The organism is Sphingobium nicotianae, assembly GCF_018603885.1.
Lineage (GTDB): Bacteria > Pseudomonadota > Alphaproteobacteria > Sphingomonadales > Sphingomonadaceae > Sphingobium > Sphingobium nicotianae.
Window position 1 is genome coordinate 1 of record NZ_JAHGAW010000009.1, and the last position, 57671, is coordinate 57671.

Sequence of the window (57671 nt, forward strand, 5' to 3'; positions counted from 1 at the left end):
TGCTTCGGTCGCCTCAAGCATTTCCGCCGCTTCGCCACGCGCTACGATCGGCGCACTATCCATTTCGCCGGCTTCATCCACCTCGCTGCCGCCATGATCTGGCTTCGCTGAATGTCGATCCGGCCTAGGCGGGGTAGAGAAATTTCGGTCTGAATGACCGTCTGCGTTCAGGCTGCTTCGCTGAGCAGTTGGGCGGCTGGAATGGGGTGGAGAACAGACAGTCTGGTATCGATCCCAAGGGGCTGATAAGCTGCCGTTTGATATGGGCATGCTGCAGTTCAACATTACAGACGAGCAGGAACATCTGCTTTGCCCTGCGTGCGGTTACCCTGATTATAGTTTCGCGCCTGCCTATTTCGAACAGGGTGGAGAGCGTATGGTTATCTGCCCGTGCTGCCTATGGGAGCCCGGATATGATGATGCGGATGCACGCTCACCCGCGGATGTTCTTGCTGCGCTTCGCAACTACAGACATGGCTGGAAAAATTCTGCACGTTGGCAGTCACCAAACGTGCCGCCCGCAGGGTGGGACGGGCAACGGCAGCTTGCACATCTTTTTGAAGTAGCGCCAAACGTCCGCTAGGGCGTCGCGTCCCGACCGTCGGCTTCTGAACGAAAATGCCGGATAACCGACATCGCGGTGGACCAGCAAATTTGTCCACACGGCCTAGCCATTGCTGGCTCGCCGATGTCCCTCGAACCAGCCATATGTTCAGCTTTGGACCTCCTCAGCCGAGAGCGGAAGGGATGTCCAGGCCAGGGCGATACCAATCGAGCGCCGCACACGGCTTCCTGCCCTCGGATGCTGTCCCGTCCGGTTGTCCATGATGAAAGCGAAGCCGCTCGACCAGATAGTCGTCGATCAGCGGGCCCAGCGCATTGCGGGCCTGTATCAATCGCGCATCACGCTCCAGAACGCGGAGGAGATGTTCCAGCCTCAGGCCATGCTCCGCGAGCCACGCTTCCGTCCCATCCTTGCCATGCAGACCAGCGGCGTGGCGCCATGCATTGGCGGCTTCCACCACCGCCGCATCGTCCAAATCCGTTCCTCCCAGCCGTGCCAGTTCGGCAAGCAGGACATCGACGAGTGCCAACAATTCATGAGCTGGGCCCGATACTCGCCGCTCTCGCCAGAAGGCGATCGACTTACGCGTCTCCTCTCTCTCCTCCACAGACGCACGTTTGCGCACGGCCCCTTGCCGGACGGCCTCCACGAGCCTTGTATGTTCATAGGAGGGCGCCGCATCGGCAATGGTCGTCGTCGAGGAGGAAAGGAAGTGCGCCAGTTGAAGCGCGTCCTCCCGTTTGATGTCGACGCGCCCTTCAGGCAACCACGCTTCGAGCCTGTCGATGGTGGTCGCGGGAAGAAGCGTCCGAGCCTCCTTCAGCAAGCGGGGCCATTCGCGGTCTGCATAGTAGGACCCTTTGGCAAGGCTGACGAAAGTCTCTGCTTCGTCCGTGCTGAGCCTGCTCTCGACGACGGCCCGTTCCATCGTCCTGCGAATATTCACCATTGCCTCCGACACAGCGAAAAAGCCGAGCCGCGCAGGGGCGTGTATGATTGCTACCTCATCGTCATCCTCAAGCCGGCCTGACGCAAATGCCTCGTAAATCCAGCCCAGGCCGATCATGCCAAACGCGTGGAGTTCTGCCGCGCGCAGGGCTCCCATGCTGGCCGCGCCGAGGACGCTGACGCCCTGATTCATCGCCCATACTATCTCCTTGTGCAGCACCGCCGGCGTGGAATCAAAATAGCCATCGACAATAGCAATCCGCTCCGCGCCATCGTGAACGGCGCGAAAAACGTCTCCCTGCCCCACGGGCGGTCGAAGCTCGACATCGGCGATCGTGGTGAACATGTCGGCCGGCGCGGAGGGGCCAAGGAAGATCACGGTCCTTTTCATGCCCGTGCTCTCTGCGCCTTCAGGAGCGCGCGGGCGCGGGCACCGGGCACATAACCCGGCTCGAACACCAGCCCTTCCAGGCCAGGCACCAGCATCCGGACGACATGGATGCCGAGATCTTCCGGCGCCAGGCTAACGGCCACCACCTGTTCGATGCCCACCGCCTGCAGCGCGGAGATGGTTTGGGACAAGGTTTCAGCAAAGGTCTCGGCCGAGCCTGGATCAGTCTTATCGGCCGGCTGGAAAGGGCGCACGGGCCCTCCGGTGAGGGAGAGATATCTCTTTATCTGCGCCAGCCGCTCAGATGTTGCGGCATAATCGTCATGGACCAGATCCTCCCGCGCGCCCGCTATGTGGGTGAGCCGGCACTGCGCCGCTTCCGTGAGCGCGCGCGAAAGCGCGATACCGCGCCAGCGATGGCAGCCGCTTCCCTCGGCCGAGAAAGCATCGCGGTCGCCGTTGCCCCTTTCGCGAATGAACACCTGATAGACGGGCAGGTCGATGTCGCTCGTAAGATCGAAGACATGGACGTCGACGTTCGCGCGATCATATTGATCGACAAGCACGCGGCAATGTGGGTCGTCGAGGGTCGACAGGTCCACCGCCCGCGCCTGACGCACTTCCTCGTCGGCGAGATGCCATAGCGCGATCGCATCCCGCTCCACCAGTTCGAACAATGCATGAAGGATCGCCTCGTCGCGAACATTCCCCGATGCAAGGCCATTGCTGTTCACCGGGATACCGATGGGCACAGGCAGCGCTGACAGGCTGTCGTCCACGTCCACATAGCCATAGGGCACCCAACATGGCGCGCCGCCGGTCAAATCGATGCCCTGCGCCCAGGCTATAGCCATTTGTTCGTCAAATCCGCTCGCCAGCGTGCGCGGCATCGCTGCGCAGTCCAGAATAGCCGAGCCTTCCCGCCGCAGTTCATGAAGGCTGGCTATGCGAACCGGAACATGGGGGCGCTCGGCATGATGAAGTTCGATGGATTCCATGATGGCGGACACCTTGGCATCGGTCAGCGTCGCTCCCTTGCCCTGCGACACGACCAGCGATTTGGATGCCGGCCGGATCGCGACGGCGACAGGAATGCCGATGCGGTCCAATCCGGTGATGTTGGCGACCCGCGTGATACCGAACCGTTCCAGCAGCGGCTGGAGCCTGTCCAGCGTTTCCACCGTGGAGCAGGCTCGGCGCGTCCCGCCATTGTCAAAAGCCACTCCGCCATCCAGCATCACATCCCCCATCGTATCGGAACCCCATCGTATCGGAATTTTCCTCAGAATAGCATTGATCAAAGATTCGGTCGAATCGTCGCATAGATGCGATGAAGCGATCAACTATGAACGACGACACATTGCGAAGCAAACCATCCAATGATACAAAGCAAAAAACAAATAATGACTCGGCATGTGGAAGGACCACATGGGTTTCATGTATTCATGAAGCTGTCGCTCCGAATTCTTTATTTATAGAATGGAGTTTGCGATGGCTGACGATTTTTCCGAACATCTCGACCAGGTCAACAAACTGGCGCCCGCGGCACGTGCCCGGGTGAACGAGGCGCTCAAGGCTTCGCTCGCGACAGAGCTGGCAAACGTCAATCCCGGCACAGCGGCGGCGGAATTCTCCAAGGGCGCCTTTTTCAGCCGATCACGCGGTGCCGCCGGCATCGACGATCGGGCCATTTTCGAGAAGGCCGCCGCGATGGACCAGCAGGCCTTTCAGAAATTCGCGCAGAATCTTCAGACCATCAAAGGTATGAAGGGTGGCGGGCCCGGCTGATCGCGAACCGCGGTGGCCAGCGTCGTCCCTGACGACGCCATTTCTCTTTCGCCTTCAGCAGTCTGGTCCTGGCGACCGTCCAAAGCGGCGTGGTTTCACAACGTTCGGGTGCTGGCGGAAAGGCTATGCCTTCCGCCAGCGCTGAGCGTCGACGCCATGGCGCTGCGCGCCGCACTGAAAACTGCTGCCGAAACGGAAGCGGAATGGCTTTATCATCCAGCTGTCAGTCCGATTTTCCGGCCGCTTGCGACGGGTAATCGAGGCTATGGCGGGATTTTGCATCTTGCGGCCTGGACCGCCGCCCATGTGCCGGACGATCTCGGACAGATAACAGTGCCGGACGGCGCTCGCCTATGGACCCCGCAGGGTCCGCTTGAGCTGGAGGGCGGGTGGTACGACCTCGCCCTGCTGGGATCGACGATGCGCACAGATGTCGATGCTCCTGCCATCGCTTTGGACCCATTTGATACTTTATCAGGAGAGTGTTCATCTTCGTCGCCAACAAATGGCGATTTGGGAACCGATCATGACTCGGTCTATAACTATTTATCGTCCATAGACTTTTTCAGACGTGCGGTTCCCGAAGCCTTCGATTGGGTCACTCAGGTAGCGCGGCTGGTGGCGCCTGTGGGAGGGGGGGCGCCCTCTTCCTCCGCCTTTCGCAGCGCCTCCGATCCTGAAACGCCGGGACTGATCCGCCTCGACCTTGGCTGCGGACTGCTTTTCACCCTGGAAGCGCTCGTCCATGAGAGCGCCCATAATTATTTCTACCTGGCCGAGGCCTGGGGACCACTGGTCGCGCCCGACCAGCTCCACAGACGCTTTCCCTCCCCGCTGAAAGCCGCGCCGCGCCCGCTGCGCGGCGTCATGCTCGCCTATCACGCGCTGGCCCATATCACGGCCCTCTACGATGCGCTGGGCGATGTGGATGCCTTCGCGGCGCAGCCTGTCCTGGCCCAGCAATACGCCGAACTCCGGGACGCCGCAGTCTATGCTGAAGCGACCTGTATGGCCGCTGCCGGCTGCCTGACGGATCGGGGCCGGCAATTTCTGAACGACACCTCCAACAGGGTATTCCGCTATGCTCGCCAATCCTGATTTCGGCGATGCCCCGCTTCAATTCGTGATGAAGCTGGCATCGATCTGCAATCTCAATTGCTCCTATTGCTATGTCTACAACAAGGGTGACGAGACGTGGAAGCAGCGTCCCCCGTTCATGACGGTGGATGTGATCGAGGCGGTGATCGACCGCATATTGCGTCACGTCGAGCGTTCGGGGCAGCGCAAGGTACGCATCATCTTCCATGGCGGCGAACCCTGCCTCATCGGCGCGGACGCCTTCGATCTCGTCTGCCAGCGCCTGCGCTGGGCGCTGCGAGAAGTGGGGCACGTGCATTTGTCGCTCCAGACGAACGGCACCACGCTCGACGACGAATGGGCCGCCGTCCTGCGCAAGCACGGCATCTATGTCGGCCTCAGCATCGACGGCGACAAGCCGATCCACGACCGCCATCGCGTGACGCACGGCGGTCGCGGCTCCTTCGACCGGATCGTGCGGGGTCTCGAATGTCTGCGGCGGGGGGATGTCGGCTACGATCTCATGACCGTGATCCCGCTGGGCGAGGACGGGGCGCGTATCTATCACAGCCTGGCCGCGCTCGATCCCCGATCGATCAATTTCCTGCTGCCTGATTACACGCATGACGACATCGCCGCCGTTCGGGCGAGTCATGGCCCAACCCCCTGCGCCGACTTTCTCATCCCGGCATTCGATGCCTGGTGGAACGAGGGCCAGATTGACCTTCGCGTCGGCCTGTTCTGGAGCATCGCTCGCCTCGTCATGGGCGCGGAAAGCGATGTCGACCTGCTTGGCAATCAGCCGTTGCGCTATGTCTTCGTCGAAACGGATGGGGAGATCCAGCCGCTCGACGTGTTGCGCGTCTGCGGCCACGGCTTCAACGCCACATCGCTCAACGTCATGCACAACGATTTCAGCGACCTCGCGCGCGATGGAGGCATGGCGGCGGAAGCGGTGTTCCGCGGCATGCCGGTGAGCGGCGCATGCCATGGCTGCCGGGAGCAGCGGACCTGCGCGGGCGGCTATCTTCCCCATCGATTTTCAAGGGAGCGGGGTTTCGACAATGCGTCCGTCTGGTGCGCCGACCTCTACGCGCTGTTCGGCCATGTGCGCCACCGTCTGGGCGTCAGCGAGGCCGAGACGAGAGAACGCAGGATGACGCTCGCCCAGCAGGCGGCGGCCTGACCCATGCTGATGAAGACCATGCCCGACGTGCTCACATGGGCCGAGCCGCTACCGATCTTCACATATGTCCGAGACGACTATGTCGAAATGCTGAGCGATGCCCTCGGTCTGCTGGTGCGCGAGGCAAGGGAATATAGTCCGGCGCTTGCGGCCGCCCTGCTTCAGGAAATGGATAGCGCCACGGACGACAGCCTCATTCGGGTGCTGCTGGCCCCGGAAAGCAGCTATCGCCTGATTTTCCGCCGGGAGCCGCTGGAGGAAAGGGCGCGCTTCTTCGTGGCCGCGCTGCGGATGGAAGCGGCACTGCTCGGCTCGCGCCCGTTGCAGGCATGCCGGGGGGAATGGACGGCGCTCGGCGATGCGGGCCTGACCGAGGACGCGGCGTGGCGCGATCTGCCCCGGCTGTCCACCGGCCTGCCTTTTGACATGTTCAGCCCCCATGCCGCTGCGGTCGATCTGGGTGGGCCATCCGGCATCGCCCAGCGCCGTCTCTTCTCGCCCGCCGAATGCGATGCTGTCGTTGCGAAACTGGAAGAGGCGCTGGCGGGCATCGCGCGGGCGGGGGCGGTTTTCTCCACCTTCGTGCGGCGATTCAATGTGGTTCTTATCGCGCAGATCGATCGCGACGACGAAGATCTCTTCACGAGCGGATCGACAGGTCAGTATATTGGCCGCTCCTTCATCACCAATCCCCACATGCCATCCGTCCGCCCGATCGATCTGGCGGAAGCGCTGGTCCATGAGGGCATTCATTCGCTGCTCTACATGCAGGAAAGACGCGTGGCCTGGGTTCATGACCAGGCCTTGTACGATCCGCTCCGGTTGCGCGTGAAATCACCCTGGACGGGATCCATGCTGGGTGTGCGGCCTTTTCTTCAGGCTTGTTTCGTTTGGTATGGTCTGCTGCATTTCTGGGCGGCCGCCCTCCAAACGGAAGCCTTCGATCCCCTGCAGGTGCAGGGCAGGATGGGGATCGCGGCGCGCGGCTTCCTGGCCGGGCCACTCGACAAGCTGATCGACGAATGCCGGGACGATATAGACCCCGTCATCCTGAGCGCCATCACGGCGCTGCAAGATCGCATACTCCAATCCTGGCCGGTCGCCGCGTGAGGTATCGTCCCTGACCAATCGGGCCGCTTTCCTCCCGGATTATCTTTCCTGGCTCGGCGAGGACCTGCTGACGGAGCCGTTGCAGGAAATGCTCATGATGACCTGCAGCGATCGGTTCGCGCGCATGCTGCATCGCCTTGCGGAGGAAGATTCGGGGCGGGCCAGGGAATTACAGGAGCGGATCGAACGACTGCCCGATGACGCCCTGATACGCCTGCTCATGGCGCCGGAGAGTGGCTTTCGGTTCGGCTATCGGCGCGATCATGTCGACGAAACGGCGCGATTCCTGGAGGACGCCCTGACGGCCGAGGAGGTTCGGTGCGGGCATCGGCCACCGCCGGACCGCATCTGCTGGAGCGCCCTGGGCGACCTTTGTTTTCGCGGTGCGGCCGACGCGCCCTATTTAGCGCCCCGGATCGACGGCATCGTCGTCGATTTCGAAAGTCCCTGGGTGTTCGGCAAGCTGCCTCATATCGCGGGCGAGGCGGAGCGGATCAGCGTCGCGCACCGGGGCACGGCGCTCGATCGCATCGCTGCCGCGCTCCATTTGCTGGAAGGCGCTTCCACCAGATCCGCCATCGCCATGCAGGGCCTCACGCGGGTCATACTCGTCCGCTCCGACCCGACTCGACCGGATTTCTACACATCGGCGAGCACGACGCTCTGCCTGGCGCGCTCCGTCCTGCGCAATCCCTTTGTCGCGTCGGCCACCCCGTCCGAATTGGCAGACGGCCTCGTCCATGAGGCCATCCATTGCGCTTGCGACCTTGTAGAAATCAGCGATGGCCTCTGGCTGCCGGGCGGCGGGGACTCCTATCATGTGAAGGTTGCCTCGCCCTGGACGGGACGCGCGCTGGATATCCATACCTATCTACAGGCCTGCTGGGTCTGGTACGGTCTCTGGCATTTCTGGGCGCGAGCCATCGAGAGCGAGGCGGTTCCGACGGAGGAGGGCCTAAGCTTCCTCGCGCGCGCCTTTCGCGGTTTCGCCGATGGCACGGCGGTGGCCCAGCTGATGCCCCACCGCGCGCTCATCGCGCCAGCCGTGCTCGAAGCATTGGAGATTGGGCAGGGCGCGCTCCTGGGGCGCATGACGGACTGGGAGCATGACCTAAGCCGCACCCTCGAAAATATGGAGAGCCGGCTCCATCCGACCACGTGAGATAGGGGGCATCGCGATCTGCACGTGCATAATTGCCGCATGACGGAGGCCGCCAGATTGTCCGTGGGGCCTAACTTGACGAAGCGGCCGCTGGCCAATGCGAAACGCTTGGCGAGATGGGCGGACATTGAATAACGGATGGCTCGCGTTTTCGGTCACCGGGCCGGACCGTTCCTGCTGTCCTCTCAAGCGGACAAAGCGATTCGGATTTTACTCGCTCGATAACCCCCGACGCTCCTATGCGGGTGCGTTCGCTCTGCTCTCGAATGTCGCGAGATCAGTGTCATGAGGCCGGGGCATCGTTACTGCCGGGTGGGTGACGGCCGTGGGAGAACCGTCACCCGGCCGGTATCAGAACTCGGCCATCCGGCTCTTCGCGGCTTCGGCGGTGATGCGCGCGACCATCTGCTGACCGTCTGCCGCCGCCTTGGTGGAGCAGGCGCGATCGGGACCGACATAGATGGAGAGGCTGGTGCGCGGATTGCAGGCAGCCACGACAGCCTTGCGGACGCGCGCCTGGAGCCTTGCGACATCGTGCGCATCCGCCAGATTGAGGCCTTGGGTGGAGACGTTGACGGTCACGGTTTCGGGGGCGGCAACGATCTCGCCGGCAAGGGCGGGAGACACCGTCAGGGCGGTGGCGGCCAGGGCGATCATCAGCTTCTTCATAGGGTCGTTCCTCAATTCCCAAAGACTCGAAATTCGGCGCAAATCTGTGTTCCACGGAAGGAGCGTCATGCTCTCTTCTTGTGCCTATTTTATGAGCAATCGCAGATGGCGGCAAGATGCTCTCGATGCTGCGGCGCGGAAATCCGTCATTTTTCCGTAATTTTACTGCCTAAATTCTAGGCATTCCCTCTCGGCGTTTTCTTCCTACCCCGCGAAACATGCGGATTCTGGTCATTCGTCCTGTTTTGGCGAATCGTTCCCGGGAGCCGGCATTACGGAAAAATTTTTCGCGGATGATGCGATCATCGCGTTCGAACGCCCGGATTTCGCATTCCAGGGTGCAGGGCGGCACGATTTTTCGCGACCTCGCATCCCGGAATTGACTGCCGGCGAGTGGCGTATCGCGCCCGATTCGATCCTTCGAAGCGCCGCTAGGCTGAGAGCCAGCCCCTCCAGTCGGACGGCGGCTGCGGATAGCTGTCCACCACGGGGCCGAGCGCGTCCGTCAGTGGCGCCAGCCATGCCTCGAAGCGTTTCCAGTGATCCACACCGCCCGTGAAGATCGGCTGGCGTACCTGCTCGGAACTCGCGGTGCGCACCGCCCGGTCGTTTTGCCAGAAGGCAAGGCAGGCTTCCTCGAAAGGCAGGCCGAGATAGTCCAGCAGGCGCGACACCTCGCCGGCTGTGTCGGCGACCATCTGCTCGTAGATCACCCGATGCACGCGGCCAGGCATGGCCTCGTCGAACGCCGCCATCTGCGCGACATAGTCGCGATAGTAGCGGCCGAGATCGGCGAAATCATAGCTGAACGCCTGGCCGCGCGCGAAATGCTGCTTCCAGGCCGAATAGCAGCAGCCAACTGGATGGCGTCGCGCGTCGATGATCCTGGCATTCGGCAGGATCATCTGGATGAGGCCAACATGCTGCCAGTTGTTGGGCATTTTGTCGATGAACAGCGGCTTGTCCGTCACGCGATGGACGCGGGTGCGCTCGATATATTCCTCGCCCAGCCGCAGCCGGTCGGCGGGCGTGAGCGCGGTTATCATCGCGCGGAAGTCGGGGAACTCGCCCTCGTCCACCCGCGATTGCAGGCGACCGGCGATCATCATCATCTCGGGCAGCTCCATCGTGCCTTCCACCTGGCTGTGGCTGGCGAGGATCTGCTCCACCAGGGTCGAGCCGGAGCGGGGCAGGCCGACGACGAAGATCGGGTCGGGCGCCGGGCAGCCGCCTTCACCCATCTGCGCGATGAAGGGGCCGGTGAACAGCGTCGCGGCGGCGGCGACTTCGGCAGAAAAGCTTGCGGCATCATGCGTGACCATCGTGCGGCGCAGGCGATTGCCCTGATCGTAATGGCGGAAAGAGGCGTCGTCGTCCTTCGCGTCCTCGAAGGCCTTGCCCAGCGAGAAATGGAGGTGGAAAATATCTTCCTGCCTGGTCTTGCTCTCTGGCTCTAGCGAATGGAGCGCCTGCTCCATCGCGGCAATGTCTTCCGCGCCCAGCTTCACAGTCTTGAGGTTCGCGAGGCTCCACCAGGCTTCCCCCATCGTCGGCTGATACGTCACTGCCTGGCGATAGGCGTGGACGGCATCGGCCTGCCTGCCGAGCGTCTTGAGCACATGGCCGAGATTCTGCCAGAGCTGCGGCTGATCCGCCCGTTGTGCGAGCAGTCGCTCGTAGATCGTCCGTGCCTGCTCCTGATCGCCCAGCCGCACCAGCACCGACGCCTTGAGCAGATCATGGCTGGAATTTCTCAACGGTGAGCGGACCAGTGTCTCGGCATGCTCCAGCGCCTCGGGCAGCCGATTGGTCTGGAGCAGCAGGCGGACCAGGAAATCGCGCGCCAGATCATAGCCGGGCGCGAGATGCACCGCGCGCTCGACCAGCGTCAATGCCTCGGTCATGTCGCCCCGCCGCCAGTGTATCTCGCCCAGCAGACGGCAGGCCGCCGGGTCGTCGGGCAGGCGCTCGAGCCGCGCCGTCAGCTTCGCTTCGCTGTCGTCCAGCTGGCCCTCGTTCATCGCCACCGCAGCCTCGAGCAGCTCGCGGTCGCGCGAGGAGGCATGCACGCCGGACAGATCGGCGCGCCAGGCTTCTTCCTCGCGTCCAGCCTTGCGCAACTCCTTGGCGAGCAGAAACCAGCCTGTGGCGACGGCTGGCTGCTGGCGGGTGAGATTTTCCAACGCGGCGACGGCTTGCTCGCTGTTTCCAGTCTCGCTCGCCGTCTGCGCCAGTTCCCAGAGTATGGCAGGTACGCGGGGCTGACTGCGGGCGAGAATGGACAAGCGCGGCAATGCGGCCTTTGGCTTGCCGAGGCGTCGCAAGGCCTGGCAGGCAAGAAGCTCTGCCGGAGGAAGTCCCGGCGCGCGCGCGAGGATCGCCTCGGCCTGCGTCAGCGCCTCATCGGCATGCTCGTCCAGCATGCTCGCAATCCGGGCGAGCGCGCCCTGAAGAGTGCTGGTTGCAGTAGCGGCGGACCTGTTTTCCATAAGCCCCTGAAGTTTGTGCGACTGCACAAAAAACTATGCCGAATATCTGGCCCCGTCGAGTCAGCCTGTCAAAAAAGTTAAAAAAAGCCGTTCCGACTCGCTTGACAGCGCCGATTTGAGTGGCAGTATCCAATTTAGGACAGTCGTTCGGATTGCTGCATGAGCGAACTGGCTGATAAAAAGAAGAGTGTTCAGCGCTGCCAGGGTTTCTGGCGGTGAGCTCCGAAGGACGTGTCCTTCGGGCAGGAGGCTTTTTGCGCGCCGTCGTTTTGCGAGGCGGCGCGCAGGCAAAGCAAGGGACGCAGAGAAGAGACCCGGTCGCCGGGCGATATCCAAGGGAGAGGCCAACGACGCAACGCCTATAAGGGGGGTTTTACGTATGGCCATTCGTCTCGGCTCGCGAGGAGCGCGCACGATCGCCGCTCTCGGAGCGACCACATTCCTTTCGCCCATCCTGCTCGCGATGCCGGCCTTCGCGCAGGAGCAGACGGCGGCCGCCGACACCACGGAAGAGCCCTCGGGCCTTGGCGACATCGTCGTGACCGCGACACGCAGCGCCCAAAGCATCCAGAAGGTGCCGATTTCCATGCAGGCACTTGGTGCCGACACGCTGGAGCAGCGTCAGGTGAAGGGGCTGAGCGACTTCGCCGCGCTGCTTCCCTCGGTGTCCTTCGCCGGCATCGGTCCGGGCCGCAACACCGCCTATTTCCGCGGAATTGTTCCCGCCGGCGGCAACTACGCGTCGGTCGGCTATTATCTCGACGATATTCCCATTACCGGCACCGGCGTCCCGGATATTCACGTCTATGACCTGGAACGCGTCGAGGCGCTGTCCGGTCCGCAGGGCACGCTGTACGGCGCCGGCTCGCTGGCAGGCACTATCCGCTTCATCACCAACAAGCCCAAGCTCGGCAAGTTCGAGTTCGGTTATGATCTGGAAGCCAACAAGTTCGGCAAGGGCGCCTTTGGCGGGCAGGGCGAAAGCTACGTCAACATTCCGGTGAGCGACACGCTCGCGATCCGCGCCATGGGCTACTACCGGCACGATGGCGGCTATATCGACAACACGCCCAACAACGGCAAGTTCAATGACGGAAGCTCGTCAACCCTCAAACTGGGCGACGAAAATCCGGCCACGTCCTACACGCTGAACAACGCGAACATCGCGAAGAAGGACTATAACCCGATCTACGAATATGGCGGTCGTCTCGAGGCTTTATGGGAAATTGCACCGGACTGGGACATCACGCCTCAGGTCACCGCGCAGCGGCAGATCGCCTACGGCTATTTCGGTTTCGATCCACGCGTCGGTGACCTTCAGGTTCACGACTATGATCTCACTCGGCAGGATGACAAATGGATCCAGGCGGCGCTCTCCGTCCATGGCCATATCGGCGACTGGGATATCGTCTCGGCAACGGGCTATTTCCGCCGTCAGACCAGGCTGCTCAACGACTATACTTATTACACGGTGACTTACGACGGCTTCGGGCCGGGCTATGAAAATTATCTGCAGTTCTTCGACAAGAGCGGCTGCACAGGATCGGGCCTGACGCTGAAGTGCAACAAGCTCATCAATCCACAGCAATATTATCACGGCCTGAGCTATAGGAACAAGTTCACGCAGGAACTGCGCCTGACGACGCCGAAGGACTGGCCGTTCGACGTGACCCTGGGCGGTTTCTATCAGTATCAGAAGCAGGAAAATAACACCTACTACGCCATCCGCGGGCTGGATCAGATCGCGGGCTACACGCAGTCCGGGGGAGGCGACAGCAATCCGGCGGGCTTCGGCATTCCGGTTGCGGCAGGCGGCACGATGGTGACCTCGTCTCCGGCGGTGAAGGAGGATGGCTTTTACATCAGCGAGACCGATCAGGTTTATCATGATGAGGCGATCTTCGCCGAGGGCCATTACGAGATTACGCCGACACTCAAGCTGACGGGCGGCATCCGCTATTTCTGGACCGACTATGCGACGCTGGGATTCAACGGCGTCATGGCCTCAGCCACCAATAAAGTTACGTCACTCAATGTTCCGACCGGCACGCAAGGATGTACCGTGCCTTTGCCGTCAGCACGTTTGCAGTGCCTGAACTCGAACTTCGCCGCGACGGATCAGGTGGGGCGTTACAAGGAGCAGGGCGAGACCCACAAGATTGCGCTGAATTGGCAGTTCGCTCCGTCGAAGATGATTTATGCCAACTATTCGACCGGCTTCCGTCCGGGCGGCTTCAACCGGCCGCTGCGCATCCGCCAGACGGTCAATGGCGTCGTGCAGTCCAAGGTGGCGACGGTGCCGTCGTTCAACTCCGAGACGCTGACCAACTATGAAATCGGCGTGAAAACCACCTGGGGCGGCATCTTCCGCTTCAATGCCGCGCTTTACTTCGAGAAGTGGGACGGCATCCAGTACAGCGTCGTCGTTGCGGGCGCGCAGGGTGCAGGCATGACCGGGAATGCCGGCAAGGCCGAGGTCAAGGGCTTCGAGTATGACGCGGACCTGAAGGTCGGCAAGGTCACCTTCTCGACGTCCGGCGCCTATAACGACGCCAAGCTGAAGGGCAACTTCTGCAACTTCGCGTTCGATGCGGCGACGTCATCCATCGCACAGCTCAGCAGCTGCACGCTCGGCGCAAATGTGCCCGGCGCCAGCCCGCCGACCCCGCAGGTTGCGGCGGCCGACGGCACACGCCTGCCGCGTCAGCCGAAGTTCAAGGGCACGACCTCGGTGCGCTACGACACCGATCTGGGCGATTATCGCGCCTATCTCCAGGGCGCGGCGCTCTACCAGACGGAGGCAACCCAGGATCTGAACGTCGCCAACAATACGCTGCTGGGCAACACGCCGGGCTTCGTCTCCTTCGACTTCTCCGGTGGCGTGAAGAAAGATAGCTGGTCGGTCGACGTGTTCATCACCAATGCCTTCGACAGGCGCGGCGAGTTGACCAAGAATACTTTCTGCTCGATCACTTTCTGCTCAGGCTCGTCCCGCACCTTCGCGATCAAGCCGCAGCAATTCGGGATCCGGTTCGGCCAGAAGTTCTAGGCCGTAGTGACATTAGGCGGCGTATGTCGTTCCTCCCCGAGCTTGTCTCGGGGAGGGGGGCACCGCACGGTGGTGGAGGGGAAATGGACCGGCCTTCCGCCTGCGGTGGTCCTCCACCGCTTCGCGGCCCCCCCCCCCGAGCAAGCTTGGGGAGAATTAAAAATGGCCGCTTTCCCCGACTTTTCAGCCGTCCGGCGTCGATTGTCAGCGCTTAAGAGCGGACAATCATTGAAGCGGGAATTTGTCCACGCGGCCTAGGTTGACGAGTACCCGGGGTTTCCGAGGTAGTTGGCGCATTCTTGTCGGGAGAAGGCATCGAGCAACGATCCGATGCGCCGCTATGTTGCTTGCGGGGCTCGCTCGGCGCTCTCTCGCAGCAGGTGCTTGAGCTTGGCGAAGACCAGACGGCTCGGGTCAGGCTGCCCCTGGAACTTCTTCCATCGCGTCGGCGGGCCACGTTCCGCCTTAGCTGTTCGGCGGGAAGAACGCCTTTTGAGGAAGACCTTATCGAAAGCTGGCAACCACGGTCTCAAGCTCGCCGAGCCGATAGGGCTTGCGCAGGATCGGCGTTCCCGCACAGGCGGGAGGCAGATCGACCTCCTCGAAGCCTGTCGTGATGACGATCGGGACCTTCTCCTCGCACAGCCGCACGGCCACCGGGATGCTGGTCTCACTGCCGAGGCTGAAGTCGAGGATCGCAAATTCGATGCTCAAGCGATCGATCAGCGCCATCGCTTCGGCCACCGAGCCCACGACTTCCACATTCTCAAAACCGATCGTCGAGAGCATCATTTCCGTGTTGAGCGCGATGATCGGCTCGTCTTCGACGACGAGGATGGTCAGGGAGGGGGCAGAGGGTGCGGGGGCCATGGCGTCGCCGGATGAACCTCTTGAAAGGGCGCAGAGAAACAGGCTGTGGAACGGGTTTCCGTTCACCAGTGCACATAGGCACAAAACAAGCGGTGCGTTTAATCGTTCCCGTCCGATCGGGCAGAAAGCGCGACGGGGCGACCAGGCTCAGGGGTAGCGCGAGAAGTCCTGCTCCTGCGAGGTCATGAATTCGAGCAGGACGGGCTTGCCCGCCTGCGTCGCCGCGATGCCGCGCCTGATCGCGGGGATGATCTCCTCGACCGTGGTGATCCGCTCGCCATGGCCGCCCAGCGCCTGCGCGAACTGCGCATAATTGCCGCCGATGTCGGTCGATCGATATTTCTCGGTCGCGGTCGGCATGATGCTCAGCTCCATCGCCATCGAGCTGTTGTTGAGCAGGATCGACATGATCGGCAGCCGCTCGCGCACCGCCGTCTCGAAATCCATGCCGGTGAAGCCGATCGCGGCGTCGCCCCACACATTGATGCAGAGCTTGTCCGGGCAGGCGAGCTTGGCGCCGAGCGCAAGGCCCAGGCCATAGCCGAGCTGCGTCGTCTTGCCCCAGCCGAGAAAAGTATGTGGCGCGGTCGTCTTCCAGAAGGGGGTGAGCTGGTCGCGCGGGGAGCCGGCATCATGCGTGATGATGGTGTTAGCGACGTCGACGGTGTGCTGCAGGTCCCACAGCACGCGATAGGGCGTGATCGGCACCTGGTTGCTGGTGAGCTTGGGCATCCACTTGGCGAGCCAGTCGTCGCTGACCGACTTGATCTGCGCCGCGACGGCGCTGGCGTCGCGCGGGGTGCCGCCGACGATCGCCTTGCACGCTTCGATCAGCGCGCGCAGCGAGAGCCTGGCGTCGCCGATCAGCGCGACGTCGGTCGCGACCGCGCGGTTGAGCTCGATCGGGTCGAGCGTTGCGTGGATCACGGTCTTGCCGGTGGGCATGCGGATGCCGAAGGCGGTGCTGGTGAAGCTGCAGCCGGCGCCCAGGATGAGGTCCGACTCCTCCAGGAAGTGGCGCACCGCATAAGGCATGGCCGCGCCGCCCGAGCCGAGCGCGAGGGGATGCGTCTCGTCGAAGCTGCTCTTGCCGGGCAGGCTGGTGCAGACGGGAATCGCGAGCAGCTCGGCCAGTTCCCTGAGCTCGGCATAGGCGCTCGCCCAGTGAATGCCCTGGCCGGCATAGATGACCGGGCGTTTGGCGGCGCACAGCAATTGGGCCGCGCGCGCGACGCTCTCGCCGTCCGGGCCGAACTTGGTGCGCAGCGCCGGCTGATAATCGACCTCGGCGCCCTCCTGCTCCAGCACGTCGAAGGGCAGCTCGACCAGCGCCGGGCCGCCGCGCCCGTTGCGCAGCGCCGTGAAGGCCCGCCGCATCACCGCGCTGGTGTGGGCCGGGAAGTTCAGCGGCTCGGCGACCTTGGTGATCTGCGCCATGTTACGCACGCTGTTATAGTTGCGCCCGACATGCGCGATCGGCGTCGCATAGCCGCCGGGCATGAACAGGATGGGGACGGATTCGCCGAAAGCCTGCGCCACGCCGGCATAGGCGACTTCCGCGCCCGGCCCGTGCTGGCAGGTGAAGACGCCGATCTTCTCGCCCTTGGTCAGGCGCGAATAAGCGTCCGCCATGTGCAGGCCGATGCGCTCCTGGCGCGGGATGATCGTGCGGATATTGCCCTCGGCCGCCGCTTCCAGCAGCGCGTTGCGCGGATAGCCGAACAGCACTTCGACGCCTTCGCGCTTGAGGATCTCAACGATGGCGTCGCAGGTTTTCATCGGCTTCTCCTTTTGTGGACCGGTCGGCGCAGGCGGTCGCTTCCTAAGCGGCCGGGCCGGTCTGCGCCAGCGAAATGGTTGGAGCGCGCAACGAAAAGATAGGAGTACGCGCGGGCGAGGGGCGTCGCTCTCCCGTCAATATCAGGCCGGGCGACGTGTCGTTGCGTTGAGTGCGAGCAGGATCGCCGGGACGACGATCGAGGCGGCCAGCCAGAACGGCGTATTCACGCCCAGATGGGCGAAGCTCAGGCCCATGGCGAGCGGGCCGAGCACGCGCGCCATCGCGCCCGTGGCGTTGTTGAGGCCGAGCACCTGCCCCTGCCGGCGGGGATCGGCGTTGCGTGAGATGAGGGCGGCGACGGTGGGATAGCTGATCGACTGGCCGAGCGCCGAGAGCGTGAGAGCCGGGATCGTCGTGACCATGCCGGTCGAGAAGGATTGCAGCAAGCTGCCGGTCACGGTCGTCGCCATGCCGACCGCCAGGACGCGGCGCTCGCCGAAGCGCTCGACCAGCGGCCCGGTGACGAAGAACTGGGTGAGGCCTGCGACGATGCCGACCACGCCGAAGCACAGGCCGACCTGACGCGGACCCCAGCCGAAGCGCGCATGCCCCCACAGGCCGAAGATCGATTCGATGCCGGAGAAGGCGCTGCCGATCAGGAAGGTGAGCAGCATCAGCCGGCTGAGCACGGGATGGCGGATGACTTCGCCGGTGGCTGCCCAGCGGCTCACCGTCGGGTGCAGCTTGCGGTCACGCACGTCAGGCTCGCGAATGAAGAGCAGCAGCGCGACGACGCAGCTGGCCGACAGGCACGCGCAGATCAGCAGCGGGATGCGAAAGCCGATCGGGCCGATGTCGGTCCGTGCGAACAATCCGCCCAGCGAGGGACCCACGATCAGTCCGATCGCGTTTGCGGCGCCCAGCCAGCTCATGCGGCGAGCACGCAGATGGGGTGGCGTCACGTCGGCGATATAGCCCTGGACGACCGAGTTGTTGCCGCTGCACAGGCCGCCCAGGAAGCGGATGATGAAAGCGATAAATGCGGTGGGCGCCTGGGTCAGCGCGAGATAGCACAGGCCGTTGCAGGTCACCGTCCACAGGAGCAGCGGCTTTCGCCCGTAGCGATCGCTCAGCCTGCCCCAGAACGGCTCGCCGAAAAAACCGCCCAGCGCGAAAGCGGAGAAGATGAGCGCGATCTCCCAGGGCTCGGCCCTGAACGACTGGGCGTAGAAAGGCAGCAGCGGCACGATGATGCCGAAGCCCAGCAGATTGAGAAAGACCACGGCGACCACCGACGCTGCCGCGAGTGTGGGATGGGCGGTGCGGTCTGGAGCGGCGGACATGGGCGGCGCATGTCGGCCGCGTCGCGCCGCGTCAATCGAAACTGTGAATGCCGCCGGGTCGGGCCGGACAAGCTGCCGCCTGAGCTAATTTGATCGTGGCCAGAGCCACTTGCCCGCTTCGAGCCCGTCGCGCCTCGTTCAGTCGTCGGGCGTCTCCAGCCCGCCTTCGATCCGCTCCAGCAACATCGAGAGAAAACCCAGATTGGCGCGGACGTCGGTCATCGGCACATTCTCGAGAAGCTTGGCGCGCAACGCGCCAGTGACGGCCAGCATCTCGCCGAGTGCCTCGAAGCCGGCCGGGGTGAGTTTCATATGCTTGTTGCGGCGATCCGACGGGTCAGGCAGGCGCTCGACCAAGCCATCCGCCTCCAGCATGTCGAGCGTACGGGTGAGGGTCGGTCCCTCGATGCCGACGCGCTTGGCGATCTGAATCTGGGTGGTGTGGGCCGGGGCATAGGCGATGGCGGACATCGCTTCCATACGCGAGGCGCTGTGGCCAAGCGTGCGCAGCTTCTCGTCAAGCAACGAGCGCCAGCGGCGACCGGCCAGGATGATCGCGATCGTCAGGCCGAGCTCAGGCGCCGGATAGCCTTCCCGAGCGGGGAGAATATTCCCGAAGATCGTTTCTTCATCGGCCATCTTGATTGCAGTATTGTCCGTCAAAATCCCAGTTCCTTCCCTCGCGACGCCGATCTCCGATCGTGCCCGGCCTCCCGGCGCCCTTTTGGGGGTTGCGCAACATTAGTTAACGGATGAAATTCATGCAACCGGGCGCACGCGACCTCTCGCGTATCGCGGACACCAGCCGTTCAGTATTGGGACTGAACAGGCCCGGGCGTTGAAGGGGCCGGGGAGACGGCGGGGATGAAAATCTCGAAACGAGGAGTGGCGGAGGGCGTTCGCACTTGATACCACCTCAATGCCGCACTGCGGCATGGAACGAGAGACAGGGGACAAGCGCATGGCGACCAACATATCCGCGACGGGAAAAAGCCTGCAGACGCGGATCGAGGATGCGCTGGTTCACCGGATCGGCAAGGACAAGCAGGCCGCGCTGCCGCACGACTGGCTGGCCGCGACTATCTATACGCTGCGTGACGAGATCATCGAGCGATGGATGGTTTCTTCGAAAGCGGCCCATGCTGCGGGTGCGAAGAGAGTCTATTATCTCAGCCTCGAATTCCTGATCGGCCGATTGCTGCGCGATGCGCTCGCCAATCTCGGCGCGTCGGAGGAGGTCGGCGCGGCACTCGCCGCGCATGGCGTCGATCTTGCCGAGATCGAGGAAATCGAGCCCGATGCCGCGCTCGGAAATGGTGGCCTTGGCCGTCTCGCCGCCTGCTTCATGGAAAGCCTCGCGACGCTCGACATCCCCGCCTATGGCTATGGCATCCGCTATGTGAACGGCATGTTCCGCCAGCGCATCGATGACGGCTGGCAGGTCGAGCTGCCGGAGAATTGGCTCGCTTACGGCAATCCCTGGGAGTTCGAGCGGCGCGAGAGTGCCTATAGAGTCGGCTTCGGCGGAGAGGTGATCGGTGACGCGGACGGTAAGGTTACCTGGGCGCCGGCCGAGACCGTGATCGCCTCGGCGGTGGACACACCGGTGGTCGGCTGGCGCGGCAAGCGCGTCAACACGCTGCGGCTGTGGAACGCCTTCCCCACCGACCCGATCCATCTCGATGCCTTCAACGCAGGCGATCATGCAGGCGCGCTTGCCGGGCAGGTGCGCGCGGAAAGCTTGGTGCGCGTGCTCTATCCCGCCGACTCCACGGCGGCGGGGCAGGAGCTGCGGCTGCGGCAGGAATATTTCTTCTCGTCCGCCTCGATCCAGGACATCGTGCGGCGGCAGATGCAATATCATGGCGAGATCCGCTCGCTGCCGGACAAGGCCGCCATCCAGCTCAATGACACCCACCCGGCGGTCTCCGTCGCCGAGCTGATGCGTCTGCTGATGGACGATCACGGGCTGGACCTGGCCGAAGCCTGGGACATGACCCGCAAGACCTTCGGCTACACCAACCACACGCTGCTGCCCGAGGCCCTGGAAAGCTGGCCCTTGCCTTTGTTCGAGCGGATGCTGCCGCGCCACATGCAGATCGTCTATGCGATCAATGCGATGTTGCTGCGCGAGGCTCGCGTCAGCAAGAAGCTCGATGATGCGGCAATCGCCGCCATCTCGGTCATCGACGAAAGCGGCGAACGGCGCGTGCGGATGGCCAATCTCGCCTTCGCCGGCGCGCACAGCGTCAACGGTGTCGCCGCGCTCCACACCGAGCTGATGAAGCAGACGGTGTTCGCCGACTTCCACAAGCTTTATCCCGACCGGATCAACAACAAGACCAATGGCGTGACGCCACGCCGCTGGCTGCTGGAGTGCAATGCGGGACTCACCGGCCTGATCCGCGAGGCGATCGGCGACGGGTTCATGGACGATGCCGAGAAGCTCTCGAACCTCGCCCGCTTCGCCGACGATGCCGGTTTCGCCGAGCGCATCAAGGCCGTGAAGCGCGCGAACAAGGACGCGCTCGCCGCGCATCTGCGCAACTATATGGGCATCCGCGTCGATCCGAACGCTTTGTTCGACGTGCAGATCAAGCGCATCCATGAGTATAAGCGCCAGCTGCTCAACCTGATCGAGACCGTCTCGCTCTACGACCAGATCCGCAGCCATCCCGAGCGCGACTGGGTGCCGCGCGTCAAGATCTTCGGCGGCAAGGCGGCGCCGAGCTATCACAATGCCAAGCTGATCATCAAGCTGGCGAACGACATCGCGCGGCGGGTCAACAGTGACCCGTCGGTGGGCGGGCTGCTCAAGGTGGTGTTCGTGCCCAATTACAATGTGAGCCTCGCCGAGAAGATCATCCCTGCCGCCGACCTCTCGGAGCAGATCTCGACCGCCGGCATGGAAGCCTCGGGCACCGGCAACATGAAGTTCGCGCTCAACGGTGCACTGACGATCGGTACGCTCGACGGTGCCAATATCGAGATCAAGGATCATGTCGGCGACGAGAATATCGTCATCTTCGGCCTCAATGCCGATCAGGTCGCCGAGAAGCGCTCGAATGGCTATAATCCGCGCGAGGTCATCGAGGGTTCGCGCGAATTGCAGCAAGCCGTGAGCGCCATCGCATCGGGCGTTTTTTCACCGGACGATCCCGACCGGTACAAGGACCTGATCGGCGGCCTTTACGACCATGACTGGTTCATGGTCGCGGCCGATTTCGAAAGCTATAGCGACGCGCAGCGCGCCGTCGACAGGCGCTGGCTGGACACGCATGGCTGGCAGGCGGCTGCAATCCGGAACATTGCCAATGTTGGTTGGTTCTCTTCAGACCGTACCATTGCGGAATATGCGAAAGAGATCTGGGGCGTGATGTGAAACCACCCAAGGCGGCTATCGAAGCGCTGCTTGCGGGCACTCACGCTGATCCCTTCTCGCTTCTGGGCGTTCATGAGGGCCCCCAAGGGATTTTCGCGCGCGCGATCATTCCCGGTGCCCAAAACGTTGCCGCGCATGATCTGGCCGGCGGCCTGCTCGGCACGCTAGAGCGGGTGGACCAGCGCGGCCTGTTCGAAGGCGTGATCGCGGGACCCCGCCAGCCGGTCAGATATCATGCGATCGGCGGGGAGGGCGCCTGGTGGGTGAGCGATCCCTACAGTTTCGGCCCGGTGCTCGGTCCGCTCGACGATCTGCTGATGGCCGAGGGCACGCATTTCCGCCTGTTCGACAAGCTCGGCGCGCATCTCATCGAGCATGAGGGCGCGCGCGGCGTGCATTTCGCGGTGTGGGCGCCCAATGCGCGGCGCGTCGCGCTGCTCGGCAATTTCAACGATTGGGACGGGCGCCGTCACGGCATGCGCCGCCGCGCCGACATCGGCGTCTGGGAAATCTTTCTGCCCGACATCGGCGAATGGCAGGCCTACAAGTTCGAGATCACCGGCCCGGACGGAAAGATCGTGCCGCTCAAGGCCGACCCTTTCGCCTTTGCCTCGGAGCTGCGGCCCGCCACCGCCTCGATGACGCGGACGATCGGCAAGGCCGACTGGGCCGACGACGCGCATCGCGCCTATTGGACGTCGGTCGATCCGCGCCGCGTGCCGATCAGCATCTACGAGGTGCATGCCGGATCCTGGGACCGCGACGAGCATGGCTGGTTCCTGACCTGGGATGCACTGGCCGAGCGGCTCATCCCCTATGTCGTCGATCTGGGCTTCACTCATATCGAGTTCCTGCCGATCTCCGAGCATCCCTATGATCCGAGCTGGGGTTATCAGACGACCGGGCTCTATGCGCCGAGCGCGCGCTTCGGCGATCCCGTCGGCTTCGCGCGCTTCGTCGAGGGCGCGCACAAGGCGGGAGTCGGCGTGCTGCTCGACTGGGTGCCGGCGCATTTCCCGACCGACGCGCACGGCCTCGCCCGCTTCGACGGCACCGCGCTCTACGAGCATGAGGATCCGCGCCTCGGCCATCATCCGGACTGGGACACGGCGATCTACAATTTCGGGCGGCGCGAGGTGTCGAGCTTCCTCGTCAATAATGCCTTGTTTTGGGCCGAGCGCTACCATGTCGACGGGCTGCGCGTGGATGCCGTCGCCTCGATGCTCTACCGCGATTACAGTCGGGAAGCGGGGGAGTGGATACCCAATGCACAGGGCGGCCGTGAGAATTGGGAAGCGGTCGCTTTCCTGCGGGCCATGAACAAGGCGGTGTATGGCGCGCAGCCGGGCATCCTCACCATGGCCGAGGAATCGACATCCTGGCCCGGCGTCACGCATCCTGTCCATGACAATGGCCTGGGGTTCGGCTTCAAGTGGAACATGGGCTTCATGCACGACACGCTGAGCTACATGGCGCGTGACCCGATCCACCGGCGCCATCATCATGACGAGATCACGTTCGGCCTCATGTACGCCTTCGCCGAGAATTTCGTGCTGCCCTTGAGCCATGACGAGGTGGTTCACGGCAAGGGATCGCTGCTGGGCAAGATGTCCGGCGACGACTGGCAGAAATTCGCCAATCTGCGCGCTTATTATGCGCTGATGTGGGGCTATCCGGGGAAGAAGCTGCTGTTCATGGGGCAGGAATTCGCGCAACGCCGCGAATGGAGCGAGGAGCGGGCGCTGGATTGGGATCTGCGCGGCGCGCCGGCGCACGAAGGCGTGCGCAACCTGGTGCGCGATCTCAACCGGCTCTATCGCGAGCTGCCGGCCCTGCATGCGCGCGATTGCGAGGGTGACGGCTTCGAATGGCTGATCGTCGACGACCGCGACAATTCCGTCTTCGCCTGGCTGCGCAAGGCGCCGGATGGGAAGCCGGTGGCGATCATCGCCAACATGACTCCCGCGACGCGATCGGGCTATCGGGTGCCGCTGCCGGTGGATGGCGACTGGGCCGAAATATTGAACAGCGACGCAACCAACTATGGCGGCGGCGGTATCGGAAATATGGGCAAGGTGACGGCGCGGGACGGCGGCGCGCTCATCACTTTGCCACCTCTTGCGACGATCATGCTGCTGAGCGAAGGATAGTGGGATATGGGAATGCCGCTGCGGGAAATCAGAGGCCAGCCGCTGGCGCGTGACGCCATGGCTTATGTGCTGGCCGGTGGGCGCGGCAGCCGCCTGATGGAGCTGACCGACAATCGCGCCAAGCCCGCGGTCTATTTCGGCGGCATGTCGCGCATCATCGACTTCGCGCTCTCCAACGCGCTCAATTCCGGCATCCGCCGCATCGGCGTCGCCACGCAATACAAGGCGCACTCGCTGATCCGCCACATGCAGCGCGCCTGGAACTTCATGCGGCCCGAGCGCAACGAGAGCTTCGACATCCTGCCCGCCTCGCAGCGCATCGACGAGTTCCATTGGTATGAGGGCACTGCCGACGCAGTGTTCCAGAATATCGACATCATCCAGGCGCACGATCCGCGCTACATCGTCGTGCTGGCGGGCGATCATATCTACAAGATGGATTATGAGATCATGCTGCAGCAGCATGTGCAGAGCGGCGCGGACGTGACGGTCGGCTGCCTGGAAGTGCCGCGCATGCAGGCGACCGGCTTCGGCGTAATGGCCGTGGACGAGGATGCCCGCATCACCGCCTTCGTCGAGAAGCCCGCCGATCCGCCGGCCATGCCGGGCAAGCCCGATGTCGCGCTCGCCTCGATGGGCATCTATGTTTTCGACACGCAGTTCCTGTTCGACCAACTCCGCCGCGATGCCGAAACGCCCGGGAGCAAGCGCGATTTTGGCGGTGACATCATTCCCTACATCGTCAAGCACGGGAAGGCGGTCGCCCATCTCTTCTCACAAAGCGCCATCCGCGCCGCCGAGGAGATCGAAGAATATTGGCGCGATGTGGGCACACTGGATGCCTATTGGGAAGCCAATATCGACCTGACCGACGTCGTCCCCAAACTCAACATGTACGACCGCGACTGGCCGATCTGGACCGACCAGATCGTCGCCGCGCCGGCCAAGTTCGTGCATGACGAGGAGGGGCGGCGCGGCATGGCGGTCTCCTCGCTCATCTCGCAGGATTGCATCGTTTCGGGTGCGAGTGCCTATCGCAGCCTGCTCTTCACGGGGGTGAAGATGGGCAGCTATTCGGACGTCAAGGAAGGCGTGATCCTGCCCTATTGCAACATCGGCCGGGGAGCGCGGCTGAACCGGGTGATCGTCGACAGCGGTGTGCGCATTCCCGAAGGGCTTGTCGTCGGCGAGGATCCGCAGCTCGACGCGCGGCGTTTCCAGCGGACGGAGAGCGGGATCTGCCTGATCACCAAGACCATGATCGACCGGCTGGGCTGATTTTTATAACCCCTCCCCTTGAGGGGAGGGATAGGGGTGGGGCTCCGCGACCGAACAAGGTGCTGCTGGGCCTTTCCCACCCCTTCCCCCTTCCCTAAAGGAGAGGGGCTTACCGATCCTCCTTTCTTCGCTTGTGGGGCTAAGAGATCATCGTTGACTGACCTCACCGTCCTTTCCGTCGCGTCCGAATGCTGGCCGCTGGTCAAGACCGGCGGGCTTGCCGATGTCGTGGGCGCGCTCCCCGCGGCGGTGGCGCCGCACGGCATCGCCATGACGCGTTTCCTGCCTGGCTATCCCGCGGTGATGCGCGCGCTGGGCCGAAAGCGGACGGTGCACAAATATGCGGCTCTGCTCGGCACGCCCGCGCGCATCCTCGCCGGCCGGCATGACGATCGGCCGATCCTCGTGCTCGACGCGCCGGCCTTCTATGATCGCGACGGCGGACCCTATGCCGACGCCATGGGGCGCGACTGGTTCGACAATGGCCTGCGCTTCGCGGCGCTGGCGAAGGCGGGCGCCGACATCGCGACCGGCCGCGCCGGCGTGAAAGCGTTCGACGTACTGCACGCCCATGACTGGCAGGCGGGGCTGGCCCCGGCCTATCTCGTTTATGGCGATGCGTCCGAGCGCCGCCCGGCCAGCGTCATGACCGTCCACAACATGGCGTTCCAGGGCTATTTCGGCGCTGATTTCTTTCCCCGGCTGGAGCTGCCGCGCACGGCCTTCTCGATCGAGGGTGTCGAATATCATGGCGGCGTCGGCATGCTGAAAGCGGGCATGATGCTGGCCGATGCGATCACGACGGTCAGCCCGGGCTATGCCGACGAGATCCGCAAGCCGCAATTCGGCATGGGTCTCGAAGGACTGATCGAGGGGCGACAGGATCGCCTTTCCGGCATCGTCAACGGCATCGACACGCAGCAATGGAATCCGGCGACCGACGCGGCGCTCGCCGCCCCCTTCACCGCGAAGACGCTCGGCGCGCGCATGGGCAACAAGCGTGCCGTCGAGGCGGCGTTCGGCCTGACGCCGGACCATGGACCGCTGTTCACCGTCATCAGCCGGCTGACGTGGCAGAAGGGCATGGATGTGCTCATTGAGGTGATCGATCATCTCGTCGGCCTCGGCGGGCGGCTGGCGCTGCTCGGCACTGGCGATGCCGCGATCGAGGCGGGGCTGCATGCAGCCGCGGCGCGTCATCCCGGACGGGTCGGCATCCGCATCGGCTATGACGAGGAACTTGCGCATCTCCTGCAGGGCGGGGCGGATGCAATCCTGGTGCCTTCCCGGTTCGAGCCGTGCGGGCTCACGCAGCTTTATGGCCTGGCCTATGGCTGTGTGCCCGTGGTGGCGCGAACGGGCGGGCTGGGGGACACTGTGGTCGACGCCAATGTCGCCGCGATCGCTGCCAGGGCCGCGACCGGCATCCAGTTCTCGCCGGTGAACTACGAGGGACTCGCCGACGCGATCACCCGCACGATCCGGCTCTATGGCGATGCGCCGACGTGGCGGCAGATCCAGCGAAGCGGCATGGCGACCGACTTTTCATGGGCGAAGAGCGGAGCGGATTATGCTGCGCTCTATCGGGGCCTCAAGGAGCAGCAATGACGATCCTCACCATCGCGACGACGCCCTTCGACGGACAGAAACCCGGCACCTCCGGCCTGCGCAAGAAAGTGCGCGTCTTCCAGCAGCCCAATTATTCAGAGAATTTCATCCAGTCGGTCTTCGATGTGGTGGATGACAAGGACGGCGCGCTGCTCGTCATCGGCGGCGACGGGCGTTACCACAATCGCACGGTCATCCAGCAGGCGATCCGCATGGCGGCGGCCAACGGCTTTGGCAAGGTGATGGTCGGGCAGGGCGGCATCCTGTCGACGCCGGCCGCAAGCCATCTCATCCGGCATTATAAGGCGATTGGCGGGCTGGTGCTCTCGGCGAGCCACAATCCGGGCGGGCCGGACGAGGATTTCGGCATCAAATATAATGTCGCCAACGGCGGACCGGCGCCGGAGAAGGTGACCGAGGCGATCTACGCGCGGACGCAGACGATCGATCGCTGGCTGACGGTCGACGCGGCGGACATCGACCTGGATGCCATCGGAACGGTCAGTGTCGGCGGCATGACGGTGGAGATCGTCGACAGCGTGGCCGATTATGCGGCGCTGATGGAGACGTTGTTCGACTTCGACGCGATCGGCGCGATGGCGGCCGGGGGCTTCACCATGGCCTTCGATGCGATGAGCGCGGTGACCGGGCCCTATGCGCACGAGATTTTCGAGCGGCGGCTGGGCTTCGCGGCCGGCACGGTGCGTAATGGCACGCCGCTTGAGGATTTCGGCCATCATCATCCCGACCCGAACCTTGTTCATGCCAAGGCGCTCTACGACCTCATGATGGGCGCGGATGCGCCGGACTTCGGCGCGGCATCGGATGGCGATGGCGACCGCAATCTGATCATCGGCAAGGGACGCTTCGTGACGCCCTCGGATTCGCTCGCGATGCTGGCCGCCAATGCGCATCTGGCCAAGGGCTATGCCGGCGGCCTCAAGGGGATCGCGCGCTCGATGCCGACCAGCGCGGCGGCGGACCGGGTGGCGCAGGCGCTGGGCCTGCCCTGCTATGAGACGCCGACGGGCTGGAAGTTCTTCGGCAACCTGCTCGATGCCGGCTTGGTGACGATCTGCGGCGAGGAAAGCGCGGGGACAGGCAGCGATCATGTCCGCGAGAAGGATGGCGTCTGGGCGGTGCTGCTCTGGCTCAACATCCTGGCCGTGCGCCGGATTCCGGTCGATGCGCTGGCGCGTGACCATTGGGCGCAGTTCGGGCGGAACTATTATGCGCGGCATGATTATGAGGGCATCGAGACCGACAGGGCCAATGCGCTGATGGCCGAACTGACGGCGTCGCTGCCGTCGCTGCCGGGGCGCAGCGTCGGACCGCTCACCGTCGCGGCGGCGGACAGTTTCGCCTATGCCGATCCGGTCGACGGCTCGATCAGCGCCAATCAGGGGTTGCGCGTGATGTTCGGCGACGACGCGTGGATCGTCTTCCGCTTGTCCGGCACCGGCACCGAGGGGGCGACCTTGCGTGTCTATCTCGAGACCGTCCAGGGACCCGATGGCGTGCTGGACGCGGAAACGCCGGCTATGCTGGCCGATCTCGTCACCGCCGCGGATGCGATCGCCGGCATCGCGCGCCATACCGGGCGGACGGCGCCTGATGTCGTGACGTGAGCGATCTGCGCGGGGCTCGCCTGACACGCGGTGGCGCGGAATTCGCCGTCTGGGCGCCGGATGCTGGCGCCCTCACGCTCTGCCTGTTCGACGGTGAGGCCGAGCGACATGTGACGATGGCCCGCGACGGTGACGTCTGGCGCGCCGAGGTGCCCGCGATCGGGGCCGGGCAGCTTTATGGCTTTCGCGCGGCGGGGGAGTGGGCGCCCGAGCGCGGCCTCTGGTTCGATCCCGCCAAGCTGCTGGTCGACCCCTATGCGACCGCGATCGACCGCGTGTTCGTCCATGATCCGCGGCTTGGCGAACGCGGCGTCGATACGGCGGGGCTGGTGCCCAGATCGGTGATCGAGGCGCCGCTCACCGACATGCGCCGGACGCCGCCGCGCTTCGTGCCGGGCGGGCTGATCTACGAGATCAATGTGCGCGGCTTCACGATGCTGCACCCCGATGTTGCGCAGCATGAACGCGGGACCGTGGCAGCGCTCGCGCATCCGGCGGTGATCGCGCATCTCAGGAAACTGAGGGTCGCGGCCGTCGAACTCATGCCGATCGTCGCCTGGATCGACGAGCGACACCTGCCGCCGCTGGGGCTGACCAATGTCTGGGGCTACAACCCCGTCGTACCGATGGCGCTTGATCCGCGGCTGTGCCCCGGCGGGATGGCGGAACTGCGCGAGACGGTCGCGGCACTGCATCGGGCGGGGATCGGCGTCGTGCTCGATCTCGTGTTCAACCATACGGGGGAGAGCGACCGATTGGGGGCGACGCTCTCGATGCGCGGACTGGGTGAGCGCGCTTATTATGCGCTGGAGCCCGGCGGTCGGCTGATCAACGACACCGGCACGGGCAACACGCTCAACTGCGCGGAGCCGGAGGTGCGCGCGCTGGTCCTCGCCAGCCTGCGTCATTTCGTGCGGCAGGCGGGTGTCGACGGCTTCCGCTTCGATCTTGCCACGGTCATGGCGCGGGGACCGGGCTTCGATGCGCAGGCGCCGATCTTCCACGAGATCGCCGCCGATCCCTGGCTCGCCGACCGGTTGCTGATCGCCGAACCGTGGGACATAGGACCGGGCGGCTATCAGCTTGGCCAATTTCCGGCGGACTGGCTCGAATGGAACGACCGGTATCGCGACGATGTCCGCCGCTTCTGGCGCGGCGAGGAGGGCATCGGGGCGCTGGTGACGCGGATTGCCGGCTCTTCCGACATTTTCGGCAAGCCCACTCGCAGCGTCAATTTCCTGGCCGCGCACGACGGCTTCACGCTGGCCGACACGGTGACGTACGCGACCAAGCATAACGAGGCCAATGGCGAGCAGAATCGCGACGGGCATGACGAGAATTTCAGCTGGAATCACGGCGCCGAGGGCCCCAGCGATGACCCGGACGTGATTGCGCGGCGCCAGGCGGACCTGCGCGCCTTGCTCGCGACCCTGTTCGCCTCGACCGGGGCGATCATGCTGACCGCCGGGGACGAGTTCGGCCGCACCCAGCGCGGGAACAACAATGCCTATGCGCAGGACAATGCGCTGAGCTGGGTCGACTGGGCGGGGCGCGATCTGGGGCTGGAGGATTTCACGGCGGCGCTGTCGGCGGCGCGGGCCGCGCATCTCGACCATTTTACGCGTTTCCCGGAGCCGGGCCGGTGGATGCGGGCCGATGGGGCCGAGATGAGCGTCGCGGACTGGGAAGCGCCGCAGACGCAGGTCGTGTATTACGAAGCCGCTTTGGTCGGCGGAGGGACCTTCCGCCTGACGATTGATCGTGCGGAACGGCGCGTATCGACATCGATCTTCACTGATGATGAATCTGGTTTATGATGTAAATACAATGTGTTGGTTCTTATAACCTCACGAACATCGCACGTGTGAGGCATGGCGTTTTTGGCAAAAGCTTACCGAGGGCGAGACAGGGCAGTGATTTCGGGGATTGGGCTCACGGGATCAAAGAGCAAGCGCGGTCGGGCGCTTGACGATAGTGCCATGACAGCGGGTCTGTAGGACAGGGACGAACCGGACCTGTGGGCGCTCGGCGCGCATTGGGAGGTGTCCCAGGCCAATTAATCGAAACATCGTATCACATGCCGTAACAAAAATGCCTGTCTGTCGTTGACAAGGTCAACCGCTTCTTCAAGATCGAGGGGAGAGGAGAAGCGAGTCATGTATGATGCCAAGGATCCGCGATCGAAGATGAAGCAGAGCTCGGAAACGGCGGGGAAGCAGCCGGTGCTCGATTATGCCGACGTGGAGTTGATGGAATTTCACAAGAGCCCGCCGCAGGAAAGCGGCCCGGGCTACAAGACCTGGTACGGCCGCGGCCAGAATTTCGTGCTGGCCTATACGGAAGCCGAACCCGGTACGGTGCTCTCGCGCGACGACCAGCCCGACGAATATATGACCTTCTTCCCGGAGAAGCGGACGGTGGTCGACATCGAGACCGCCAATGGCAGCGCGAGCGACGTGCGCTACAAGCTCGCGATCATCCCGCCGGGCGCGAGCAAGATCACGGTGAAGGAGGGTGGGCAGGTGGTCCGCCTGTTCAGCTCGGTCGCGCCGGATCTGTGCGAGATCAGCGCCAATGCGGAGAGCTATCGCGAGCCGCATCCGAACATCGCGCCTTACCAGCCCTGGCCCAATCCGCCCGAGGGCTTCAAGCTGCGCCTGTATCCGATGGATGCGCAGAACGCGCCGGGCCAGTTCATGAACCTGTACCGCTCCACCAATCTCATGATCAACCTGTTCCCGGTGGTCGATGTGGAGCGCGATCAGGATCGCCTGTCGCCGCACAGCCACGAGGATTTCGAGCAATGCTCGCTGACCTTGCAGGGCAATTACCGCCACTATCTGCGCTGGCCCTGGATCCCCAACCGGAAGGCCTGGCGCGACGATCGCATCATCGATTGCGAGTCTCCGTCGATCACGGTCATCCCTTCGCAGGTGGTCCACACGTCGATCCCGACGCCCAAGCCACCGTGCCACCTGATCGACATCTTCGCGCCGCCGCGCTTCGATTTCTCGCGGATGGACGGCTGGGTGAAGAATGCCGACGAATATCCGATGCCGTGATATCCGGTGGGCTTCGGGATGATGGCGGGCTCATCATTCCCGAAGCCGCCAACGCCGACTGTCCCGGTTCGGCGCGCCATTGTTGACATTGTCCAAAATTATGTCGAAAGCCTCGGCGTTCGTCCGGCAGGCGTGCGTGAAAGGATTCGGTAGCGGCACTCTTCGTCGATGAGAAGTGTCCTCCTTTCGCGTCGCGGCTGCCGACGCAGGATGCCCGATCGGTGATTCAGCCAGTGCCTGTCTCACTCTGTCGCTCGGGCAGGACAGAAGGAGAGGCGTACATGCAAGATTTCAGCGGCCAATTGGCGTTCATCACCGGCGGCGCATCGGGCGCGGGCTTTGGCCAGGCCAAGGTCTTCGGACGGGCCGGCGCGGAGATCGTCATCGCCGACGTGCGCGCGGAGGCCATCGAAACGGCGCTGACCGAGCTGCGCGAACTGCAGATCAAATGCCATGGCATCGTGCTCGATATCATGGATCGCGACGCCTATGCGAAGGCCGCCGATGGGGTCGAGACGGTGTTTGGCCGCGCCCCGACCATTCTTTCCAACACGGCGGGCGTGAACAGCTTCGGGCCGATCGAGCTCACCACCTATGATGACTTTGACTGGATCATCGGCGTCAATCTGAATGGCGTGATCAACGGCTGCGTCACCTTCATCCCGCGCATGATCAAGGCAGGGGTGCCGGGCCACATCGTCACCGTCTCGTCGCTCGGCGGCTTCATGGGCAGCGCGCTGGCCGGGCCATATTCGGCCGCCAAGGCCGCGAGCATCAACCTGATGGAGGGCTATCGCCAGGGCCTCGCCAAATATGACATCGGCGTATCGGTGGCGACCCCGGCCAACATCAAGTCGAACATCGCCGAAGCCTCGCGCCTGCGCCCCGCCAAATATGGCACCAGCGGCTATGTCGAGAACGAGGAGTCGATCGCCTCGCTCCACTCGATCCACCAGCACGGCCTGGAGCCCGAGGCGCTCGGCCAGGCGATCTACAAGGGCATTCAGGAGAATGCGCTCTACATCATCCCTTATCCCGAGGTGCGCGAGGGGCTGGAGAAGCATTTCCAGGCGATCATCGACTCGGTCGCGCCGATGGACAGCGATCCCGAGGGCGCAAAGCAGCGCGTCGAGGCGCTGGTCAACTGGGGCCGCGACCGCACCCGCGTCTTCGCCGAGGGCAACAAGGAAGGCGCCTGACGAAATTTGCGGGCGTTGGCGATCGCATCGCCGCGCCCTTTGCCGCATGATGCATCACGCGATTAGGAGACAGACATGACCCTCAAACTCTACAGCTTCGGCCCCGGAGCCAACAGCCTCAAGCCGCTTGCCACACTCTACGAAAAAGGGCTGAAGTTCGAGCCGGTCTTTGTCGATCCCGCCAAGTTCGAGCAGCATTCGGACTGGTTCAAGGCGATCAACCCCCGCGGTCAGGTGCCCGCGCTCTGGCACGACGGCAAGGTTGTTACCGAATCGACGGTGATCTGCGAATATCTCGAGGACGTCTTCCCCGAGGCTGGCAATTCGCTGCGGCCCGCCGATCCCTTCAAGCGCGCCGAGATGCGCGTGTGGACCAAGTGGGTCGACGAGTATTTCTGCTGGTGTGTCTCCACCATCGGCTGGGCCTATGGCATCAAGGCGATTGCGCAGAAGATGACCGACGAGGAGTTCGAGGAGCATGTCACGACGAAGGTGACGATCCCCGAGCAGCAGGTGAAGTGGCGGCGCGCGCGCAACGGCTTCCCGCAGGAGATGCTGGACGAGGAATTCCGCAAGGTCGGCGTCTCGGTCGCGCGGCTGGAGGAGACGCTCTCGAAGCAGGATTATCTGGTCGACAGCGGCTACAGCCTCGCCGACATCTGTAACTTCGCCATCGCCAATGGCCTGCAGCGCCCCGGTGGCTTCTTCCAGGACTATGTGAACGAGCAGAAGACGCCGGGCCTGTGCGCCTGGCTCGACCGCGTCAACGCGCGGCCGGCGATCAAGGAGATGTTCGCCAAGGCCAAGCGCGAGGAACTGCTGAAGGACGCCGACAAGAAGGTGCAGGCGTAAAGGTGCAGGCGTAAGCGCAGATCGAGGACATTCCCTCATCCGTTCGGGCTGAGCCTGTCGAAGCCTCGCCCTTTTCTTGAAGAAGGACAGCCTTCGACAAGCACAGGGCGAACGGAAGGGGAATGGTTTCGCTAGAGAGGACGGGCCCATGGCCAAGAACAACACCATCACCCTGTTCGACCTGCAGCTCGAAAGCGGCTGCACGATCAGCCCCTATGTGTGGCGCACCAAATATGCGCTGGCGCACAAGGGCTTCGACATCGACATCGTGCCGGGCGGCTTCACCGGCATCCTGGAGCGCACCGGCGGCAAGTCCGAGCGCGTTCCGGTCATCGTTGATGACGGCGAATGGGTGCTCGATAGCTGGGTGATCGCGGAATATCTCGACGAGACATATCCCGACCGGCCGATGCTGTTCGAGGGGGCGACCCAGAAGAATCTGATGAAGTTCCTCGACAACTGGCTGTGGCAGACCGCCATCGGCCCGTGGTTCCGCTGCTATATTCTCGACTATCACGATCTCTCGCTGCCGCAGGACCGGGAGTATGTGCGCTGGAGCCGCGAGCAGTGGTTCCTTGGCGGGCAAAGACTCGAGGATGTGCAGGCCGGTCGCGAGGATCGCCTGCCTTTGGTCTCGCCGACGCTGGGGCCGTTCCGCAAGATCCTCGCCGAGACCAGGTGGCTGGGCGGCGATCAGCCCAATTTCGCTGACTATTCGGCGCTCGCCGTGTTTCTCTGGACTGCCTCGGTGGCGCGCACGCCGCCGCTGGTCGAGAATGATCCGCTGCGCGACTGGCTGGATCGTGGGTTCGATCTGTTTGGCGGGCTGGGGCGGCATCCGGGGATGCACTCGCTGTTCGGGCTGCAATTGCGCGAAGGCGATCCGGAACCGTTCGTGCCAGTCACGGGCCCCGCGGGCGCGGGCGGGCAGCATGTGAACACCGGCCCGGCGGCGACCAAGATGCCGGAGCGGGTGGCGTCGAAGGATTGAGGACCGCATGTCACCCCTCCTCTTCAGAGGAGGGGCCGGGGGTGGTGGCGATGCGCCAGCATCGCGCGCGTCGCGACAAGATTGCAGCGTCGAAGCACCACCCCAACCCCTCCTCTGAACAGGAGGGGCTAAGAAGGGAGGACCTATGACCCAGGAACTGACCATCTATCATATCCCCGGCTGCCCCTTCTCGGAGCGGATCGAGATCATGCTGGCGCTGAAGGGCCTGGCGATGAAAGATGTCGAGATCGACATCTCCAAACCGCGCCCGGACTGGCTGCTGGCCAAGAGCGGAGGGACGACCGCGCTGCCTTTGCTCGATGTCGAGAATGGCGAGAGCCTGAAGGAGAGCATGGTCATCCTGCGCTATCTGGAGCAGCGCTATCCCGATCCGGCGGTCGCGCATCCCGATCCGTTCAAGCATGCGGTCGAGGGGATGCTGGCGGAGCTGGCAGGGCCGTTCTCGGGATCGGGCTATCGCATGATCCTCAACCGCGATCCGTCCAAGCGCGATGAAATGCGTGCGGCGGTCGATGCCGAGTTCGGCAAGATCGACGCGTTCCTGAAGCGCTATGCAACCGGTGCGGATTTCCTCTTCGAGGACCGGTTCGGCTGGGCTGAGGTGGCGATGACGCCGATGTTCAAGCGGCTATGGTTCCTCGATTATTATGAGAATTATGAGGTGCCGGCCCAGTATGATCGCGTGCTGCGCTGGCGCGAGGCCTGCGTGTCGCATCCGGCCGCGCAGCATCGCAGCAGGGAAGAGCTGCTGAAGCTCTATTATGACTATAGCCAGGGCGGCGGGAATGGCCGCATTCCCGACGGTCGGCAAATCTCCAGCTTCTCGCCGGACTTCGACTGGCGCGATCGCCCGATGCCACCGCGCGACAAATGGGGCCATGCCGCGAGCGATGCGGAATTGGGGCTGGTCGCGTAAGTCTCCGATCGAACCAGACATTGCCTAGGTGAGCTGAGGAGCCCGGCGTTGGTTCGCCAAGGCGATGTTTGCGCGGCCTCGGGGAGCTTCTCCTTGGTTTATGCTCCGCTCGATCAGCGCATCCTTGGCGGCTTGCTGCTCCGTTCCTTCCTGTCGCAAGGCTGAACGAACCCGCCACTTTGCGTTCAGCAGTGCCATGCAATGGTCCAGATACCGCCACAATCATTGCCTAGCGGGGACCAGTGAAACTAGCTACATACGGCCCGGATTTTGGCACGAGCACTGCCCTGACCTTGCCTGACGGGATTGAAAACATGGACAAAGGCGGGGAATTTGCCGCACCTGGCAGCGAGGTCGCGAGTGCGGCGAATGTTGCGGCGGGTGTCGGGCGATTCATCGACCCCAAGCCGCTGGTCGAGCGGAGCCGCAACTGGCCGCGCTATTTCGGGCCCGCCGTTTCGCTGCTGCTGCTCGCCGCCGCGCTGTATCAGTTGCGCGATCTCAAGCTTGGTGACCTCACCAGCCTGCTGCCGACATCGCCGCTCTTCTGGATCGTCTTCGTGGTCAGCTATTTCCAGGCGCCGTTTACGGACTGGATCATGTTCCGCCGCCTGTGGGGCCTGCCCTTCTCCGGCATGGGCGCCTTGCTGCGCAAGTTCGTCAGCAACGAGATCCTGCTCGGCTATCTCGGCGAGGTGTATTTCTACGCCTGGGCAAAGCGTCATGTGAACACGGTCGCCTCGCCATTCGGCGCGATCAAGGACGTGACGATCCTCTCGGCGCTGACCGGCAATATCTCGACGATCGTCATGGTGATTCTCGCCGCGCCGATGATCGGGCAGCTCAATCTGGGCATCTCCAGCAACACCTTCGCCTGGTCGATCGCCTTCGTGCTGGGCACGTCTGTCGCCTTCCTGGTGCTGCGGCGGACCTTGTTCACGCTGCCCTCGCGCGATCTGTGGTTCATCGCGAATGTCCATTTCCTGCGCATCATCTCCTATGCGCTGCTGAGCGGGCTGCTCTGGCACCTCATCCTGCCCGGCGTGGCCTTTGCCTATTGGCTGCTGCTGGCGACGATGCGGCAATTGCTCTCGCGGCTGCCGTTCATGCCCAACAAGGATGTGATCTTCGTCAGTCTCGCCACCTTCTTTGTCGGTCGTGACACCGAGATCGTCCATGCCATGGCGCTGCTCGCCAGCCTGACCGTGGCCGCGCATCTGGTGGTCGGCCTCACTTTCGGCCTCTCTGGCCTCATCCGTGAAAGAAACAGCTGATGTCGATGAGTTTGTTGTTGCTCGCCGCTGCGTCAGGCGGCGCGGCAATTCCGTCCACCCCTGATCTTGGTACGGCCGAGGGACGCTGCCGCCCGAACGAGAGCGGCCCGGCCTTCCTGATCACGCTGGCCGGCCTCAAGGACCGGCAGGGGCGCGTCAAGGTCGAGCTCTATCCGCCCAATGACGACGACTTCTTGCAGGACGATAACAAGCTCGTCGCGGCGGGCAAGACGTTCCGGCGGGTCGAGATGGACGTGCCGAAGACCGGACCGGTGGTCCTGTGCGTGCGTGCGCCGGCGGCCGGCACCTACACGTTGAGCCTGCTCCACGATCGCGACAGCAACCGCAAGTTCGGCCTCTCCAAGGATGGTATCGGTTTCCCGGGCGATCCCAAGCTCGGCTGGTCCAAGCCCGCCTGGAAAAGCGCGGCGGCGACGACCGGCAATGGCCCGACGCGCATCACGGTGACGATGCAGTATCGCGTCGGTCTGTTCAGCTTCGGTCCGCTGAAGAAGTAGTCCTCAACTCCCCTCCTCTGAAGAGGAGGGGCTTAAGTGTTGCGCCAGTTGCGGACGCTGCTCGCCCATCCTAGAGACGTGGCCATGACCCTGATCATGGCTGGCGGCATCCGGTGAGAATAGTCGACGTCTGCGCCTTCTATGCGCCGCAGGGCGGCGGCGTGAAGACCTATGTCGAGCGCAAGATCGCGGCGGCGACGCCGGGCGAGCAGGAAGTCATCATCCTCGCGCCGGGCGAAAAGGACGAGCTGCTGTTCGAAAGCCCCGGCGGCTCGATCCGCACCATCAAGGGGCCGACGCTGCCGGTCGATCGCCGCTACCGTTATTTCCAGGATGAGCCGGCGCTGCATGCCGCGCTCGACGACCTGAAGCCCGATCTGGTCGAGGTGTCCTCGCCGTGGAGCAGCCCGGCCATGGTCGCGCGCTGGGAGGCCGATGTGCCGCGCGCGCTGATCATGCATGCCGATCCGCTCTCCGCTTATGCCTATCGCTGGTTCAGCCCGATCGCCTCGCGCGACACGATCGACAGCGCGTTCGACTGGTTCTGGCGGCATCTGCGCAAGCTGGACGAGAGCTATGAGCTGGTGATCAGTGCCGGACGGAGCCTCAGCGACCGCCTCATCGAGGGCGGCATGACCAATGTCCACACCATGCCAATGGGCGTGGAGAGCGGCCTGTTCGATCCCGCGCTGCGCGACCTCGACCTGCGCACGCGGCTGCTCGAGCGCTGCGGGCTCGGTCCGGAAGCGACGCTGCTGATCGCCCTCGGCCGGCATGCGAGCGAGAAGCGCTGGCCGATGGTGTTCGATGCGGTGACGGCGGCGGGCTATCAGCGGCCGATCGGCCTCATCCTGTTCGGTGACGGGCGCGAGCGCGCCAAGGTGGTCCGCGCCGCGATGCGCAACCCGACCGTCCATCTCGCCGCGCCGGTGACGGACCGCCGCGACCTCGCGACCATCCTCGCCAGCGCCGATGCGCTCGTCCATGGCTGCGAGGCGGAGACCTTCTGCCTGGCGGCCGCCGAGGCCAAGGCGAGCGGCCTGCCGATCATCGTGCCCGACGAGGGCGGCGCCAGCGACCAGTTCGTGCCGGGGCAGGGCGCGCTCTACAAGGCGCGCAGCGGGGCTGCGCTGGCGGCGGCGATCGCGGATTTCCTGGCGAGCGATCCGGCAGGAGCGCGTCGCCGGGCTGCCGCCAACGCCTGGCGCGTGCCGACCATGGAAGCGCATTTCGAAGCCTTGTTCGCGCTCTATGCGGCGCAGTTGCGCAAGAATGTGTCGCATGTCGCCTGAACGCCTCCTGCTGACGTCGATCCACGATGTCGGGCCGCGTTCGGAGACGCAGGTGGATCGTCTGCGCGATCATCTCGCTGCCCACGTGCCGGTTGAGAAGATCGCCATGCTGGTGGTGCCGGATCATTGGGGCGAGGCGCCGCTCAAGGCGGGGACGCCCTTTGCCGCGCGACTGCGGGACTGGGCGGACGCGGGTGCGGAGATGTTCGTCCACGGTTGGTATCACCGCGACACGAGCGCGCATGAGAGCTTCGCCGCGCGGATGAAGGCGAAGCATATGACCGCGTCCGAGGGGGAGTTTCTCGGCCTCGACGAGGAGACCGCCTACCAGCGCATGACGCAGGGCCGCGCGCTGATCGAGGACATTATCGGCCGTCCGGTCGCGGGCTTCATCGCGCCGGCCTGGCTCTACGGGCCGGGCGCCCATGCCGCGATGGCGCGGGCGGGCTTCGCCATGGCCGAGGATCATTGGCGGGTCTGGCAACCCGGTGCGGTTGAGCGGCCATTGGCGAGTGGCCCGGTGATCACCTGGGCGAGCCGGAGCAAGCCGCGCATCGCCTCATCCTTGTTTGCGGCCTGGGCGCTGCCGACGGTATTGCGCTGGAAGAAGGTCGCGCGCGTCGCGGTGCATCCGGGTGATACCGGGGTGCCGGCGTTGCTGGAGAGCATCGGCGCGACCCTGCGGCGGATGACGCGCAGCCACCGGCCGGGGCGTTACGCGGAGTTGCTTTAGAGTCTGTTCTGTTCAGATAGAACCGGTCCGTTCGTGTCGAGCGAAGTCGAGACACGTTGGCGCCGCGCTGAGCGGGTCGACGCGACCCGCGACACGGCAGGAAAGTATACTAGGTCAGCCTGGCGCAACCAGTGCTCCTGCGAAAGCAGGAGCCTAGGGCGCAGGAGACCGGCTTATCCGCCCTGGGCTCCTGCCTTCGCAGGAACACTGGCAGGGAGCGGGGGGCGAGCCTGATGAAGCCCGCCCCTGCAATCTTAGCGGAAGCGGCCGCTGACAGAGACGCCGAACACGCGCGGCTCGTTATAGACGCCGGCCATATAGTTCTCGATCACGCCGATCAGGTTGCGTTCGTCGGTGATGTTGCGCACGAAACCGGCGATCTCGTAATTGTCCGTCGCGTAACCCACCTTCAGACCGCCCTCGAAATTGCCGTCCGAGGTGAACTCGGGCGTCTTGTAGAGCACGAAACTGGTATAGCCCTGCATGTTCCAGTCGGTCGATACGAAGGCACGGCCGGGGCCGAGCGGCAGATCGTAGCGGGCGCTCAGGTTCAGGTTGTAGCGCGGCGCATTCGGCAGCGGATTGCCGTCGATCTGCGCGAAGGTGTTGGCGCCGATCTTGATCGTGGGATCCTGCACCGTGCAGACCACCACGCCGCTGAGCGCGCAGACCTGCGCATAGACGCGCTTGTCGTCGATCTCGGTATGCAGCAGGCTGAGGCCGGCATTCAGGCGCAGGCCCTGCACCGGCCGGACGTCCAGCTGCGCTTCCAGGCCGTAGCCCTTGGCCTTGTCGGCATTGAACAGCACGCCATTGCCGTTGCTGTCATTGCCGTTGAGCTGGATGTTCTTCACCTCATAATAGAAGCCCGACAGATCGAAATGCACCGCATTGTCGAGGAAGGCGGTCTTGACGCCCACTTCATAGGAGGTGTTGGTCTCCGAGGTCGCGGTGGTGAAGTCGGCATTGAACACGGCCGAGCGGCCCTGGATGGTCGGGCCGCGGAAGCCGCGGGCAACGCGGGCATAGACGTTCACGTCCGGCGTGATCTTGTAGAGCAGGCTGACGTCCCAGCTCGGCTCGCTGTCGTACAGGCGCACATAGGTGCGGCCGGCATAGGTCGAGACGCCGGCGGCGTTGGCGGCCGGACGGAGCAGATAAGTCTTCTTGAGATCGCCGGATTCGCGGATGCCGGCGGTCAGCGTCAGCTTGTCGGTGAAATCGTAGCTCGCCTGACCGAAGATGCCCCAGGCGGTATTGACGTTGCGCAGCAGAACATTGTTGTTCGGATTGTTGGCGGCGCCGGTGAGGAAATAGGCGCGCTGATCGAACTCGGTCATGTCGCGCGCGTCGAAGAAGATGCCGCCGACCTGCCATTTGAACTGCGCGGTGTCGCTGCTGGCGAGGCGCAGTTCCTGCGTCCACTGGCGCAGCTTGCGCAAGCGGCCCTGCGACTGGCCGAAGCCGACGCCGCCGAAATTGGCGGCGGCGCCGCCGTCCGTATCGCCGCGGCTATAGCCGTGCGAGCCCTCGACGGCGGTGATCGAGGTGAGCGTCACACCGCCGAAGTCGTAGGCGACGTTCAGCGAGTGGCCGAAGGTCTGATAGGCCTGCGGATTGTTGTTGCCCTCGTCGAGCGCCACCTTGGTGATGTCGAAATTGGCCGGTACGGCATTGCTGCCCTTGGTGATCGAGCCGCGATAGAAGAGCGTCGACGTGCCCTCATAGTCGCGGAAATGGCTCGACCAGCGCACCGAAAGTGCGTCGGTCGGCTCGAAGAGCACCTGCGCGCGCACGTCACGCTCGTCGAAGCGGCCCATCGCGTTCTTCTGCGGCGTCCGGGTGCCGTCGGCGCTGGTGCCGGCGAAGGTGTTGTCGATGAAATTGTCGCGATGCTGGTAGAGCGCCGAGAAGCGGACGCTGATCCGGCCGTCGTCCGTCACCGGCCCGCCGATGCCGGCATCGACGTTGATGCTGTTGTGAGTGCCCCACGAGGCACTGATCTGGCCTTGCGCCGTCTTGGTCGGCTGGGCGGTGTCGAACTTGACGATGCCGGCTGTGGTGTTGCGGCCGAACAGCGAGCCCTGCGGGCCGCGCAGCACTTCCACCTGGGCGATGTCGAACGCGGGATTGGACTTGAGCACGACATGCTCGAGCACGACGTCGTCATGGATGATCGACACGGGCTGCGAGGCGCCGAGATAGAAGTCGATATTGCCGAGGCCGCGAATGTAGAAGCGCGGGAAGATGCGGCCGGTGGTCGACTCCACATAGAGACTCGGCACCTTGCCCGAGAGCGAGAGGAGCGTATCCGCGCCTGCCGCCTGATAGTCGCGCAGGCCGTTGCCGTCGATGACGCCGACCGAGATCGGCACGTCGCGCACATTCTCAGAGCGGCGCTGGGCGGTCACGACGATGTCGGCTCCGCCAGCATCGGCTTCGTCCGCCGCGTCGGGCGTGGCGGTCTGCGCAAAGGCGATCTGAGCCTGGCTGAACGCACACAGGCTTACGGCAGCCAGCATGGCTGCGCGAGCTATCATCTTCATCAATGTTCCCCTGGGAGGTCTTGGTTATTAGCGAGGCCCGACATGAGTCTGCACTGTTTGTGCGCCGCCGCTACGCCCGCAATGTGACAGGTTGGCGTCCGTTGCAATGGACGGAAGCGGATCGCGCCGGGACTGTCGCGCGAAGGACACAATCTTGACAAAGGCGCTTGCCCATGAGCAGAAGCGCCGCATGATCGAGCGCGTTCTCACGTCCAGCTTTTATTGGGTCCGTCTGACATAGACGCGGCTCGTTCGATCATATGAACCGATGCCGCCGCTGAGCGGGATCGGAACAGACCAACCAGTGGCGGCCAAGATGGAGGCCACTGTGACACTTTCCGAAGAGACGATCGAAGCGCAAGGCCGGGTGCGGCCGATGGCGCGTCATGACGTGCCGGTCGTATCCGGCATGATCGCCCGGCTCGCCCGCCATCATGGCGACGAACCGCTGATCGACGCCGCCCGGCTCCAGGCCGATCTGTTCGGGCCGGTGCCCTGGCTGCATGGGCTGGTCGTCGAGCGCTTCGGTTATGTGGTGGGCTATGCGCTGCTGACGCCGCTCTATCGCGCGCAGCTCACCCAGCGCGGGCTCGACCTGCACCATCTCTTTGTGATCGAGAGCTCGCGGGGAATCGGGCTCGGCAAGCTGCTGGTCGATGCGGCGCTGACCTTCGCGCGGGCGGAGGGGTGCAGCTATCTGGCGGTGGGGACGCACGCGGACAATCACCGCGCGCAGGATTTCTACCGCACCCTTGGCTTCGAGGCGCGTGCCGCATCGGGCGAGCGCTTCGCGCTGGCGCTTCAGTAAAGGGGCTAGAAAGCGCGGGTGATGCCGACGTCGACGGCGATGCGATGATAGTCGTAGATGCCGACCGACGAGATGTTGCGCTCATAGGCGATGCGGACGACCGGCGAGAAGCCGGCGACCTCGATCTGACGGAAGGTCGCGCCGACCCCGCCGCGCAGATACCATTCCTTGCGGCGGTCGGTGAACGGGAAAAGCACGGCATCGGATTCGAGCCGGCGTGCCGTCACGCTGGCGAACAGGGTCGTCTTGCCAAGATCGCGCCAGCCGAGCAGGGAGACGCCGCCGGAGATCGTCGCATAGCCGGGGTCGCGCGCCGTCTGGCGCAGGCCGCTCAGCACCACGCTGACGCCGGTCCGCGCCGTCAGCGCGCGCTCGATGCCGGCGCTGAGGCTGAACAGATCGCCGTCCTGAGCGCTGTTCCTGAGGTAGTGGGTGCGGCCATAGGAGAAGCCGATGTCGCTCTGCGCGCGGGCGCCGAGGCGGTGCGTCCAGCGCAGGTCGGCGCTTGCCGTGCGGGCATAGACATCGCCGCCATAATAACGCTGGGTCGCGCCGAACGAGGGCATGATCCGGTCGCCGCTGCCAGTCTGCCATTCCAGGCCGAGCTGGGCGCTGCCCGAGACGTCGTTGAACTGACTACGCTTGTAGAGCGTGCCGTCGCCCGAGAGGCGCGGCACGAGCATGAGCGACGGGGTGAGGGGAAGGCGGGCATAGACCTGTCCGCTGACATGGGCGCCGAGGCCGGACTGCTCGCGCGCATCGTCGGAGAGGTTGAGCGGTGCGATGACGGTGTCCAGCACCTTGGCATCGGTCGCCCGGTTGATGTTGCTGTCCGGCGCCAGCGCGAACTCGAAATTGCCGCCGAACTTGCGGTTGGAGCGCAGCGCCGAGGCGAAGCGGTCGACCACCTGCGCGACCTGGGGCGGCAGGCCGGTCGCCTGGGCGGCGCGCAGCTGTTGGCGGGCGCGGCCCTCGTCGCCCATCGCGGCGAGCACACGGGCAAGCTCCAGGCGTACGCGCGCGGCATTGGGCTGCTCGTCGATGATCGCGCGGAAGGCGAGGGCGGCGTCGGCGAAGCGCTTCTCGTCGGCGAGCATCATGCCGAGCCGGAAGCGCGCCTCGGAGCGGACCTGGAGATCGGGATCGCGGGCCAGCGCCTTGTAGATCGCCTCGGCATCGGCAAGGCGTCCGCCGGCGCGTGCCTGATCCGCCAGGTCGAAGAGCTGGCTCGCGGAAAGGCCAGTGATGGCGCTGCCATCGGCCGACAGGCCGGGACCGGCCTGCCGCGCAGGCGCCGGCTGCTGTGCGGCGGCCATGACCGGCATGGCCAATCCCACGAGCAGCCCGAATCCGGTGGCCCGGCGGCTTGTCATGCGGTCCTCCTACCCGAAAGCCGGGGCGCGGTTCAATTGCCGGTGCGGGTTCCCACGATGACGCCGTTCAGAAGTGCGGCATTTGCGCTCGGCGTCTGGCCATTGTCGGTATTCTCGGTCTGCATGCCGAAGGTGCCACCGACTTCGGTTGCCTTGGGCCCGTAGAGCGCGCCTTCGAAGAAGCCGAGATATTTGCCGCCGCCCACGATGTCCGCTGACAGGCCGGCATCGATGTCGATGGCGCCGCGATCGAAGGCGAATGTGCCGAAATCGCGGGTCGCGCCGTTGGCCAGGCTGGTGCCGATCGGGTTGAGCGAGCCGGTGAAGGTGCCGGCGCCGAAATCCATGGCGAAGCTGCTGGTGCCGCTCAGCGAATAGGTCTGGCCGCCGTTCATCAGCGCCGCGGTGCCGCGGATGATGCCGCTGAACGTGCCGGTGCCGGTCGGGATCTGGAAGCCGTTGGTGCGCAGGCCATAGGCGAACCAGCGATCGATGCGGTCGGCGCCTGCCGACTGCGCGCGCTCCCAGTGGCCGAAGCTCGCATAAGTGAGCGTGATCGTGGGATTACCGGCGCCCGGCTTGTTGAGCGAGAGCTTGTAGGTGATGCCGTCGGTGCCGGTCATCTTGTACACGGTCAGCGCGCTGTTCGATTCCGACACAACCTTGTCGGTCGGCGCAAAGCTGGTGCTGATGCTGCGAGCGCTGTCAGCATAGAGATAGGTATCGGTCGCCTTGGTATAGCCGAGTTTCGCGTCGGAGCGGAGCGAGACGGGATTGGCCGCCATGCCGCCGCCATTGTCGGTGTAGCTGAGCTGGCTGAAGCGATGGTCGAAGGTAACGTCATAGTCGAGCTGGGTGAGCGCCATGTTGGTGCCCTCGAGGGTCGCGTCCTGCCGGCCGAGCATATAGCCGGCCGCGACCTCGCCATCCGCGCTCCTGAGCGACCAGGCAGCGCCCACTTCCTCGGCGGCGGGGCCATAGAAGCGGCCTGACCAGCTGCCGGTGAAGCGCTTGCCGTCGTCCATCGAGAAATTGCCGGAGAAATTGTTGACGCCGCTGCTCATCGCAGCCTCGCCGAAGAAGATGCCGATCGACTTGATGAGGCCGGTGTCGACATCGATACTGGTCAGCACGCCGCTGCTGGTCAGCGAGCCGTTGAGGAAGTCTGCCTGGAGCTGGCCGCTGCCGGCCATGGCGAATGGCGCTTCCATGGCGCGCGCGCCGACCAGGCTGACGGCATAGAGGCCGGTGCCGCTGCGGGGCACGAGCGAATCCGTGGTCTCGGCGCCATAGGTGAAGGGATCATAGGTGAAATCGAGCACGCCGCTGGCGAGCGTCGCGCGTTCCCAGGCGCCACCGCCGACATATTTGTAGGTCAGCGCACCGGTGGTGCCCGGCTTGGTCAGGGTCAGCGACTCGCTGGTCGCGCCGATCTTCTGGAATTCGATCAGGTCCGCGGAGCCCGAGACGACCAGATTGGCCGGCGCGAAGGTCCCGGTGCGGCCGGCGGTGGTGATCGTGTAGCTCTGGCTGTTTGCGTCATAGGCGATCGTCAGCGCGCCCAATGCCGATTGCCCGTTTTCGACCGGCCGCTCGTCCGCATAGAAACGGCCGGATGCGTTCGCCGCATTGTTGTCGAACGTCTCGCTCTTCAGAATGCCCATGAGGCTGGCGTTCGGGCCAGGCGTGCCAGGCACCGAGGGAGTCGGTGTAGGCGTGGGCGTGGGCGTGGGCGTTGGAGTGGGTGTCGGAGTAGGCGTGGGCGTGGGTGTCGGGGTGGGCGTCGGTGTCGGAGTAGGCGTGGGAGTCGGCGTAGGCGTGGGCGTCGGTGTCGGAGTAGGCGCTGGAGTTGGCGTCGACGTAGGCGTAGGCGTAGGCGTGGGTGTCGGTGTCGGCGAGGGCGTTCCCGCCGGCGTGGGGGTCGAGCCCACGCCACCGCCACCGCCGCCGCAGGCGGAGGTGAGCAGGGAAACGACAATCGGCAATGCCCATTTGCTGATACGGGACATGGTCGGGGACTCCGGAATGGCTGGTGCACGCTCCCGTGCGATCGCCCCGGACTCTGGCCCGAACATGGTTTACAAAAAGTTATCGGCAGTGATTTCCGGCGCTTTCAAAGGCAGGATCGCGACGAGCCGTTGCGATCGGCCCGGTGAGCCGCTTGCGAACCGTGCCAAATCGACGCAGTCTCGCGTTAACCCTTTTTTAACCTTCTCAAGATGTTAACAAGCCGGTAACTCTTCGCCCATGAAACGGGCACTGGTCTTGACGAACGACGGAGCGCGGCACCCCTTCCGGGCCCGCCTGCCGCGACACGTCTTTGCGATGATGCCTCAGGATGCCCGACCCGCGCGCCAGCCGCGCTCGGACGATCAGGATTGGAAGCTCTTCCTGCTCAGTTTCGCCGCCTTCTTCACGGTGGCTTATACGTTCATCGCCTGAGCGGCGGTCGTTCCGCATCTGGCTCGGAGGGCAACAGGAGCCGTCCTGTTGCGGTCATCGGGCGCGCGCCTCGCACCGCTTTCGTCAGAGCGCGACTTGAAGACGCCTAACCCTGTTCGTGCTGGGCCTTCGCCGCCTGTTCCTTGTCGCAGGCGCGCTGGAGCTTCATCGCCAGCAGCGCGGACACGAAGCACATGCCGCAGACGACGAGCAGCGCATGCCGGCTGTTGAGGCCCGCCCCGGTCGCCCCCATGATGACGAGCGCGCCCACCACCATCGCGCCCGAATTGACGACGTTGTTGGCCGCCACCGTGCGCGCGGTCTCGTCCTTGCGCACTGTCGTGGTGAGGAAGGCATAGAGCGGCACGACGAACATGCCGCCGAATACCGCGATGCCGAACAGAGCGAGCAGGATGCGCCAGCTGTGCGGTGCGGCGACGAAATCCGCCACCGTGTAAAGCGTCCCCTCCGGCGCCGTCACCCATCCGGTGGCGGCAAACTGGAAGAACCAGACGAATGCGGCCATCATGATGATCGAGATCGGCGCGTAACGGGCCGAGACATGGCCCTGTAGCAGGCGGTTGATCGCCACCGATCCAACCGCGACGCCGACCGAGAAGATGGCGAGGAACATGCTGGCCACTTCCTGATTGGCCGTGAAATCATTTTTCACCATCGGCGGAAAGATGATGATGAGCACCGTCGCGATCATCCAGAAGAAGCTGATCGACATGATCGCCAGGAACAGCCGGCGGATGTGCATCGTGCCGTTGATGAGGCGCCAGGAGGCGCGGAACGGATTGAAATCGAGCTCGATCGGCGGGCCGAGACGCGGCGCGGGCGGGATCATGCGTCCCGAGAAATAGCCGATTACCGCGATAACCAGCACCACAACGGCCACCGCCGTCGAGTTGATCCAGCCCGCGACGATCGTACCGGCCAGGATCGCGATATAGGTGCCCGCCTCGACGAGGCCGGTGCCGCCAAGGACATGATCTTCCTCGAGATGCTGCGGCAGGATCGCATATTTGATCGGCCCGAAGAACGTCGAGTGGACGCCCATCGCGGTGACCGCGACGAGCATCAGGCCGACGCCGACCAGCGGATAGTGCGTCGAGATGAGCAGGCCGGCGGCGCCGAAGATCATGATGATGATCTCGGCGAACTTCACCGTGCGGATGATCTTCGCCTTGTCCATGTGATCGGCGAGCTGGCCGGAGAGCGCGGAGAGCAGGAAGAAGGGCAGAATGAAAAGACCGGTGGAGATCGCGTTGAAATTCGACTCCTGTCGTGGATCCTGAAAGACCGTGTAGGTCGCAAAGAGGATCATCGCGGTCTTGAACAGGTTGTCGTTGAAAGCCCCAAGAAACTGCGTGACGAAGAGGGGTAGGAACTTCCGGTGCGCGAGCAAGCGCAGGGATGCCTGCATGGGTGCGAGAACTCTTGTGGCCCGGCGAGACATGCGCCGACGCGGCGCTTTTAGACGCGAAATGAGTCAGTGGAAAGACGAACAATGTCGACCCCCAGGGTCCGCAGTCCGCAACCTGTCCCATAAGGGGCCGTGCTCCCCCTTGTCTGCCCGCGCGGGCTGTGGCAGGCCCGGAGCGTCGTGATGATGCTCCTGCCCAACATCCTGACGCTGTCGCGCATCCTGGCGGTGCCGCTGCTCGTCGCCCTACTCTGGCCCGCCGAGACCGGGCATGAGTGGCAGATCGGCTATCTTGCGGCCTTCGCGCTCTATTGCCTGATGGGCATCACCGATTATTTCGACGGCTATCTGGCGCGCGCCCAGGGCACGGTGTCGCGGCTCGGCGTGTTCCTCGATCCCATCGCAGACAAGATCATGATCGGCGCGGTCATCCTCATCCTGTGCGCCAACCGCAACATCCAGGGCGCGCATATCGTCGCGGCGTTGATCATCCTGCTGCGCGAGATCGCTGTCTCGGGACTGCGCGAGTTTCTCGCCGGCCTGCGTATTTCCATGCCGGTCTCGCAACTCGCCAAGTGGAAGACCGCGCTCCAGCTCGTCTCGCTGGGCGGGCTGATCCTGGCTGGTGGTCTACCGCGCTTCCATCTGCTCCAGCAGGCCAGCCTGATCGCGCTGTGGATCGCCGCTCTGCTGACCTTGCTCACGGGCTGGGATTATCTGCGTGTCGGCCTCAAGCATATGAAGGCCTGATCGCTTGTCGGATCTGCGGCTCCTCTATTTTGCCTGGGTGCGCGAGCGGATCGGGGTGGACGACGAAGAGGTCCCCGCGCCCGATCCGGACATGACGATCGCGGCGCTGCTGGACCTGCTGGGCGAGCGCAGCGCGGGCCACGCATCGGCCTTCGGGGACCGCACCCGATTGCGCGCGGCGCTCGATCAGCAGTTCGTGCCGCTCGATACGCCGATCGGCACGGCGAAGGAGTTGGCGATCTTTCCGCCGGTGACGGGCGGCTGAGATGGCAGCGCGGATCAGCGTTCGGGTGGAGACCGAGGATTTCGATCCCGGCGACGAACTGGCCGTGCTTGAGGCGCTGCCCGGCGGGGCGGTGGCGAGCTTCACCGGGCTGGTGCGTGACGAGGGTGGCCTCAAGGCGCTGCATCTCGATCACTATCCGGGCATGACGCAGCGGCAGATCGAGGAAATCGTGCGCCAAGCGGCGGCGCGATGGCCGCTGCTCGGCGTCACTGTCATCCATCGCCACGGCACGCTGCCGGTCGGCGCGCGGATCGTCTTCGTCGGCACGGCCTCATCGCACCGGGTGGCGGCGCTCGAAGCCTGCGCCTTCCTCATCGACTGGCTGAAAGTCTCGGCACCGTTCTGGAAGCAGGCAATCCGGCAAGATGGCGGGCGCGAATGGGTGGAGGCGATCGGCGCGGACGATGCCCGCGCCTCTGCCTGGGATATGCGCTAGCCGCAGGTCACTCGCCGATGCAGCGCTGCGCGATCTTGCGATCGTCGGCCGAGAGTGCCGCGCCGTCGCGTGTCAGCACCCGCACCGTGAAGCCCGAGCTGGCCGGGATGAGATCGATGAAGAGATGGCGCGGCGGGCTATACCCGCGGTCGCCGCTCGCGGTGTCCTTCCAGGCCTTGTCGGCATTGGGCAACAGGCCGCCGCCGCCGCCGTCCTCGCCCGCGAAGCATTTCTTCAGCGCGTCCTCGGAGGCCAGGGTCGGCGCTTCGAGCACGACCCTGGCGAGCGCCTGATCCTTGTCGCGCTCCTGCCCTGTGTTCCAATAAATGAACGCGCCCAGGGCGACGAGCACGAGGCAGACCGCGACGATGATCCAGCTCGGGACCCCGCGCAGGCCGATGGTCGGCTTCACACTCTCGCTCATCGGGGTCGTCTCTCCGGGAATCATGCCGCCACTGCTTCGCGTTGCATAGCCGCAGCATTGCGCAGGATGCCAGCCATAAGGCGGAAATCGCTCTCGCGCGGCGAATTGCGTCGCCAGATCAGCGCGATGTCGCGATGGGCGCTGAGCGAGCGGATCGGCCGCGCGGCGATCTGCGTGTTGGCGAGAATGCCGCCGCGGATTGCCATCTCGGGCAGAAGCGTGACGCCCAGGCCATTGTCGACCATCTGCACCAGCGTGTGCAGCGAGGTGCCGGTGATCCTCGCCTCGGTCCGCAGTTCAGCGCGGTTGCAGGCGGCGAGCGCATGTTCCTTGAGGCAGTGGCCATCCTCCAGCAGCAGGAGCCGGTTGCCGTCGATCATCTCGGGATCGATCTGCGCGGGCGGATCGCGCGGATCGTCCTTGGGAAAGGCGACATACAGCGGATCGTCGAACAAGACTTCGGTCTCGACGTCGCCGCAGGGGAAGGGGAGGGCAAGCAATACGCAATCGGCATGGCCGTGGCGCAGGCTGTCGAGCGCGGCGTGGCTGGTCTCTTCGCGCAGATAGAGCTGGAGGGCGGGGCGCTCGGCGCGGAGCCTGGGCAGCAGGCTTGGCAACAGGAAGGGCGCGATGGTCGGAATGACGCTCATCCGCATCTCGCCGACCAGCGGCGAGCCGGATGCTTGCGCGATCGCCGCAAGCTCCTCCGCCTCGCGCAGTACGCGGTGCGCCTTCTCGACGATCTTCTCGCCGAGCGCGGTGAAGCGCACGATCCGGCGCGTCCGCTCGACCAGGGTGACGCCGATCAGGGATTCAAGCTCACGGATGCCGGCCGAGAGGGTCGATTGGGTAACGAAGGTTGCATCGGCGGCGCGGCCGAAATGCTCATGCTCCTTGAGCGCCACCAGATACTGGAGCTGTTTGAGTGTCGGCATATATGTCGACATTGATCGTCCTTCCCGATGCTAGAAGGCGATTTAATCGATTCAGCCGATCAGTTCAAGCGAGCGCGCGACACCGTAACTGGCCGTCAGGGTAAGAATGATGCCGACCATGATCATGAGCGGCTTGGCCGGAACGTGCCGCGCGATCATGGCGCCGAACGGTGCGGCGATGACACCGCCGAGGAGCAGGCCGACGGTCGCCGTCGTGAAGGTTTCCCAGCCGAGGTGCAGCAGGAAGGTGAGGCTGATCGACAGTGTCAGGAAAAATTCGACCGTGTTCACCGTGCCGATCGTATGGCGCGGGCTGGCGCCCTGGATCAGCAGATTCGATGTCACGACCGGCCCCCAGCCACCACCGCCCGACGCATCGAGGAAGCCCCCGACAAGGCCGAGCGGGGCGATGAAGCGGGGTTCGCGGGTTTTTGGCGGATACATGAGGCCGCGCCACAAGAGCCACAGGCCGATCGTGGCAAGATAGGTCTGGATGTAGGGCTTGATGATAGCGCCATCGATATTGGAGAGCAGATAAGCCCCGGTGACGCCGCCGATGATGCCGGGAATGACGAGGCGCGAGAAGAGTTTCCAGTCGACATTGCCGTGCAACACATGGCTGAGCGCGGAGACGGCGGTCGTGCAGGTCTCGGCGGCATGGACGCTGGCCGAGGCGGCCCTGGGCGGCACGCCGATCGCCAGCAGCAGGCTGCTCGAAATCACGCCATAGGCCATGCCCAGCGCCCCGTCGACGACCTGCGCTCCGAAGCCGACCAGTATGAAAGGGAGGAGGATTTCCAAATATTGGAGCCAGGCTTCGGGCACGTCATCCCCTTCTCAATTTAATCGATGGACAAATACGAAGGGGCGCGGGGATTGCAAGTAGTTTGTCCCGGGACGCATCACCAGCGCGCATCCTGTCCATTGCTCTGGAAATTCGCCCCTCCAGCCGCTAGATAACGACTCTTGTCATCCAGCAGAGGCGTGTGGCCATGGGACTATTGTCCTACCTCGATTCCATCAAAGCGCGCGACCCCGCGCCGCGCTCCCGGCTGGAAATCCTGATCTACCCCGGCGTCTGGGCGCTGGGCCTGCATCGTGTGGCGCATGCGCTGTTTGGCGCGCGGCTCTATTTCCTGGCCCGCCTGGTCAATCATTTCTCGCGCTTCCTGACCGCGATCGACATCCATCCGGGTGCCAGGATCGGGAAGAATTTCTTCATCGATCATGGCTTTACCGTGATCGGCGAGACCGCCGAGATCGGCGACAATGTCACCATCTACCAGTGCGTCACCCTGGGTGGCACCGATCCGGCCAATGGCATCGCCGGCAAGCGTCACCCGACCATTTGCGACGGCGCGATCCTGGGTTCGGGTTGTCAGGTGCTGGGGCCGATCACGGTCGGGGAGCGGGCGCGCGTCGGCGCCAATGCGGTCGTCACCAAGGATGTTCCGGCGGGTGCCGTCATGATCGGCATTCCCGCACGCTCGACCCTGGTCGACGCGAAGGAATATCAGAAGAGCTTCACGCCTTACGGGACGCCCTGCAGCGAGACATATGATCCGGCGACCCAGAAGCTGGAAATCCTTCAGTGCGAAGTCGAGAATCTGCGCAAGCGGCTGGCCGAACTGGCCGCCGAGCATGAAGCGGATCGCGATGCGCGCTCCGAGAGTCCATCGCGCACCACGGCTTGATGAGCAACGTCACCCCGTTTCCGCGATCGCCGTCCGGCGCTCCCGGCGCGCCAACGCAGACGGGCTTCGACCGGATCGAGCTTTCACGGATCATGGATCTCTATGGTCGCATGGTGTCGGCCGGGCAGTGGCGCGATTATGCGATCGACCTCAATCGTGACGTCGCCATTTTTTCGGCCTTCCGCCGCACGGCGGAGCGGCCAGAATATCGCATCGAGAAGCGCCCCGCGCTGCGCCATCGCCAGGGTATGTGGGCACTGATCGGCGAGAACGGCGCGGTCCTGCGCCGTGGCCAGGAGCTGGCCGGTATCCTGGCGCCGGTCGAGCGGCGGCTGGTGAAGCTCATCGACTGATCCCGAGCGCCTGATCGTGTCCGCGGCGCTTCTCGTCGTGCCGCGCGCGCCAACGCCACGAAACCGACCGCAATAAAGAGCAGGGCAACGGGTCAGATAGGCCCGATTCCCGCTTCAAAGCTGTCGCGTCTTTGTAACAAAACTGTCATAGATCCCTCGCCCGCCAATGGGTCTCTGGAGTTGAACCTTGCGACGCCCCCTTCCTTCGGCACTTCTTGCTGCGACCCTCCTGACCTCTTCGATGCCGGCCATCGCGCAGGAAAGCACGGATGTTGCCGAGATGCGCGCCGAGATTGCCCGGCTGCGCGCCCAGCTCCAGGCGCTCGAAGCGCGGCTCGGCAAAGTCGAGACGAGCGCGGCGGCACCGACATCGGCACGGGCATCGGCACCGGGCGCAGCGCCACCAGCTCAGGTCGCGGCGGCGGCGCCTGCTGCCGAAACAAGCATCGTGTGGAAGGGCGCGCCGCAATTCTCGAATGGCAAGGGCCTGACCTTCAAGCCGCGTGGGCGACTGCAGCTGGATACCGATGTCGTGACGCGTCCCGATGGTATCAATGGGCAGACGCTCGGCCGGGCCGCGGATGTGCGCCGCGCCTTTCTCGGTGTCGAGGGAACGCTGGGCGGCGGCCTGGGCTACCGGCTGGAAGCGGACTTCGCCAATGGGGTGACGTTTACCGATACCTGGCTGACCTATACGACCGGCCCGCTGACGATCACGCTCGGCAATCACAAGACTTTCGCATCGCTCGATGAACAGACCAGCGATCTGGAGACGAGTCTGCTGGAGCGCGCGGCTTTCACCCAGGCCTTCGGATTTGAGCGGCGGCTCGGTCTCTCGGCGACCTATGCCAGGGGCGACATCATGGCGAGTGTAGGGGCGTTCTCGGACGACCCCGAGACACAGGGCGGCGCCCTGACCGACGACAGTTATTCGTTCGATGGCCGTGCGATCTACATGCCCAGGGTCGCGGGGACGCAACTCCATTTCGCCGGGTCGCTGCATTATCGTGCGCTGCAGGATCTCACAAATACGGTGCGCTATCGCGCGCGGCCGGGCGCACGGACGACGGAGTTCCGTTTTGTCGACACCGGCATGTTCAGTGCCGTGTCGGAAACCGGCTATGGCATCGAGTTCGCGGCGATCCGCGGGCCGTTCCATGTCGCGGCGGAAGGCTTCTGGCAGCAGGTCGACCGGCCGGGCAATCTCCCGACGCCGACCTTCTTCGGCGGATATGGCGAGATCGGCTACATCTTCGCGGGCGGCAAGACCCGCTCGTACAGCAGGGGGGCGTTCGGATCGATCAAGCCGACGCGCGGCCTGGACAATGGCGGCTCAGGCGCGTGGCAGATCAATGTCCGCTACGACTGGCTCGATCTCAACGACAAGGGCGTCGTCGGCGGCAAGCAGCGCACTCTGGGCACGTCGCTGGTTTGGGTGCCGATCGAGCATGTGAAGTTCCTGGCCGACTATCTGCACCTCAACATGTACGACACGCCGATCCTTGCCGGTGGGCGCAGCGATTACGACGCCGATGTCGTAGGCCTGCGCGCGCAGTACGACTTCTGATCTGGCGGCTCAGGCCGCGTCGGCGTCCAGCGAGTAGCCGGCCGAGCGCACGGTGCGGATGATGTCGGGAAGCCCGCCGGCATTGATCGCCTTGCGCAGGCGACGGATATGGACGTCGACGGTGCGCAGCTCGATCTCGCTGTCCTGGCCCCAGACGCTGTCGAGCAGCCGCTCGCGCGAGAAGACCCAGCCGGGATGCTCAAGCAGATGGCGCAGCAACCGGAACTCGGTCGGGCCGAGTGGCACGAGGCCGCCAGCGCGGCGGACCTTGTGGGCGACGGTGTCCATCTCCAGATCGCCGAAGGTCAGCATCTCGCCGGCGAGAGCCGGGCGGACGCGACGCAGCACCGCATTGACGCGGGCGATGAGCTCGCGCGGGGAGAAAGGCTTGGTCACATAATCGTCGGCGCCGGTCTCGAGGCCGCGGACGCGATCCTCTTCCTCGCCGCGCGCGGTCAGCATGATGATCGGCACGTTGGCCGTCTCGTTCATGCGGCGCAGGCGCCGGCAGACCTCGATGCCCGAGAGATTCTCGACCATCCAGTCGAGCAGGACGATGTCGGGCGTGCGCTCCTGCGCCAGGATCAACGCTTCCTCGCCGTCCGGCGTCTGGGCGACATCGAAATCCTCACGCTGGAAATGCCATGTCAGCAGTTCCGCGAGGGCAGCATCATCCTCGACGAGGAGCATCTTTGCACGGGCCATGGTCAACGCTCCATCGGATCGATCATCGAGGATTTTTCGCGCTCCGGGGGCTTCTCGCCGGTCGCGACATAGTGGACCATCTCCGCGATGTTGGTCGCGTGATCGCCGATCCGCTCCAGATTCTTGGCGATGAAGAGCACATGCGCACTCTCCGAGATCATCTTCTGATTTTCCATCATGAAGGTGACCATGGTGCGAAAGATGCTGTTGTAGAAATCGTCGACCGCCCGGTCCCGCTCGATGACCTGAAGCGCGAGCTTGGCATCGCGGGCGATGAACGCATCCAGTGCGGATTTCACCATCTCGCGGGCGATTTCCGCCATCGAGGGCAACAGCGAGAGCGGTTCCATCCGGCTGTTCGCGGTCACGGTCTCGACGCGCTTGGCGATGTTCTTGGCATAATCGGCCATGCGCTCGACAATGCCGCTGATCTTGAGCACCGCGACGATCTCGCGCAGATCGTCGGCGAGCGGCGCGCGTAACGCGATCGTCTGGACGACGAGCCGTTCGATATGCGCGTCCAGCTCGTCGATCCGCGTGTCGCCGGCCACGACCTGCTTGGCGAGGTCGAGGTTGCGCGTGGTCAGCGCCTTCATGGCATTGTCGATCGCGTCCTCGGTGAGACCGCCCATTTCCGCGATGAGCGCGCGCAGGGCATTGATGTCGTCGTCGAACGCCTTGACCGTATGGTCCGTCATGGTTCGTTTCCTGTCTGTCATTGGGCTCAGCCGTAGCGGCCCGTGATATAGTCCTTGGTCCGCTCCTCGCGAGGATTGGTGAAGATCTCGGTTGTGGGTCCCTGCTCGACCATGCGGCCGAGATGGAAGAAAGCGGTGCGCTGCGAGACGCGCGCGGCCTGCTGCATGTTGTGCGTGACGATCACGATCGCATAATTGCCGCGCAGCTCGAGGATCAGCTCCTCGATCTTGGCGGTGGCGATCGGATCGAGCGCGGAACAGGGCTCGTCCATCAGGATGACCTCGGGATCGACCGCGATCGCGCGCGCGATGCACAGGCGCTGCTGCTGGCCGCCGGAGAGCGCGGTGCCGCTGTCGTTGAGGCGGTCCTTCACCTCGTCCCACAGGCCGGCGCGACGCAGCGACTTCTCGACGATCTGGTCGAGATCCGCCTTGCCCGAGGCTAGCCCGTGGATGCGCGGGCCATAGGCGACATTCTCGTAGATCGTCTTGGGGAAGGGGTTCGGCTTCTGGAACACCATGCCGACACGGGCGCGCAGCTGCACCACGTCCATGTTCGCGCCGTAGATGTCCTCGCCATCGAGGGTGATCTTGCCTTCGACGCGGGCACTGGCGACGGTGTCGTTCATGCGGTTGAGCGTCCGCAGGAAGGTCGACTTGCCGCAGCCCGAGGGGCCGATGAAGGCGGTCACATTGTCCAGGTCGACGTCGATGGAGACGTCCTGGATCGCCTGTTTCTCGCCATAGAAGACGTTGACGCCGCGCGCCGACATCTTCGGGATCGTGTCACTCTCAGCCATGGGTCGGAATTACCATTTCTTCTCGAATTTGTTGCGCAGGTAGATGGCGATGCTGTTCATCGTCAGCAGGAAGATGAGCAGGACGATGATCGCCGCGGAGGTCTTTTCGATGAAGCCCTTGCCGACCTCGTCCGACCACAGGAAGATCTGGACCGGCAGGACCGTCGCGGGATCGGTGATGCCGCCCGGCGGCGAAGCGACGAAGGCGCGCATGCCGATCATCAGCAGCGGCGCCGTCTCACCGAGCGCGCGGGCCATGCCGATGATCGTGCCGGTCAGGATGCCGGGCAGCGCGAGCGGCAGGACATGGTGGAACACGACCTGCACCGGCGAGGCGCCGATGCCGCGCGCCGCATCGCGGATCGAGGGCGGCACGGCCTTGATCGCGTTGCGCCCGGCGATGACGATGACCGGCATGGTCATCAGCGCGAGCGTCATGCCGCCGACCAGCGGGGCGGAGCGGGGCAGGTGGGCCACATTGAGGAAGATGGCGAGGCCCAGCAGCCCGAAGATGATCGACGGCACGGCTGCCAGATTGTTGATCGATACCTCAATGAGGTCGGTCCAGCGATTGCGGGGCGCGTATTCCTCCAGATAAAGCGCCGAGAAGACGCCGATCGGGAAGCTCAGCAGCAAGGTGATCCCCATGGTGAGCAGCGAGCCCTTGAGGGCACCCCAGACGCCGACGACGGTGGGATCGGTGCCGTCGCTGAGTGTCAGGAAGCTCAGATTGGCGCCGGTCGACAGGGCGCCGGCCTGCTTGAGCCGGGCGACGGCGGCTTCATCGGCCGGACTGCCATTGCTCTTGGCGGCGAGATCGACGCCTTCGGAGGCCGGAACGGTGATCGTCGCCTTGCGGGTGAGGATGTCGGGATCGTCGATGATCGCCTGGCGCAGCGCGGTGACGGCGCCGGCCGACATGAACCGCCCGCCATCCTTGCCAAAGGCGGCCACGGCAGCGTGATCGATCACCTGCGGCAGATTGGCGCCCGCAAGCACCTGCTCCGGATTGGTCTTGAGCGAGGCCGGGTCGATCACCAGGGGCGAACTAGGGAAGTCGATCGGCAGCGCGATCTGCGTCTGGGTGAAGCCCC

At 64.3% G+C, this 57671-nt stretch carries 47 protein-coding genes and 2 pseudogenes (1 of these 49 running past the window's edge); 29 read left to right on the forward strand and 20 right to left on the reverse strand.

All coding sequences use genetic code 11. The features are described 5' to 3' along the window. Positions 1-728: 728 nt before the first annotated feature. On the reverse strand, positions 729-1904 hold the full coding sequence (locus tag KK488_RS13880; protein WP_214624295.1) for a TfuA-like protein: 1176 nt from the start codon (positions 1902-1904) through the stop codon (positions 729-731). Further along, the gene (locus tag KK488_RS13885; protein WP_250890463.1) at positions 1901-3142 is read right to left on the reverse strand and encodes a YcaO-like family protein; all 1242 of its coding nucleotides are present in this window, start codon (positions 3140-3142) and stop codon (positions 1901-1903) included. The genes KK488_RS13880 and KK488_RS13885 overlap by 4 nt, the downstream gene beginning before the upstream one ends. 253 nt (positions 3143-3395) lie before the next feature. Here KK488_RS13885 and KK488_RS13890 point away from each other — a divergent pair, with 253 nt between their 5' ends. From KK488_RS13890 to KK488_RS13910, 5 genes are all read left to right on the forward strand, one after another. Then, positions 3396-3692 carry a hypothetical protein gene (locus KK488_RS13890; protein WP_214624297.1) on the forward strand — a complete coding sequence of 99 codons (297 nt, stop codon included), beginning with the start codon at positions 3396-3398 and terminating at the stop codon, positions 3690-3692. Between the two features lie 12 nt (positions 3693-3704). Next, positions 3705-4790 (forward strand): aKG-HExxH-type peptide beta-hydroxylase, encoded by a 1086-nt coding sequence (locus KK488_RS21720; RefSeq protein WP_214624298.1) that lies wholly within the window; start codon positions 3705-3707, stop codon positions 4788-4790. Next, positions 4774-5955 carry a radical SAM protein gene (locus KK488_RS13900; protein ID WP_214624299.1) on the forward strand — a complete coding sequence of 394 codons (1182 nt, stop codon included), beginning with the start codon at positions 4774-4776 and terminating at the stop codon, positions 5953-5955. Before KK488_RS21720 ends, KK488_RS13900 begins: the two co-directional genes overlap by 17 nt. 3 nt (positions 5956-5958) lie before the next feature. Beyond that, complete coding sequence (locus tag KK488_RS13905) at positions 5959-7065, forward strand: aKG-HExxH-type peptide beta-hydroxylase (RefSeq protein ID WP_214624300.1); 1107 nt, start codon at positions 5959-5961, stop codon at positions 7063-7065. A gap of 94 nt (positions 7066-7159) precedes the next feature. Then, complete coding sequence (locus KK488_RS13910; RefSeq protein ID WP_214624301.1) at positions 7160-8227, forward strand: hypothetical protein; 1068 nt, start codon at positions 7160-7162, stop codon at positions 8225-8227. A gap of 351 nt (positions 8228-8578) precedes the next feature. Here KK488_RS13910 and KK488_RS13915 read toward each other — a convergent pair whose 3' ends face one another. Both KK488_RS13915 and KK488_RS13920 read right to left on the reverse strand, forming a co-directional pair. After that, the gene (locus tag KK488_RS13915) at positions 8579-8896 is read right to left on the reverse strand and encodes a UrcA family protein (protein ID WP_214624302.1); all 318 of its coding nucleotides are present in this window, start codon (positions 8894-8896) and stop codon (positions 8579-8581) included. Between the two features lie 431 nt (positions 8897-9327). Beyond that, entirely contained in the window at positions 9328-11385 is a 2058-nt protein-coding gene (locus KK488_RS13920; RefSeq protein ID WP_214624303.1) for a sulfotransferase, read from the reverse strand. Between the two features lie 379 nt (positions 11386-11764). Here KK488_RS13920 and KK488_RS13925 point away from each other — a divergent pair, with 379 nt between their 5' ends. Continuing rightward, complete coding sequence (locus KK488_RS13925; RefSeq protein WP_214624304.1) at positions 11765-14434, forward strand: TonB-dependent receptor; 2670 nt, start codon at positions 11765-11767, stop codon at positions 14432-14434. Positions 14435-14688: 254 nt separating this feature from the next. Here KK488_RS13925 and KK488_RS13930 read toward each other — a convergent pair. From KK488_RS13930 to KK488_RS13950, 5 genes and pseudogenes are all read right to left on the reverse strand, one after another. Then, positions 14689-14850, reverse strand: a pseudogene (locus KK488_RS13930) (IS630 family transposase); the annotation flags it as partial. 88 nt (positions 14851-14938) lie between these two features. After that, complete coding sequence (locus KK488_RS13935; protein ID WP_214624305.1) at positions 14939-15304, reverse strand: response regulator; 366 nt, start codon at positions 15302-15304, stop codon at positions 14939-14941. A 147-nt stretch (positions 15305-15451) separates the two neighbouring features. Beyond that, positions 15452-17098, reverse strand: a pseudogene (locus tag KK488_RS13940) (thiamine pyrophosphate-requiring protein); the annotation flags it as partial. A 126-nt stretch (positions 17099-17224) separates the two neighbouring features. Next, a complete protein-coding gene (locus KK488_RS13945) occupies positions 17225-18427 on the reverse strand; it encodes an MFS transporter (protein WP_214624307.1) in 1203 nt (400 codons plus the stop codon). A 138-nt stretch (positions 18428-18565) separates the two neighbouring features. Then, positions 18566-19090, reverse strand: coding sequence for a MarR family winged helix-turn-helix transcriptional regulator (locus tag KK488_RS13950; RefSeq protein WP_214624308.1), 525 nt, complete (start codon positions 19088-19090; stop codon positions 18566-18568). A gap of 298 nt (positions 19091-19388) precedes the next feature. Here KK488_RS13950 and KK488_RS13955 point away from each other — a divergent pair, with 298 nt between their 5' ends. The 15 genes from KK488_RS13955 (at position 19389) to KK488_RS14025 (ending at position 39331) form a co-directional block, all read left to right on the forward strand. Continuing rightward, a complete protein-coding gene (locus tag KK488_RS13955; RefSeq protein WP_214624500.1) occupies positions 19389-21809 on the forward strand; it encodes a glycogen/starch/alpha-glucan phosphorylase in 2421 nt (806 codons plus the stop codon). Then, positions 21806-23959, forward strand: coding sequence for a 1,4-alpha-glucan branching protein GlgB (gene glgB, locus KK488_RS13960; protein WP_214624309.1), 2154 nt, complete (start codon positions 21806-21808; stop codon positions 23957-23959). The genes KK488_RS13955 and glgB overlap by 4 nt, the downstream gene beginning before the upstream one ends. Positions 23960-23971: 12 nt before the next feature. Beyond that, positions 23972-25237 (forward strand): glucose-1-phosphate adenylyltransferase, encoded by a 1266-nt coding sequence (gene glgC / locus KK488_RS13965; protein WP_214624501.1) that lies wholly within the window; start codon positions 23972-23974, stop codon positions 25235-25237. Positions 25238-25390: 153 nt separating this feature from the next. Then, positions 25391-26845: a glycogen synthase GlgA gene (gene glgA, locus KK488_RS13970; RefSeq protein WP_214624310.1), complete on the forward strand. Its 1455-nt coding sequence runs from the start codon at positions 25391-25393 to the stop codon at positions 26843-26845. Then, complete coding sequence (locus KK488_RS13975) at positions 26842-28473, forward strand: alpha-D-glucose phosphate-specific phosphoglucomutase (RefSeq protein WP_214624311.1); 1632 nt, start codon at positions 26842-26844, stop codon at positions 28471-28473. The genes glgA and KK488_RS13975 overlap by 4 nt, the downstream gene beginning before the upstream one ends. Continuing rightward, positions 28470-30290 carry a glycogen debranching protein GlgX gene (glgX, locus tag KK488_RS13980; RefSeq protein ID WP_214624312.1) on the forward strand — a complete coding sequence of 607 codons (1821 nt, stop codon included), beginning with the start codon at positions 28470-28472 and terminating at the stop codon, positions 30288-30290. Before KK488_RS13975 ends, glgX begins: the two co-directional genes overlap by 4 nt. Positions 30291-30629: 339 nt before the next feature. Beyond that, positions 30630-31535 carry a cupin domain-containing protein gene (locus tag KK488_RS13985; protein ID WP_214624313.1) on the forward strand — a complete coding sequence of 302 codons (906 nt, stop codon included), beginning with the start codon at positions 30630-30632 and terminating at the stop codon, positions 31533-31535. A gap of 281 nt (positions 31536-31816) precedes the next feature. Further along, the gene (locus KK488_RS13990; protein ID WP_214624314.1) at positions 31817-32734 is read left to right on the forward strand and encodes an SDR family NAD(P)-dependent oxidoreductase; all 918 of its coding nucleotides are present in this window, start codon (positions 31817-31819) and stop codon (positions 32732-32734) included. A 75-nt stretch (positions 32735-32809) separates the two neighbouring features. After that, a complete protein-coding gene (locus tag KK488_RS13995; protein WP_214624315.1) occupies positions 32810-33586 on the forward strand; it encodes a glutathione S-transferase family protein in 777 nt (258 codons plus the stop codon). A gap of 148 nt (positions 33587-33734) precedes the next feature. Next, on the forward strand, positions 33735-34577 hold the full coding sequence (locus KK488_RS14000; protein ID WP_214624316.1) for a beta-etherase: 843 nt from the start codon (positions 33735-33737) through the stop codon (positions 34575-34577). A gap of 145 nt (positions 34578-34722) precedes the next feature. Beyond that, positions 34723-35514 carry a glutathione S-transferase family protein gene (locus KK488_RS14005; RefSeq protein ID WP_214624317.1) on the forward strand — a complete coding sequence of 264 codons (792 nt, stop codon included), beginning with the start codon at positions 34723-34725 and terminating at the stop codon, positions 35512-35514. A gap of 242 nt (positions 35515-35756) precedes the next feature. Then, complete coding sequence (locus KK488_RS14010) at positions 35757-36788, forward strand: hypothetical protein (RefSeq protein ID WP_214624318.1); 1032 nt, start codon at positions 35757-35759, stop codon at positions 36786-36788. Beyond that, positions 36788-37306 (forward strand): DUF2141 domain-containing protein, encoded by a 519-nt coding sequence (locus KK488_RS14015; RefSeq protein WP_214624319.1) that lies wholly within the window; start codon positions 36788-36790, stop codon positions 37304-37306. Before KK488_RS14010 ends, KK488_RS14015 begins: the two co-directional genes overlap by 1 nt. A gap of 113 nt (positions 37307-37419) precedes the next feature. After that, positions 37420-38598 carry a glycosyltransferase gene (locus KK488_RS14020; RefSeq protein WP_214624320.1) on the forward strand — a complete coding sequence of 393 codons (1179 nt, stop codon included), beginning with the start codon at positions 37420-37422 and terminating at the stop codon, positions 38596-38598. Further along, on the forward strand, positions 38588-39331 hold the full coding sequence (locus tag KK488_RS14025; protein ID WP_214624321.1) for a DUF2334 domain-containing protein: 744 nt from the start codon (positions 38588-38590) through the stop codon (positions 39329-39331). The genes KK488_RS14020 and KK488_RS14025 overlap by 11 nt, the downstream gene beginning before the upstream one ends. A gap of 254 nt (positions 39332-39585) precedes the next feature. Here the strand turns inward: KK488_RS14025 and KK488_RS14030 are convergent, their stop codons facing one another. Beyond that, complete coding sequence (locus KK488_RS14030) at positions 39586-41877, reverse strand: TonB-dependent receptor (protein WP_214624322.1); 2292 nt, start codon at positions 41875-41877, stop codon at positions 39586-39588. 328 nt (positions 41878-42205) lie between these two features. On the opposite strand from KK488_RS14030, the gene KK488_RS14035 reads away from it, so the two are divergent. Then, positions 42206-42685 (forward strand): GNAT family N-acetyltransferase, encoded by a 480-nt coding sequence (locus KK488_RS14035; protein ID WP_214624323.1) that lies wholly within the window; start codon positions 42206-42208, stop codon positions 42683-42685. Positions 42686-42690: 5 nt separating this feature from the next. On the opposite strand, the gene KK488_RS14040 is transcribed toward KK488_RS14035, so the two are convergent. Then, the gene (locus tag KK488_RS14040) at positions 42691-44058 is read right to left on the reverse strand and encodes a surface lipoprotein assembly modifier (RefSeq protein ID WP_214624324.1); all 1368 of its coding nucleotides are present in this window, start codon (positions 44056-44058) and stop codon (positions 42691-42693) included. 32 nt (positions 44059-44090) lie between these two features. Next, the gene (locus KK488_RS14045; protein ID WP_214624325.1) at positions 44091-45722 is read right to left on the reverse strand and encodes a transferrin-binding protein-like solute binding protein; all 1632 of its coding nucleotides are present in this window, start codon (positions 45720-45722) and stop codon (positions 44091-44093) included. Between the two features lie 583 nt (positions 45723-46305). Between KK488_RS14045 and KK488_RS14050 the strand changes: the two genes are divergently transcribed. Beyond that, positions 46306-46500 carry a hypothetical protein gene (locus tag KK488_RS14050; RefSeq protein WP_214624326.1) on the forward strand — a complete coding sequence of 65 codons (195 nt, stop codon included), beginning with the start codon at positions 46306-46308 and terminating at the stop codon, positions 46498-46500. A gap of 106 nt (positions 46501-46606) precedes the next feature. Here the strand turns inward: KK488_RS14050 and KK488_RS14055 are convergent, their stop codons facing one another. Then, positions 46607-47929, reverse strand: a complete 1323-nt coding sequence (locus KK488_RS14055; RefSeq protein WP_214624327.1) for an MFS transporter — start codon at positions 47927-47929, stop codon at positions 46607-46609. Between the two features lie 183 nt (positions 47930-48112). On the opposite strand from KK488_RS14055, the gene pgsA reads away from it, so the two are divergent. Genes pgsA through KK488_RS14070 form a run of 3 tightly spaced genes read left to right on the forward strand, consistent with a single transcriptional unit; the run spans position 48113 to position 49401 of the window. Beyond that, positions 48113-48679: a CDP-diacylglycerol--glycerol-3-phosphate 3-phosphatidyltransferase gene (pgsA, locus tag KK488_RS14060; RefSeq protein WP_214624328.1), complete on the forward strand. Its 567-nt coding sequence runs from the start codon at positions 48113-48115 to the stop codon at positions 48677-48679. 4 nt (positions 48680-48683) lie between these two features. Continuing rightward, positions 48684-48944 (forward strand): MoaD/ThiS family protein, encoded by a 261-nt coding sequence (locus tag KK488_RS14065; RefSeq protein ID WP_214624329.1) that lies wholly within the window; start codon positions 48684-48686, stop codon positions 48942-48944. Between the two features lies 1 nt (position 48945). Continuing rightward, a complete protein-coding gene (locus tag KK488_RS14070) occupies positions 48946-49401 on the forward strand; it encodes a molybdenum cofactor biosynthesis protein MoaE (protein ID WP_214624330.1) in 456 nt (151 codons plus the stop codon). Between the two features lie 7 nt (positions 49402-49408). Here the strand turns inward: KK488_RS14070 and KK488_RS14075 are convergent, their stop codons facing one another. From KK488_RS14075 to KK488_RS14085, 3 genes are read right to left on the reverse strand one after another with little or no spacing between them, the layout of a single operon-like run. Further along, positions 49409-49825, reverse strand: a complete 417-nt coding sequence (locus KK488_RS14075) for a hypothetical protein (RefSeq protein WP_214624331.1) — start codon at positions 49823-49825, stop codon at positions 49409-49411. A 20-nt stretch (positions 49826-49845) separates the two neighbouring features. Next, the gene (locus KK488_RS14080) at positions 49846-50772 is read right to left on the reverse strand and encodes a hydrogen peroxide-inducible genes activator (RefSeq protein WP_214624332.1); all 927 of its coding nucleotides are present in this window, start codon (positions 50770-50772) and stop codon (positions 49846-49848) included. A gap of 39 nt (positions 50773-50811) precedes the next feature. Beyond that, positions 50812-51585 (reverse strand): sulfite exporter TauE/SafE family protein, encoded by a 774-nt coding sequence (locus tag KK488_RS14085; RefSeq protein WP_214624333.1) that lies wholly within the window; start codon positions 51583-51585, stop codon positions 50812-50814. Positions 51586-51752: 167 nt separating this feature from the next. On the opposite strand from KK488_RS14085, the gene epsC reads away from it, so the two are divergent. The 3 genes from epsC (at position 51753) to KK488_RS14100 (ending at position 54374) form a co-directional block, all read left to right on the forward strand. Continuing rightward, positions 51753-52454: a serine O-acetyltransferase EpsC gene (epsC, locus tag KK488_RS14090; protein WP_214624334.1), complete on the forward strand. Its 702-nt coding sequence runs from the start codon at positions 51753-51755 to the stop codon at positions 52452-52454. Beyond that, on the forward strand, positions 52454-52807 hold the full coding sequence (locus tag KK488_RS14095) for a DUF2794 domain-containing protein (RefSeq protein WP_214624335.1): 354 nt from the start codon (positions 52454-52456) through the stop codon (positions 52805-52807). Before epsC ends, KK488_RS14095 begins: the two co-directional genes overlap by 1 nt. A 241-nt stretch (positions 52808-53048) precedes the next feature. After that, positions 53049-54374, forward strand: a complete 1326-nt coding sequence (locus tag KK488_RS14100; protein ID WP_250890441.1) for an OprO/OprP family phosphate-selective porin — start codon at positions 53049-53051, stop codon at positions 54372-54374. 9 nt (positions 54375-54383) lie between these two features. Here KK488_RS14100 and phoB read toward each other — a convergent pair whose 3' ends face one another. The 4 genes in view from phoB to pstA are tightly spaced (at most 26 nt apart) and all read right to left on the reverse strand, a layout consistent with a single transcriptional unit that may run on beyond the window. Next, positions 54384-55079, reverse strand: a complete 696-nt coding sequence (gene phoB / locus KK488_RS14105; RefSeq protein ID WP_214624337.1) for a phosphate regulon transcriptional regulator PhoB — start codon at positions 55077-55079, stop codon at positions 54384-54386. Positions 55080-55081: 2 nt separating this feature from the next. Further along, the gene (phoU, locus tag KK488_RS14110; RefSeq protein ID WP_214624338.1) at positions 55082-55777 is read right to left on the reverse strand and encodes a phosphate signaling complex protein PhoU; all 696 of its coding nucleotides are present in this window, start codon (positions 55775-55777) and stop codon (positions 55082-55084) included. Between the two features lie 26 nt (positions 55778-55803). Then, positions 55804-56577: a phosphate ABC transporter ATP-binding protein PstB gene (gene pstB, locus KK488_RS14115; protein WP_214624339.1), complete on the reverse strand. Its 774-nt coding sequence runs from the start codon at positions 56575-56577 to the stop codon at positions 55804-55806. 9 nt (positions 56578-56586) lie between these two features. After that, positions 56587-57671, reverse strand: the 3' portion of a protein-coding gene (gene pstA, locus KK488_RS14120) for a phosphate ABC transporter permease PstA (RefSeq protein WP_250890443.1). Its footprint extends 208 nt past the window's final position; only the last 1085 of its 1293 coding nucleotides appear in the window; its start codon lies off the right edge, out of view; it ends in the stop codon at positions 56587-56589.

What these genes read in the sequence shown, in the direction of transcription:
- KK488_RS13925 (WP_214624304.1), top strand. Translation starts at nt 11,765, where the DNA reads ATGGCCATTCGTCTCGGCTCGCGAGGAGCGCGCACGATCGCCGCTCTC.
- KK488_RS14050 (WP_214624326.1), top strand. Translation starts at nt 46,306, where the DNA reads ATGAAACGGGCACTGGTCTTGACGAACGACGGAGCGCGGCACCCCTTC.
- KK488_RS13955 (WP_214624500.1), top strand. Translation starts at nt 19,389, where the DNA reads ATGGCGACCAACATATCCGCGACGGGAAAAAGCCTGCAGACGCGGATC.
- pstB (WP_214624339.1), bottom strand. Translation starts at nt 56,577, where the DNA reads ATGGCTGAGAGTGACACGATCCCGAAGATGTCGGCGCGCGGCGTCAAC.
- KK488_RS13880 (WP_214624295.1), bottom strand. Translation starts at nt 1,904, where the DNA reads ATGAAAAGGACCGTGATCTTCCTTGGCCCCTCCGCGCCGGCCGACATG.
- KK488_RS13945 (WP_214624307.1), bottom strand. Translation starts at nt 18,427, where the DNA reads ATGTCCGCCGCTCCAGACCGCACCGCCCATCCCACACTCGCGGCAGCG.
- KK488_RS14070 (WP_214624330.1), top strand. Translation starts at nt 48,946, where the DNA reads ATGGCAGCGCGGATCAGCGTTCGGGTGGAGACCGAGGATTTCGATCCC.
- KK488_RS14055 (WP_214624327.1), bottom strand. Translation starts at nt 47,929, where the DNA reads ATGCAGGCATCCCTGCGCTTGCTCGCGCACCGGAAGTTCCTACCCCTC.
- phoB (WP_214624337.1), bottom strand. Translation starts at nt 55,079, where the DNA reads ATGGCCCGTGCAAAGATGCTCCTCGTCGAGGATGATGCTGCCCTCGCG.
- phoU (WP_214624338.1), bottom strand. Translation starts at nt 55,777, where the DNA reads ATGACGGACCATACGGTCAAGGCGTTCGACGACGACATCAATGCCCTG.
- KK488_RS14005 (WP_214624317.1), top strand. Translation starts at nt 34,723, where the DNA reads ATGACCCAGGAACTGACCATCTATCATATCCCCGGCTGCCCCTTCTCG.
- KK488_RS14015 (WP_214624319.1), top strand. Translation starts at nt 36,788, where the DNA reads ATGTCGATGAGTTTGTTGTTGCTCGCCGCTGCGTCAGGCGGCGCGGCA.
- KK488_RS14000 (WP_214624316.1), top strand. Translation starts at nt 33,735, where the DNA reads ATGGCCAAGAACAACACCATCACCCTGTTCGACCTGCAGCTCGAAAGC.
- KK488_RS13905 (WP_214624300.1), top strand. Translation starts at nt 5,959, where the DNA reads ATGCTGATGAAGACCATGCCCGACGTGCTCACATGGGCCGAGCCGCTA.
- KK488_RS13920 (WP_214624303.1), bottom strand. Translation starts at nt 11,385, where the DNA reads ATGGAAAACAGGTCCGCCGCTACTGCAACCAGCACTCTTCAGGGCGCG.
- KK488_RS14075 (WP_214624331.1), bottom strand. Translation starts at nt 49,825, where the DNA reads ATGAGCGAGAGTGTGAAGCCGACCATCGGCCTGCGCGGGGTCCCGAGC.
- KK488_RS14100 (WP_250890441.1), top strand. Translation starts at nt 53,049, where the DNA reads ATGCCGGCCATCGCGCAGGAAAGCACGGATGTTGCCGAGATGCGCGCC.
- KK488_RS14045 (WP_214624325.1), bottom strand. Translation starts at nt 45,722, where the DNA reads ATGGGCATTCTGAAGAGCGAGACGTTCGACAACAATGCGGCGAACGCA.
- KK488_RS13975 (WP_214624311.1), top strand. Translation starts at nt 26,842, where the DNA reads ATGACGATCCTCACCATCGCGACGACGCCCTTCGACGGACAGAAACCC.
- KK488_RS13900 (WP_214624299.1), top strand. Translation starts at nt 4,774, where the DNA reads ATGCTCGCCAATCCTGATTTCGGCGATGCCCCGCTTCAATTCGTGATG.
- glgC (WP_214624501.1), top strand. Translation starts at nt 23,972, where the DNA reads ATGCCGCTGCGGGAAATCAGAGGCCAGCCGCTGGCGCGTGACGCCATG.
- epsC (WP_214624334.1), top strand. Translation starts at nt 51,753, where the DNA reads ATGGGACTATTGTCCTACCTCGATTCCATCAAAGCGCGCGACCCCGCG.
- KK488_RS13910 (WP_214624301.1), top strand. Translation starts at nt 7,160, where the DNA reads ATGATGACCTGCAGCGATCGGTTCGCGCGCATGCTGCATCGCCTTGCG.
- KK488_RS14080 (WP_214624332.1), bottom strand. Translation starts at nt 50,772, where the DNA reads ATGTCGACATATATGCCGACACTCAAACAGCTCCAGTATCTGGTGGCG.
- KK488_RS13915 (WP_214624302.1), bottom strand. Translation starts at nt 8,896, where the DNA reads ATGAAGAAGCTGATGATCGCCCTGGCCGCCACCGCCCTGACGGTGTCT.
- KK488_RS14040 (WP_214624324.1), bottom strand. Translation starts at nt 44,058, where the DNA reads ATGACAAGCCGCCGGGCCACCGGATTCGGGCTGCTCGTGGGATTGGCC.
- KK488_RS13985 (WP_214624313.1), top strand. Translation starts at nt 30,630, where the DNA reads ATGTATGATGCCAAGGATCCGCGATCGAAGATGAAGCAGAGCTCGGAA.
- pgsA (WP_214624328.1), top strand. Translation starts at nt 48,113, where the DNA reads ATGATGCTCCTGCCCAACATCCTGACGCTGTCGCGCATCCTGGCGGTG.
- KK488_RS13935 (WP_214624305.1), bottom strand. Translation starts at nt 15,304, where the DNA reads ATGGCCCCCGCACCCTCTGCCCCCTCCCTGACCATCCTCGTCGTCGAA.
- KK488_RS13995 (WP_214624315.1), top strand. Translation starts at nt 32,810, where the DNA reads ATGACCCTCAAACTCTACAGCTTCGGCCCCGGAGCCAACAGCCTCAAG.
- KK488_RS13885 (WP_250890463.1), bottom strand. Translation starts at nt 3,142, where the DNA reads ATGCTGGATGGCGGAGTGGCTTTTGACAATGGCGGGACGCGCCGAGCC.
- KK488_RS14030 (WP_214624322.1), bottom strand. Translation starts at nt 41,877, where the DNA reads ATGAAGATGATAGCTCGCGCAGCCATGCTGGCTGCCGTAAGCCTGTGT.
- KK488_RS14025 (WP_214624321.1), top strand. Translation starts at nt 38,588, where the DNA reads ATGTCGCCTGAACGCCTCCTGCTGACGTCGATCCACGATGTCGGGCCG.
- KK488_RS14095 (WP_214624335.1), top strand. Translation starts at nt 52,454, where the DNA reads ATGAGCAACGTCACCCCGTTTCCGCGATCGCCGTCCGGCGCTCCCGGC.
- KK488_RS13990 (WP_214624314.1), top strand. Translation starts at nt 31,817, where the DNA reads ATGCAAGATTTCAGCGGCCAATTGGCGTTCATCACCGGCGGCGCATCG.
- KK488_RS13890 (WP_214624297.1), top strand. Translation starts at nt 3,396, where the DNA reads ATGGCTGACGATTTTTCCGAACATCTCGACCAGGTCAACAAACTGGCG.